Annotated in this window: 45 protein-coding genes and 2 pseudogenes (2 of these 47 only partly in view); 29 read left to right on the top strand and 18 right to left on the bottom strand. The window is 60.8% G+C overall.

Annotated features, from left to right (window positions below; all coding sequences use genetic code 11):
• The 13 genes from tssE to FJ951_RS11320 form a co-directional block, all read left to right on the top strand.
• Positions 1-591: the 3' portion of a type VI secretion system baseplate subunit TssE gene (gene tssE / locus FJ951_RS11380; RefSeq protein WP_140498535.1), read on the top strand. The gene continues 165 nt to the left of window position 1, outside the view; 591 of the gene's 756 nt are visible here — the last part of the coding sequence; its start codon lies beyond the left edge, outside the window; the stop codon is at positions 589-591.
• A 1-nt stretch (position 592) separates the two neighbouring features.
• The gene (gene tssF / locus FJ951_RS11375; RefSeq protein ID WP_140515108.1) at positions 593-2,467 is read left to right on the top strand and encodes a type VI secretion system baseplate subunit TssF; all 1,875 of its coding nucleotides are present in this window, start codon (positions 593-595) and stop codon (positions 2,465-2,467) included.
• Entirely contained in the window at positions 2,431-3,498 is a 1,068-nt protein-coding gene (gene tssG / locus FJ951_RS11370; RefSeq protein ID WP_140515107.1) for a type VI secretion system baseplate subunit TssG, read from the top strand. Before tssF ends, tssG begins: the two co-directional genes overlap by 37 nt.
• Entirely contained in the window at positions 3,495-4,967 is a 1,473-nt protein-coding gene (gene tagH, locus FJ951_RS11365) for a type VI secretion system-associated FHA domain protein TagH (protein ID WP_140515106.1), read from the top strand. The genes tssG and tagH (FJ951_RS11365) overlap by 4 nt, the downstream gene beginning before the upstream one ends.
• A gap of 3 nt (positions 4,968-4,970) precedes the next feature.
• Positions 4,971-5,423 carry a type VI secretion system lipoprotein TssJ gene (gene tssJ, locus FJ951_RS11360; protein ID WP_140498291.1) on the top strand — a complete coding sequence of 151 codons (453 nt, stop codon included), beginning with the start codon at positions 4,971-4,973 and terminating at the stop codon, positions 5,421-5,423.
• A gap of 38 nt (positions 5,424-5,461) precedes the next feature.
• Positions 5,462-6,796: a type VI secretion system baseplate subunit TssK gene (gene tssK, locus FJ951_RS11355; protein ID WP_140515105.1), complete on the top strand. Its 1,335-nt coding sequence runs from the start codon at positions 5,462-5,464 to the stop codon at positions 6,794-6,796.
• 4 nt (positions 6,797-6,800) lie between these two features.
• Positions 6,801-8,123 (top strand): type IVB secretion system protein IcmH/DotU, encoded by a 1,323-nt coding sequence (gene icmH / locus FJ951_RS11350; RefSeq protein ID WP_140515104.1) that lies wholly within the window; start codon positions 6,801-6,803, stop codon positions 8,121-8,123.
• Position 8,124: 1 nt separating this feature from the next.
• Positions 8,125-11,661 (top strand): type VI secretion system membrane subunit TssM, encoded by a 3,537-nt coding sequence (gene tssM, locus FJ951_RS11345; RefSeq protein WP_140515103.1) that lies wholly within the window; start codon positions 8,125-8,127, stop codon positions 11,659-11,661.
• Complete coding sequence (gene tagF / locus FJ951_RS11340) at positions 11,658-12,173, top strand: type VI secretion system-associated protein TagF (protein WP_140515102.1); 516 nt, start codon at positions 11,658-11,660, stop codon at positions 12,171-12,173. The genes tssM (FJ951_RS11345) and tagF overlap by 4 nt, the downstream gene beginning before the upstream one ends.
• Before the next feature lie 78 nt (positions 12,174-12,251).
• Complete coding sequence (locus FJ951_RS11335) at positions 12,252-13,310, top strand: DUF2169 domain-containing protein (protein ID WP_140515101.1); 1,059 nt, start codon at positions 12,252-12,254, stop codon at positions 13,308-13,310.
• 50 nt (positions 13,311-13,360) lie between these two features.
• Positions 13,361-14,362: a beta-ketoacyl synthase N-terminal-like domain-containing protein gene (locus FJ951_RS11330; protein WP_246671714.1), complete on the top strand. Its 1,002-nt coding sequence runs from the start codon at positions 13,361-13,363 to the stop codon at positions 14,360-14,362.
• Positions 14,362-15,207 (top strand): DUF4150 domain-containing protein, encoded by an 846-nt coding sequence (locus FJ951_RS28740; RefSeq protein WP_246671713.1) that lies wholly within the window; start codon positions 14,362-14,364, stop codon positions 15,205-15,207. The genes FJ951_RS11330 and FJ951_RS28740 overlap by 1 nt, the downstream gene beginning before the upstream one ends.
• An 18-nt stretch (positions 15,208-15,225) precedes the next feature.
• Entirely contained in the window at positions 15,226-16,197 is a 972-nt protein-coding gene (locus FJ951_RS11320; RefSeq protein ID WP_140515100.1) for a type VI immunity family protein, read from the top strand.
• 19 nt (positions 16,198-16,216) lie between these two features.
• Here the strand turns inward: FJ951_RS11320 and FJ951_RS11315 are convergent, their stop codons facing one another.
• The 3 genes from FJ951_RS11315 to tssI are packed head-to-tail and all read right to left on the bottom strand — an operon-like array spanning position 16,217 to position 20,056.
• A complete protein-coding gene (locus tag FJ951_RS11315) occupies positions 16,217-17,290 on the bottom strand; it encodes a HEAT repeat domain-containing protein (protein WP_140515099.1) in 1,074 nt (357 codons plus the stop codon).
• Positions 17,290-17,718, bottom strand: a complete 429-nt coding sequence (locus FJ951_RS11310; RefSeq protein WP_140515098.1) for a DUF6484 domain-containing protein — start codon at positions 17,716-17,718, stop codon at positions 17,290-17,292. The genes FJ951_RS11315 and FJ951_RS11310 overlap by 1 nt, the downstream gene beginning before the upstream one ends.
• A 10-nt stretch (positions 17,719-17,728) precedes the next feature.
• The gene (gene tssI, locus FJ951_RS11305) at positions 17,729-20,056 is read right to left on the bottom strand and encodes a type VI secretion system tip protein TssI/VgrG (RefSeq protein WP_140515097.1); all 2,328 of its coding nucleotides are present in this window, start codon (positions 20,054-20,056) and stop codon (positions 17,729-17,731) included.
• A gap of 275 nt (positions 20,057-20,331) precedes the next feature.
• On the opposite strand from tssI, the pseudogene FJ951_RS29080 reads away from it, so the two are divergent.
• The 8 genes and pseudogenes from FJ951_RS29080 to FJ951_RS11270 all read left to right on the top strand — a co-directional run.
• Positions 20,332-20,601, top strand: a pseudogene (locus FJ951_RS29080) (FHA domain-containing protein); the annotation flags it as partial.
• Positions 20,602-21,381 carry a type VI secretion system-associated FHA domain protein TagH gene (gene tagH, locus FJ951_RS11300; RefSeq protein WP_318013584.1) on the top strand — a complete coding sequence of 260 codons (780 nt, stop codon included), beginning with the start codon at positions 20,602-20,604 and terminating at the stop codon, positions 21,379-21,381. It abuts the pseudogene before it with no gap.
• A gap of 333 nt (positions 21,382-21,714) precedes the next feature.
• A complete protein-coding gene (gene tssL / locus FJ951_RS11295) occupies positions 21,715-23,220 on the top strand; it encodes a type VI secretion system protein TssL, long form (RefSeq protein WP_140515095.1) in 1,506 nt (501 codons plus the stop codon).
• Between the two features lie 22 nt (positions 23,221-23,242).
• Positions 23,243-26,797 (top strand): type VI secretion system membrane subunit TssM, encoded by a 3,555-nt coding sequence (gene tssM, locus FJ951_RS11290; protein ID WP_140515094.1) that lies wholly within the window; start codon positions 23,243-23,245, stop codon positions 26,795-26,797.
• Between the two features lie 158 nt (positions 26,798-26,955).
• On the top strand, positions 26,956-27,735 hold the full coding sequence (locus FJ951_RS11285) for a protein phosphatase 2C domain-containing protein (RefSeq protein WP_140515093.1): 780 nt from the start codon (positions 26,956-26,958) through the stop codon (positions 27,733-27,735).
• Positions 27,735-30,161: a serine/threonine-protein kinase gene (locus FJ951_RS11280; protein ID WP_140515092.1), complete on the top strand. Its 2,427-nt coding sequence runs from the start codon at positions 27,735-27,737 to the stop codon at positions 30,159-30,161. The genes FJ951_RS11285 and FJ951_RS11280 overlap by 1 nt, the downstream gene beginning before the upstream one ends.
• A 104-nt stretch (positions 30,162-30,265) precedes the next feature.
• Complete coding sequence (locus FJ951_RS11275; RefSeq protein ID WP_181165311.1) at positions 30,266-30,673, top strand: DUF1036 domain-containing protein; 408 nt, start codon at positions 30,266-30,268, stop codon at positions 30,671-30,673.
• Positions 30,670-33,000 carry a M23 family metallopeptidase gene (locus tag FJ951_RS11270; RefSeq protein ID WP_140515091.1) on the top strand — a complete coding sequence of 777 codons (2,331 nt, stop codon included), beginning with the start codon at positions 30,670-30,672 and terminating at the stop codon, positions 32,998-33,000. Before FJ951_RS11275 ends, FJ951_RS11270 begins: the two co-directional genes overlap by 4 nt.
• 68 nt (positions 33,001-33,068) lie before the next feature.
• On the opposite strand, the gene FJ951_RS11265 is transcribed toward FJ951_RS11270, so the two are convergent.
• Positions 33,069-33,602, bottom strand: a complete 534-nt coding sequence (locus tag FJ951_RS11265) for an OmpA family protein (protein WP_140498307.1) — start codon at positions 33,600-33,602, stop codon at positions 33,069-33,071.
• 259 nt (positions 33,603-33,861) lie between these two features.
• On the opposite strand from FJ951_RS11265, the gene FJ951_RS11260 reads away from it, so the two are divergent.
• Positions 33,862-34,371 carry a hypothetical protein gene (locus FJ951_RS11260; protein ID WP_226880417.1) on the top strand — a complete coding sequence of 170 codons (510 nt, stop codon included), beginning with the start codon at positions 33,862-33,864 and terminating at the stop codon, positions 34,369-34,371.
• A gap of 56 nt (positions 34,372-34,427) precedes the next feature.
• On the opposite strand, the gene FJ951_RS11255 is transcribed toward FJ951_RS11260, so the two are convergent.
• The 4 genes from FJ951_RS11255 to FJ951_RS11240 all read right to left on the bottom strand — a co-directional run bounded on the left by FJ951_RS11255 (position 34,428) and on the right by FJ951_RS11240 (position 40,681).
• Complete coding sequence (locus FJ951_RS11255; RefSeq protein ID WP_140515089.1) at positions 34,428-35,672, bottom strand: caspase domain-containing protein; 1,245 nt, start codon at positions 35,670-35,672, stop codon at positions 34,428-34,430.
• A 19-nt stretch (positions 35,673-35,691) separates the two neighbouring features.
• Positions 35,692-36,798 carry an OmpA family protein gene (locus FJ951_RS11250; protein ID WP_140515088.1) on the bottom strand — a complete coding sequence of 369 codons (1,107 nt, stop codon included), beginning with the start codon at positions 36,796-36,798 and terminating at the stop codon, positions 35,692-35,694.
• Between the two features lie 246 nt (positions 36,799-37,044).
• Entirely contained in the window at positions 37,045-39,720 is a 2,676-nt protein-coding gene (locus FJ951_RS11245; protein WP_140515087.1) for an autotransporter, read from the bottom strand.
• A 235-nt stretch (positions 39,721-39,955) separates the two neighbouring features.
• Positions 39,956-40,681, bottom strand: a complete 726-nt coding sequence (locus FJ951_RS11240; RefSeq protein WP_140498312.1) for a hypothetical protein — start codon at positions 40,679-40,681, stop codon at positions 39,956-39,958.
• Positions 40,682-40,870: 189 nt separating this feature from the next.
• Between FJ951_RS11240 and FJ951_RS11235 the strand changes: the two genes are divergently transcribed.
• Together FJ951_RS11235 and FJ951_RS11225 are read left to right on the top strand one after the other, a co-directional pair.
• Entirely contained in the window at positions 40,871-42,325 is a 1,455-nt protein-coding gene (locus FJ951_RS11235; protein WP_140498313.1) for a caspase family protein, read from the top strand.
• 821 nt (positions 42,326-43,146) lie between these two features.
• On the top strand, positions 43,147-43,446 hold the full coding sequence (locus FJ951_RS11225) for a DUF1236 domain-containing protein (RefSeq protein WP_140515085.1): 300 nt from the start codon (positions 43,147-43,149) through the stop codon (positions 43,444-43,446).
• Between the two features lie 1,166 nt (positions 43,447-44,612).
• Here FJ951_RS11225 and FJ951_RS11215 read toward each other — a convergent pair.
• The 7 genes from FJ951_RS11215 to FJ951_RS11185 all read right to left on the bottom strand — a co-directional run bounded on the left by FJ951_RS11215 (position 44,613) and on the right by FJ951_RS11185 (position 50,089).
• Entirely contained in the window at positions 44,613-44,828 is a 216-nt protein-coding gene (locus FJ951_RS11215; protein ID WP_246671712.1) for a transposase, read from the bottom strand.
• Between the two features lie 88 nt (positions 44,829-44,916).
• A complete protein-coding gene (gene speB / locus FJ951_RS11210) occupies positions 44,917-45,861 on the bottom strand; it encodes an agmatinase (protein WP_140515084.1) in 945 nt (314 codons plus the stop codon).
• Between the two features lie 61 nt (positions 45,862-45,922).
• On the bottom strand, positions 45,923-46,933 hold the full coding sequence (locus FJ951_RS11205; RefSeq protein WP_140498318.1) for an agmatinase family protein: 1,011 nt from the start codon (positions 46,931-46,933) through the stop codon (positions 45,923-45,925).
• A gap of 41 nt (positions 46,934-46,974) precedes the next feature.
• Positions 46,975-47,793: an amino acid ABC transporter ATP-binding protein gene (locus FJ951_RS11200; protein WP_140498319.1), complete on the bottom strand. Its 819-nt coding sequence runs from the start codon at positions 47,791-47,793 to the stop codon at positions 46,975-46,977.
• Positions 47,794-47,822: 29 nt separating this feature from the next.
• Positions 47,823-48,473 carry an amino acid ABC transporter permease gene (locus tag FJ951_RS11195; RefSeq protein ID WP_140498320.1) on the bottom strand — a complete coding sequence of 217 codons (651 nt, stop codon included), beginning with the start codon at positions 48,471-48,473 and terminating at the stop codon, positions 47,823-47,825.
• A 3-nt stretch (positions 48,474-48,476) separates the two neighbouring features.
• A complete protein-coding gene (locus tag FJ951_RS11190; RefSeq protein ID WP_140515083.1) occupies positions 48,477-49,124 on the bottom strand; it encodes an amino acid ABC transporter permease in 648 nt (215 codons plus the stop codon).
• Positions 49,125-49,234: 110 nt separating this feature from the next.
• Complete coding sequence (locus FJ951_RS11185) at positions 49,235-50,089, bottom strand: transporter substrate-binding domain-containing protein (RefSeq protein ID WP_140515082.1); 855 nt, start codon at positions 50,087-50,089, stop codon at positions 49,235-49,237.
• 298 nt (positions 50,090-50,387) lie between these two features.
• On the opposite strand from FJ951_RS11185, the gene FJ951_RS11180 reads away from it, so the two are divergent.
• Positions 50,388-51,347: a LysR family transcriptional regulator gene (locus FJ951_RS11180; protein ID WP_140498323.1), complete on the top strand. Its 960-nt coding sequence runs from the start codon at positions 50,388-50,390 to the stop codon at positions 51,345-51,347.
• A 76-nt stretch (positions 51,348-51,423) separates the two neighbouring features.
• Here the strand turns inward: FJ951_RS11180 and FJ951_RS11175 are convergent, their stop codons facing one another.
• The 3 genes and pseudogenes from FJ951_RS11175 to FJ951_RS28735 form a co-directional block, all read right to left on the bottom strand.
• Complete coding sequence (locus FJ951_RS11175) at positions 51,424-52,056, bottom strand: urea carboxylase-associated family protein (protein WP_140515081.1); 633 nt, start codon at positions 52,054-52,056, stop codon at positions 51,424-51,426.
• Between the two features lie 17 nt (positions 52,057-52,073).
• Entirely contained in the window at positions 52,074-53,042 is a 969-nt protein-coding gene (gene speB / locus FJ951_RS11170; RefSeq protein WP_140515080.1) for an agmatinase, read from the bottom strand.
• A 261-nt stretch (positions 53,043-53,303) separates the two neighbouring features.
• Positions 53,304-53,441: pseudogene (locus tag FJ951_RS28735) on the bottom strand (tyrosine-type recombinase/integrase); the annotation flags it as partial.
• Between the two features lie 97 nt (positions 53,442-53,538).
• Here FJ951_RS28735 and FJ951_RS11160 point away from each other — a divergent pair.
• The 4 genes from FJ951_RS11160 to FJ951_RS11145 form a co-directional block, all read left to right on the top strand.
• The gene (locus FJ951_RS11160) at positions 53,539-54,285 is read left to right on the top strand and encodes an FCD domain-containing protein (RefSeq protein WP_140498326.1); all 747 of its coding nucleotides are present in this window, start codon (positions 53,539-53,541) and stop codon (positions 54,283-54,285) included.
• A gap of 51 nt (positions 54,286-54,336) precedes the next feature.
• Positions 54,337-55,320: a substrate-binding domain-containing protein gene (locus FJ951_RS11155; RefSeq protein ID WP_140498327.1), complete on the top strand. Its 984-nt coding sequence runs from the start codon at positions 54,337-54,339 to the stop codon at positions 55,318-55,320.
• Between the two features lie 80 nt (positions 55,321-55,400).
• Positions 55,401-57,308 (top strand): sugar ABC transporter ATP-binding protein, encoded by a 1,908-nt coding sequence (locus tag FJ951_RS11150; RefSeq protein ID WP_140515078.1) that lies wholly within the window; start codon positions 55,401-55,403, stop codon positions 57,306-57,308.
• A gap of 23 nt (positions 57,309-57,331) precedes the next feature.
• Positions 57,332-57,671, top strand: the 5' portion of a protein-coding gene (locus tag FJ951_RS11145; protein WP_224619126.1) for an ABC transporter permease. It continues 599 nt past the right edge of the window; 340 of the gene's 939 nt are visible here — the first part of the coding sequence; its start codon is at positions 57,332-57,334; the stop codon falls past the right edge of the window.

Raw genomic sequence — 57,671 nt, 5'->3', positions numbered from 1 at the left:
GAGCTTGGCGCCGACCGTGTCGACGCCCTCGTTGGCGCCAGCGCGCGGGCCATCGACGCTGATGCCGAACTCACAGCCGAGCAAAAACGGCGTCTGCATCGATTGGCCTTTCAGACCCAGCATCGGGTCGAGATCGAAAGTCGCGGCGTTGTGGTGTCAGCCCGCGTGCTCAGAGAAGCAGTGCGGCGTGACGTCGAGGCGCTCTTCAACACCGAGCGCTTCGAGGCCACGCCGCTCCTGTCCGATCTGGAAAATGAACAGGTATCGGACAACCCACCGTCGCTCGCAGATTTCCCGGAGGTGCGCCGGAGCGTGGTCAATTACGGCGTCCCCTCCTTCTCGGGCAGGTCTTCGCGCGACTTTGATCGCGATGTGCTGGCGCGTGAGATCCGTGCGGTGCTCGCCACCTTCGAGCCCCGCCTCAAGGAAAGCGCAACAAAGGTCACAGTGACGCTTGGCGACAAGACCGCCGGCCTCAAGATCGAGATTGACGGTGTGCTGATCATAACCCCGACACCGGAACGCATGCGCCTGCGCACTACGATCAATCTCGATAACGGCGCGGCGCGGACCGAAATCAGGGACGCCTGAGATGGATCGGGTCTTCGTCGAATATTACGAGGAGGAGTTGACCCACATCCGCGGCCTTGCGGCCGAATTTGCCGATATGCATCCAGCGGTCGCGCGCAACCTTTCCCTCGACACGGTCCCCTGTCCGGACCCCTATGTTGAGCGGCTGCTGGATGGCGTGGCTTTCCTCGCGGCGCGCACCCGGCTAAAGGTCGACGCCGAGCGTTCGCGATTTTCGCGCAGTGTGCTCGACGTTCTTTATCCCGATCTGGTCACCCCGGCGCCGGCAACGGCGATGGTGGTGCTCAAACCAGGCCAGCAGGTCCAGACCATGCTCGACGGCCACGTCGTCAGGCGCAACACCCGGCTGGTTTCCAGCCTGCGGCCCGGCCTTTCGACGCGCTGCACTTTCTCGACCGCGCAAGAGACGACCCTGTGGCCGATAGCAATCACTTCGGTCAGCTATTTTCAGGACCGCAGCGCGTTGGCGGCGGCCGGGATGGCCACGGTCGGCGGTGTGCGCGGCGAGGCGGCGCTCCGCATCACGCTGGCCCCGACCGGAAAAGGCAAGCTCCACGAATTGACGCTCGACCGGCTCGATATTTATTTTGCCGGGCGAACCAAGGCGCCGCTGCTATTCGACGCGATCTTCGGCACTTGCTCAAGCGTTGGCGCACGCGCTGAGGGCAAGAGCAACCCGTTGTCGCCCTTGCCAGCGCCCGAAATGGTTGGCATCAGCGACGACGAAGCCTTGATGCCGCGTACCCGCCCGACATTCGAAGGATATCGCCTCCTGCGAGAATACTTCATAATGCCCGAGCGCTTCCACTATGTGCGGGTTTCGGGGCTACAGCCTGTCGTGCGTCGATGCGACGGAGGGCTTGAGATCGTCTTCCAATTCAGGCGTCCGGTGCCAGAGTTGGCCGATCTGACATCGGCCGACTTCGAACTTTTCGCAACGCCGATCATCAATCTTTTCGAACGTGAGTGCAACGTCGTCGAGATCGATGCGCGTAAGACACGCCAGGTTTTGCATGCAGACCGCACGCGGGCGCGCGACTTTGAAATCTATCGGATCATTCGTGTTGAGGACGCCGACACCGAAGGCAACGACGCCGAAATTCCGGAACTGTTCAGCCTGGGGCAGAACAGCGGCAGTGGGTGGGTCTACTCAACCGAGCGGCGCCCTCGGCGCGCGACCGAAGACGAACGGCGCGACGGTCTAACGCGCACGTCATACACCGGCGACGACGTTTTCCTGGCCGTATCGCGACCGCTCGCTAGCCCGGCGTACCGACCTCTGAAGCGTCTCGACGTCGTAGCACTGTGCACCAATCGTGACCTGCCGATCCTCGATGACAATCCCACATTGACGCTTGAGGCCGGCGACCCGGTCGAAATCGTCAGGCTCCTTGGAGCCCTGCGTCCACCGCATCCGGCGATCCCCGCAGCACTGCCCACAGGGGCCGAGGGTGAATCGCGCGCCGACGATCTCGCCTGGCGGCTGGTGGCACAGCTCATGCTTAACTTCCTCAGCCTTGCCAAGGAGGGCCGCGGCGTCGACCCGTTGCATGCGCTTCTCGATATCTATGCCGACCGAGGCGATCCCAGCCTGGCTCGCAATGTACATTCGATCGCCCGCATCGACTCGCGGCCGGTCGTGGAGCGGCTTCAGATCGAGGGGCCGATGTGCTTCGGACGCGGCACCGAGGTTACGTTGCATGTCGATGAATCCATCCTGGCTGGCCAAAGCACTTTGCTGCTTTCGGCTTTGCTGGCGCGGCTGTTCGCCCGATATGCCGGAATAAACGGTTTCGTGCGGACCCGCACGCGGCTGCTGCAGAAGCAGGAGGATGTGCCATGGCCGATGACGCCCGGCAATCGCTCCCTGATCTAGACAAGCCCAGCCCAAACCCCGCTGAAGGTCTGTCCGAAGGGTTCGACTTTTTCGAATTGCTGCGCCGTCTCGAACAGCAAAATGCCGTGTTCGGCCATTCCGGCCGTCCCGACCGTGAGCCGGCAAGGCTTGGCCAGCATGTGCGCCTCGCCTTCTCGGCCAGGGACCTGGTCCATTTCCGCGAAGCCGACAACGGCAAGCCGGCCCGGGTCACGATTGCAAATCTGGGTCTCTTGGGCCCCGAGGGTCCAATGCCGCTGCATCTGACGCGCTGGGTGCTCGACCGGCTGTCGCAGCGGTGGTTCGCCGGGGCCAACGCACAGCTGACCAGCGACACTACTTTCGTCGATTTCGTCAACATTCTGCAGCACCGCATGATCGCCCTTTACTATCGGGCGTGGGCGGATGCGAATCCGGCCGTTCAGGTTGAACGCGCGGTCGGTGGCCGGGTTCGCGCCATGCTTGCGGCCGTGGCCGGTATCGGACTTCCCGGCACCCGAAACATCGATCTCGACATGGTGAAGCTTCGCCAGGCGGCTTCGCTCGCCAGCCAGGTCGAGGGCCCGGAACGACTGACACTGTTCCTGGCGGAAGCCTTCAAGGTGCCGATAAAGATCAAGGAATTCGTCGCCGCCTGGACAATGATACCAGCAGGCCTCCAGACCCGCCTCGCAAAATCCTTTGCTGTGCTCGGTCGGGGGGCGACGATCGGCCCACGCGTTTTCACCCGCCAAAGCAGGATCGAACTGCGGGTCGGCCCTTTAAAGTATGATGATTTCAAGACATTCCTGCCGGGCAGCCAACGGCTCAAACTGTTCCAGCACGCGGTTCGCGACATGGTCGGAGAATCTCTCGATGTCGATCTGCGTATCGTGCTTGCGCGTGAAGCAGTGCCGCCGCCCCGTATTGGAGCGGTGCAGCTCGGCCGAACCGCCTGGCTTGCGCGACCCGCTGAAAGGGGGGATGCTGATGATATGCGGCTGCGCACTATCGTCGGATGGCGGCCGGAAATGGCGGGGGGCGCGGCATGAGTCTGCTGCTAACGCTAGAGCAAGGGCCACGCACCCAGGCGGTGCGGCAAACTCGCCTGGACGAAGGTGAGCTGGTGATCGGCCGCAGCGCCGATGCAGGCTGGCAGATCGATGATCCCGACATGTTCGTTTCACGCGCTCACTGCAAAATCTCTGGCGGGCGAGATGGATATTTCGTCACCGACACATCGAGCAGCGGTTTGTTCATAAACGATTCCGATAGCCCGCTTGGTCCAGGCAAGTCCGCACGCCTTCAAAGCGGCATGCGGCTCAGGCTGGGCGATTACGTCGTCTGTGTCGACCTGCAGATCGCGGCCGCTCAAGCGCCCGCAGTCATCCAGCCGGTACCAGAACGTCTGCCAGCGGCATCGCGGGCGCCGGTAAGCATCGGCCGCGATGACTTCTTTTCCGCCAAGGTCGAAGAAGCGCCGCAACGGCCTCGACCTGCTGATCTGCCGAACCCATTCGAGCAGCCGATCCCAGGGGCGTTCGAGCGCGCGTCCTCCGGCCAGCGCAACTCGCCTGCTTTCGACGACCCGTTCAGCCTCGATCCGGTTTCAACGCCGGTGTCGAAAAACGCCGCCGTTTATGTCGAGCAGGGCGGGGTGGGCAGCCGGGCGGATCCATTCAGCCTCGACCGGCCCCCCCCTCCCAGCCACGGAGCTGAATCCGCAGCGGGAAAGCTGTCCGACTTCAACGATGATTTTGGTTTCGGACCGGTCTCCTCGCCCAGTTCGACAAATAACTCGGCCTCGACCGGCCAGCGCGAGCGCATTGCCCAACGGCCACCATCCGCCAATCCCTGGGATATTCCCGCGCAACCGGCCGATGTCCTGCCTCCAGCGCGCATGGGTGCTGCTTCCAAACCTGCCCGCCCGCCGGCAAGCGCGCAGCCCGCCGAGATGGCGCTCCGCGCCGCCTTCTTGCGCGGCATGGGCGTCGAGGAAGCCGATTTCCCCGGGCGCGACAGCATCGTGGAAATGGAGAAGTTCGGCCGCGAATACCGGCTGATGATGGAAGGGCTGATGCAGCTTCTGCGCAAGCGGGCCGAGGAGAAAGGAAATGCTCGCGTCGCCCAGACAATGGTCGGTGCCTCCGAAGTCAATCCGCTCAAATTTCTGCCGTCGGTCGACGACGCCATCGTGACGCTGATCGCTGAGCGCAGCCCCGGATTTCTCGCCGGGGAGGCGGCAATCGCCGATGCAGTTCGCGATCTCGCGCAACATCACGTGCGCGCTTGGCGAGGCATACAGGCCGCTTTGCGACGGATGATCGATCGTTTCGATCCCGCAGCGATCGAGGACGAGCTGAAATCGAATTCGGCGATCGGCACCCTGCTTTCGGGCGGGCGCGGCGCCAAGCTGTGGGAGCTCTATCAAAAACGCCATCGCGAAATCGCCGAAAGCGCGGAAAAAAGCTTCCTTGGCGAAATCGGCACTGATTTTCGAGATGCATATGAGGAGGAGTAAGCCATGATCGACCGACGTGAATTGATGATTGCCCTGGGCGCGACCGGGCTGGTTGCAGCGTGCCAGAGCGGTCCGCCAAAGCCGTCGGTGATCACCGTCAACGTGACCGGCGGGGCCGGCATGAATCCGGGGCCAGGTGGCGGCGACCGGCCGGTGACGGTTCTCGTGATGCGGTTAAAAAGCACCGGTAAATTCAATTCCGCCGACTATTTTGCGCTGCAGGGGGATGCCGGCAGCGCACTCGCAGGAGATCTTATCGGGTCCGACCAGATCGCCGTCGGGCCCGGAAAATCCGCATCCAAGACCATCACTGTCGAGCCGGACGCGACGGCTCTGGGCTTCGTTGCACTGATCCGCGAACCTGGCGGCAGGAACTGGCGGACAACCAAGTCGGTGTCGCCGGGATCAAAGTTCACCATCAATGTCACGTTGGGCAGCGGCGGCATCTCCGCCTAGCAGCCAAGGTAAGGGAGCTCAATGCAGAGAGTAGCGGCATGAGCGATGCAAACAGGGTGCTATGGTCCGAAGGACTTTTCCTGCGAACCCAGCATTTCCAGCAGCAGGATCGTTTCTTCGAGGCGACGGTGCGCGGCGCGTTGCAGGCCGGACAACTGCATACGTTCGGCTTTCGACAGCTGACGCTGGACCAGGCATTGCTGGAATCCGGCCAGGTCGCGATCCTGTCGGCCCGGGGCATCTTCCCGGATGGGACACCTTTTTCCATTCCGGATTGGATGGACGCGCCGCGACCGCTGCCGGTCACCCCGGAGACGGGCGCAGGGCCGGTGCTGGTCGCCTTGCCGCTGGAGCCTCCCGGTGGTGTCGGCTTCGATCCGGCACACGCCGCCGCCTCTGGAGCGCGATATCACGGGCGGATCGTTTCGGTGCGCGACGCTGTCCAGGGCGGTTCGGATCCTGAAGAAATAGAAATCGCCCGTCCGCAGGCGCTGCTGCTTGCACCTGGCAAGTCGGTTGGTGGCTACACCGCCTTGCCGATAGCCGACCTCAACGGAGTTCGAGCCGATGGCGGCGTCTCTCTGGACGAGAGCTTCCTGCCACCGGCACTGGTTACCGGCGCGGTGGCCTGGTATCGGCAATTGCTTCTGGAAGTTGTCACCGGCCTCGACCAGATCGCCGAGGCGCATGGCAAGATGGTCATGGGCGGGCCTGGGCGCAGCGTCGAAGATCTGTTGATGCTCAATCTCGCCAATGCGGCGCGTCCGCGACTGGCTCACATGCTGGCGCAGGATGTCTTCCATCCGGCCGAGCTTTACCTGGAACTCGCCGGGCTCGCCGGTTCGATGGCAACTTACGGATCGAGCGCGCGGCGGCTGGGCGAGTTGCCCGCTTACGATCACATGGCGCCCGGCCCTGCCTATTCGGCGCTGGCGGACGCGCTGCGCTCGCTCATTCTCAGCCTTCGTTACATCGAGCCGAAATCGCGTGCGCTGCCTGTCATGCGGCACTCGACCAATGTCTGGAAAATTCGCATCGACAACCCAAAGCTGCTGGTGGCCAGCCGCATCGTCATCCGGGTCGGCTCGGAGCTGTCGGAGGATGCCCTGCGCAAGATCTTCGTCAATCAGGCGACCGTCGGCTCGGCCGACGAGTTCGAGGGCCTGTGGAAATCGCGCTTGCCCGGCATTCCGCTAAAACCGCTTCATTCCCAGCCACGCGAAATCCCTTACGACGGCGATCGACTGTGCCTCGAATTGGATCAGAAAAGCGAACACTGGGCCTCGCTGCTCGACGCACCAGGCTTCGTCATCGGTGTTTCGGGCGTGTTGCCAAGCGAGCCGCAGGTGGACTGCTATTCGGTGAACAGGTGAGATCATGAGCCGCGATGATCCTTTCGGACTGTCGGAGGATCGCGAACGCACTCGCATACGATTGAGCGGCGCGCCGATGCCAAGGCCCATGGCGCCACTTTCGCCGGGCGCACTGGTAAAACGCTCTCGCACCCACCCGAACGCGCTTGTCAACGCCTTTGCGCCCTTGCTCGAGTTCGCCCCCGAGCTCGAAAGCGCAATGCCGCCAGACAATCCGGAAGTCTTGCGCACCCGTTTGCTCGAAGAACTGGTTCGGGCACGCGACACGGCTATGTCGACGGGGTCCTCGATGGAGCGAGCCGACCAGGCAGCCTGGGTGGTGGCTGCGTTGCTCGACGATCTGGCCCTGAACACGCCTTGGGGCGGGGCCAGCGCCTGGCCGCGGCAGCCGCTCGTCGTCATGCTGCGCGGCGATGTCGATGCCGGCACGCAATTCTTCACGCGACTCGACGAACTGGAACGACATCCTAACCGGGACCGAGAATTGCTTGAACTGCAGTACCATTGCCTGGCGCTCGGCTTCCGTGGCAAATATCGCGTGCCCGGCCGCTCAGGCGACCGCTCGCTCAATGCGGTTCGCGTGGCGGCGGCCCGCTTCCTGCGCAATGCCGACGCCGAAGGCGCGCCTTTAGCGCCAAACTGGAAAGGTGTCATCGCCTCCGACCAGCCGCAGCGCTTCATCGTGCCGATCTGGGTCATGGCGCTCGGTGCTGCGGTTGCAGCCGCGGCGATCCATATCGGGCTGTCAATGGGACTGAGCAGCCAGGCGGTCGAGCTTTCCGCACTTGTTCGTGCCCTGCCACCGCCTGCCCGCGGCGACATCACCCGCGGGTCGCCCAAAGTCGACGCCCCGCCACCGCAAAAAGTGGATTTTGCGCTGTTGCCGGAATTCCAGGCGGGGGCGCCGGCCGAGCTCAAATCTGCTCTCAGCGGCACCGAGAGTGTTTCACTGGCCAAGCTGATCATCCAGGCCTCCAACCCCGAACTATTCCAGTCATCGCGGCCACAACTGACCGATGGTTTCGAACCCTTGATCGGTTCGATCGCCAAGGTGATCCTCGCCAATCAGGAGCTGATCGGAAACATCACGGTGGTCGGCCATACTGACAGCGTTCCTTTGCAAAAGACCAACCCGCTGTCGACCAACCAGCGCCTATCCGAGGCTCGCGCCCGGACGATTGCCGACATGCTGGTTCAAAACGGAGTGCCGCAGGATCGCGTCCATTCGGAGGGCCGGGCAGCCACCGATCCTGTGGCCAGCGACAGCACGCGCGAGGGGCGAGCCTTGAATCGCCGCGTCGAGGTGCTCGTCGAAAAGAGGCTGTGAGATGTTCATCCTGCGCTTCCTCTGGGCGGTCCTGACATCGCGCTGGCTGTGGACGCTGATCGGCCTGACGCTGCTATCCCTGGTTATCTGGATCTTCGGTCCGATCGTCAGGGTCGGTCCCTACGAGCCCTTCGCCTCCGAAAATGTGCGCATCGTCATCATCGCGCTGCTGGTCATCTTCTGGCTGGTCTGGCTGATCGTTGCCCAGCGTCGGGCGATCCGCGCCAACCGGATGTTCGTGGCCGAGATTGCCGCGCCAGCGGTGGAAAAGCCGCTCAGCCCAGGCGAGGAGAACGTCGCCGCCGTGGGCGCCAAGTTTGCCGAGGTGATGACCGAACTGAGGCGCCGCAAGCTGGGCGGGCGCAAGTTCCTGCGCGAGATGCCATGGTACGTCATCGTCGGGCCGCCGGCGACCGGCAAGACCACCGCCTTGCGGCAGTCCGGACTGAATTTTCCGATCGATCTCACCGACGACTTGCAGGGGGTCGGTGGCACGCGCAACTGCGACTGGTTCTTTTCCGAAAACGCGGTTCTGATCGACACTGCCGGCCGCTATGTCCAGCAGGAGAGCCAGCCGGATGTCGACGCGGCCGAATGGCTCGGTTTCCTCGACCTCTTGAAGAAACATCGCGGCCGCCGTGCGCTGAACGGCGTGATCGTCGCGCTTTCGATCGACGTCCTTTCGGAGGGCGACGAGGCCATCAAGGCGCACGGGCGCAAGATCCGCCGCCGGTTGGCCGAGCTCAACGACCGCCTTGAAATCCGCCTGCCGGTCTATCTGATGCTGACCAAGGCCGACCTGATCAAGGGCTTCGAGCCCTTCTTCGGCGGTCTGTCCACCGCCTCGCGCGAACAGGTGTGGGGGACGACCTTCGCGCTGGATGCGCGCGTCGATGGCAAGACCATCGAACGAGAAATCGCGACGCTGGCGACCGAACTCGAGCGGCGCTTGGTGACGCGCCTGGAGGACGAGGACAAACTCGCCGCCCGTGCCGAAATCTTCAGGTTTCCCGCCCAACTGACAAGCTTGTCCGAACCGATTCAGGTGCTGGTCGAAGCCATGTTCGGCGAAAGCCGGTATGAGGAGGCTGCCTGGCTGCGCGGCCTCTACCTGACATCGGCGACGCAGGAAGGGGCGCCTATCGACCGGCTGACCGCCGCGCTGTCTTCCTCCTTCGGTCTTCCACCGCGGCGCGCCCTGCCCGCATCTCGGGTCGAGAAACGCAGCTTCTTCCTGAAGAACCTCCTCACTGAAGTCATCTTCAAGGAAGCAGGCCTCGGTACATTTGACCCACTGGCGCAACGCCGCCGAGCCTGGATCTGGCGCGGCGCCGCTGCCGCATGCGCTGCGGCGGCGTTGCTGGCAGGCGGCCTGTTCACCTGGTCCTATTTTGACAACCGCCATGCGATCTCGGCGCAGGCAGGCCAGTTCGAAGCGCTGCAAACGCCGCTGACCTCCGCTGCCGCAACCCCGGCATCGGTGGAGCGGCCTGCCATGGACGGCGCGCTCGAGGCGATGGACGCGGTCGCAAATGCCCGGACAGCACCGCCGGGCGCTGCCCACGATCTGCTTGGCCCATCGGCCTCGGCGGAACTGGTCAGGGCACAGGCCGACACTTATGACCACGCCCTCCGCAACGTGCTCGAGCCCCGGATGGTGGCCCTGCTCGAGGCGACGATGTGGCGCCAGATCCGCGATCCCGACTTCATGCTCGGTGCGCTCAAGACCTATCGCATGATGACGGGCCTGTCGCAGATGGATCCAGACTACGCCCAGAACTGGTGGGTGAACAGTCTGCCCGAATTCGCGGCCGCGGCGCCATTTCCGACAGCCGACGCCGAAGAGCATCAGCTTGCCGCGATCCGCCGGATGACGGTCGACGAAAGCTATGTCGCGCCGGACCAGGCCCTGGTTGCCGAAGCTCTGAAAACGGTCTGCACGATTTCGTTGCCGGCGCGTGGCTACAAGCAGTTGTTGGCCGATCCGGCAGTGGCCGGGCTGAAGGAGTGGATACCGGCCAATTTCGCCGGCCCAAACGGCGGCAAGGTGTTTGCACGGCGTTCGGGCAAGACACTACGCGTCGGCATTTCGGGCGCTTTCACCTATTCCGGCTTTCACGACGTCATTCTCGACCGCATCGACGATGTCGCCGCCCAGGCGGCGCTCGATCGTGCGGTTTTCGCCGGCGGTTGCTCGGAAAATGCCGAGACATCCGTCTCGGCGCTGTCCGAGGATATTCTGAAGCTCTACTACGACGACTACATCGCGCAATGGGATAGCTTCCTGCGCGACATGAGGCTTGCACCATTGACCGATCTCAATGTCGCCGGCGAAAACCTGAAAGACCTCTCGAGTGCTGATTCAGCGCTGAAGCGGCTGCTTACGGCGGTCGTCCAGGAGACAGAACTGACCCGTTCCGACGAAGCGCCTGCCGACGACAAGGCGGCAGCCAAGGGCGCTTCGAAACTACTCGGCAAGCTGGGCAAGCTTGGCAAGCTGGCGACATCGGGTGCGAAACTACTTCCCCGCGCCGGATCCGCCAGTGAGGTGGACCTGACCGGCAATCTGGTGGCCGAACATTTCAAACCGCTGAAGAGCACCATCGCAGAGGTCGACGGCCAGCCACCGGCGCTGGATGCTGCCGTTGTCGCACTGACCGCGCTTTCGAACGTCCTGCAAACGGTCACCGCGAACCCCAATCCACAGGATGCCATCAAGAAACAGGGAGGCCTTGCCGAACTGACGGGCGCGGTGGCAAGGCAGGCCCAGATCCTGCCCGATCCCATCAACAGCTGGTTGGGCGGGATAGCCGGCGACACCAGCAATTTGACTCAGAAGGCGGTCACTTCGGAACTCAACGCCATCTGGCGGGCCGACATACTGCCTTTCTGCCAGGCGGCGCTGAACAATCGCTATCCCTTCAGCGAAGCCAGTGCGGTCGACGTCAACGTGCGCGATTTCGCCCGCCTGTTCGGGCCCGCCGGGCTGATCGACGGTTTCATCAACGACCACCTGATCAATTATGTCGACACGACCGGCGAGCCTTGGAAGTGGCGCGCCGATTTCGGCCTCGACCCTTCGGCGCTGGCGGCGTTCGAGCAGGCCAGGCACATCCGCGACGATCTTTTCCCCGGGGGTGCCGGACCGGTGATGAGCTTCACGCTCGAACCGAAGGATCTGTCTCCCAACCTCACGCGCGTCACGCTCAATCTCGATGGCCAGAGCCTCGTCTACTACAACAACGCAACGCGGCCGCAACCGATGACCTGGCCCGGCAAGGACGGCACCGGGGTCATTTCGCTCGCCTTCCAGCCGATCGACGGATCGCCCGAAATCATGCTCAACGAGACCGGCAGCTGGGCATGGCTGAGGATGTTGCGCAGCGGCCGATTCACCGGAACCTCGCTTTCGGATGTCTACAGTCTGCGCCTGGGCACGAAAGGCATGTACGCCGATTTCGAGCTCAAGGCCGCCAGCGTCGAAAACCCCTACAACCTCGAAATGTTCAAGAAGTTCACATGTCCCGCGCAGATATGAACGCGCCCGGCTTCTACGGCAAGATCCCGGCGACGGGGGATTTCGTCACCCGGCGGCTGCCGGGCGATTTTGTGCGCGTCTGGGACCGCTGGCTGGCGCAGCATTTCGTGCCGCTGATCGGTTCGGAATTTTGGCCAAGCACAACCGCGCTGCGCTTCCTGGCCGGCCCGGCTTCCTTCGGTGCGTCGGCAGGCATTATCGTGCAGAGTGCCGACAGGGTTGGCAGACAATTCCCTTTGACCATCGTGGCGCGGCTTGCTGAAGCGCCCGTTCAGCTGGCCGATGCGGAGGCGTGGTTTTCCAGCATCGAAGACGCGGCCATCGCCGGCCAACACGGCGAGCTGACACCCGAAGAACTGGATGCCGCGCTGGGCACCCTGCTGGTACCGCCTGTCGAGCCAAGCGAAGAGGTCATAAGCGGCATGGTGGTGTGGACCGCCCGTTCGGATATTTTCGACATCGATCCGCAATCGCCGCAAGCGACGCTGGAAAAGATCTTTGCGGCCAGTTGAGAGACCAGCTGATGCAGATATTGCCAAGACAGTTGAAGGCCCGCTGTTTCACCACCGCGTAAGGATGCGTGAGTTCAAATGTGGATACTGTCCAACGAGACGCCATTTGCCGCCCAGGAAAGCTGGACGCGTGACGAGCGCGGACATGAGATCTGGCTGATCGCGATCAAGGCGTCGTTCGAGATCGATCCCGACGGCAAGCAGCGACTCCTGAAGGATCAGGCGCCGGTGAATCTGGCGCCCGTTCACGGTGCGGATCCGAACGAGCTTCTCGACGAGACGGATCTTAATCTGGAGAAGAAGCACACCGATATTCTGGTCGAAGGACATGTCTATGCGCCCGGCGGGCGCCCAAGCGTGGAGAGCGCGGCGCGCATAAAAGTCGGCGACGTGGACAAAACCGTCAACGTGCTCGGCGACCGTGTGTTCATGCCTGGCGCGGCTTCGGTGCGGATGAGCCGGGCGGAACCATTCACAAAAATGCCGATTAGCTGGCGCCGGACCTACGGCGGCACGGATATGGAAGCTTCGACGCCGAACTGGGACCAGCGCAATCCGGTCGGCACCGGCTTTGCAGTCGACCCGCAGCGGCTTATCAGCAAAACTGGCCCCAATTTCGAATATCCCGACGCGCCCTATCGCGACCACAGGAGTGGTAAGCCGGCCGGCTTCGGGCCGGTGGCGCGGCACTGGCAGCCGCGTATGAAATACGCCGGAACCTATGGTGAGGAATGGGAGAAAACCCGCGATCCACTTTTGCCCCGTGATTTCAACCGACTGTACTACCAGTGCGCGCCGGAGGACCAGCAAACCAAGACCCCACTCATCGGCTATGAAGATGTGCGGCTCGGCAATTTCACCGCAGACGGCTTCCTGCATTTTCTGCTGCCGCGTATCACCTTCGACATGACCACCAAGTTCTACAATCGCCCGGATCGCAAAAACGGCGAAGCCAACTTCCACACGCTGCGCATCAAGCCTGATCTCAGGCAGTTCTCGATTACGTGGATGTCTACTCTGCCGGTGCCGTTCGACGAAGAGCACCTGAAGATGACAAATCTGCGCATCAGAAAGCGTATCGGCATTTCGCCAACAATCGCGGCGACGGGCGTCTGGCAGGGGGAAGAAGACGATTGACTATCAAAGGAGATACTATTGTCGTCGTGGGTGTAGGAGCGCGCACTCCGTTGGGTTTTGACACGGCCTCAAATGCAGCGGCGGTCCGCGCTGGCATCTCTGTCATTCAGGATCATCCCTATATGATCGACCGGTTCGGCGCGCGGATGAAGGTCACCCGCGATACCGGCATCGAGGTCAATCTGCGGGGGCCCGATCGGGCCGTCGAGATTGCGGTGTCGCCGGCCCTTGATGCGCTACGGCCGTTTTTGGAATCGGGCCACACAGCTAAGGTTATGCTCATCCTCTCCACCGGCGAACCCCGGCCTGGTCAGCCGGATGGCTTCGCCGCGCAGGTCGATACGCGGCTCCGCAAGCGGTTGGCGCATATCTTACTGGAAGGCGGTGGCTCGACCGCGGGCGGCCATGCCGGAGGACTTCTGGCGATTTACCATGCCTGCAAATCCCTGCGAGATGGAAAAGCCAAATTCTGCCTGGCGGGTGGGGTCGATACCTATCTTGAGCCAGAAACACTCGAGTGGTTGGACGAAAACGGGCAGCTTCATTCGGACGGCAACATCTATGGCTTCTGTCCAGGCGAGGCGGCAGGCTTCATCCTGCTGACAACGCTAGCCGTGGCGCGTGCCTACGGGCTTCGCCCGTTGCTGGAAATCGTCGGCTCCTCGATTGCGAGTGAGGAAAACAGGATCAAGACCGAAACGGTGGTATTGGGCGAAGGCCTTGGCGCGGCCTTCCGTTTTCTTTTCCAGGATGCGCCGATCGACCCGGTCGACCGCATCATCTGCGACATGAACGGCGAACGCTATCATGGCAACGAATACGGTTTCGCAGTTATCCGCAATCCCGGTCGCTTCAAGGATGCAGCGGATTTTGAGACGCCAGCCGACTGCTGGGGCGATGTCGGCGCAGCGTCCGGTCCGTTGTTCGTGAGCCTGATAACCGAGGCAGAAGCGCGCGGTTACCAACCTGGCCCGCTGTCGCTCATCTGGGCGAGTTCCGAAAATGGCATACGGGCAGCCACCTTGTTGGGTGGCCCGAGAAGGAGCACCTGATGCCGACCCATATCGTCGTCAACGGCCTCGGCCTAACTTACAAGGGTACAATCGGTATCTCAATCGCCACGATTCCCGATGTCTGCAAGACGCCGACCCCCGGCGGCCCAGTGCCGTTGCCATATCCAAACTTCGCAAACCAGGGGACGCTAAAGGACGGAACGACGACCGTGTTTGCCAAAGGCGGCAAGATGATCGCCGTCAAGGGTTCGCAATATGGCATGACCACTGGTGACGAACCGGGCACGGTTGGCGGCGTCAAGTCCAATACGTTCAAGCAGGCAACAGACTGGATCACCTATTCGTTCGACGTAAAAATGGACGGCAAAAACGCCTGCCGTCACACGGATAAGAAATTTCACAACAACAAAAATGCCGCTGATCTGCAAGGCAATCAGGACGCCGCACTTTCTTACGATCAGGCATTGGGACTCCTTTGCATCATATACGAAGAATGCAAAGCAGTAGCCGGAGCGGAAAAATTTGAGACTTCAGTGGACCCGGCCTCCTTCAATGATCCAAAGTTTGCATTTGGTTCTGACTCGCCCGGTCGGGCGATGAAGCAGAAGTGTGTTGAGCGCGCATTGCGAAAAGACTACCGGAATACGAACTTGATCCCCGAGCAATCATATGATGCTCTCGGCAATCCCGTACCCGGTAGACCACCGGGTTCTCGTAGGCCGGATGTCGTGCGTTTGAGGGGCCCGGGCGGCCCAGTTACCGGCAATATTGATGTCTTTGAGATGAAGTTTCCACCAGACGTTATGGGACCAGGGCAGGAACAGGCATACATGGACATTCAAGGTGGGGGTCCCATTACCATCATTCCTGACGATTGTCCCTAGAACTGTCTTGGAGTTAAAATGAGTGAAGCTAGCTGGGAGAGCCTGCGCCATTGGCAAGAAACCTCCATCCAAGATGACGAAGGGCAAACAGGAATTTGCTTTGGTCTTGCTGTTACAATGTATTTCAACTCCGGTCACACCAAAGAACAACGAATAGCCGCGCTAGAATGCTTTAACGAATACGACGACATGATCGGGAAATTGCTCCGATGGCACTCGGTCGGCGCAGAATCTGGACGAATGAGCCCCGTCACCAAACTACAAAGCCGCGATATGTCACCGTATCTGCTTTCCGCACTATGGGAAACCGACGATGCACGAGACCACGCGTGGGCGTTTTGTTGGCACGGTGGAAAACGACCGTACGATGCCTCACCGATCAAGATCTTCGGGTTGGGCAGCCCCCAAGCTAAAGCCGAACTAAAAGGCTTTCAATCCTTCTTGCAAGTGAGTTTTCCGGTGCTTTGGTTCGACAATAGAGTTGAAGAATTTATCCTCATGATAGAACGTTGGTGCCAGAGGTTACAACCAGCGCATGGTTATGGCGGCATTACGCTGTTGGAGTCTCCTGATTCAGGCCTCGCTCACAAGTTTGCGCCAGACATCGCAGGTTTTGCCAGTCGCTACCCTGGACTGGAGGTGGATGTACCGATAGCACATGAGTTTGCCACTCGAAACGGGATAAAAGGAGGAAACTGGCTAACAGTACTCGCAACCGAATTTGTAGAGAAGCTGGGAGGAATAGGTGAAGTGAGAGAGCATCTAGGAGAGCCTTTTGTCGTTTTGCCATATTCCAAAGGCGCTATAGTCATTGCTGGCTCGACACCTGAAGTTGGTGACCGCAACCGGAATCAAGACACTCCACTTTATCGCAGACTAGCAAACATCCTAAGACCCATTCGGATCTCCCACCATGCGAGGCTTTACACACGCGGTCTCTTTGCCGAGGAGGGACCGTTTGAAGCTTGGCTAGCACGTTTTGACGAATGACGTTGCCGGAACAAGAACATCAACCTATGTTCTTTGCCCACTCCTTTACCCGTTCCGCGACCGGCAGATTAGATGGAGCATCCCCGAAGTGATGCTCGAACGCTTGGCCAACTTGGCTCGGCTCTGTGGTAAACAGGTCGGCCTGCCGGGCCTCTGGGAATAGCTCCAGCAGCGCGCCGCCGGCTGCAACCGCGAGCGCGGGTTGACGCATCTGATGGACAAGCCAATGCAGGATGGTCCGGTCGCCCAGCATGCCGGCGCCACGTACGGCCACCGGCGCCGTCTCTGGAGTCTTAAGAAGCCCACCCATCCAGGCGCGCACGTCCTTGTCAGGTGCCGCCTTGACCGCGGCACGCAACGCCGTCAGTGCGTCGGGTCCGCCGCCGACTGCCACCCTTCGCAATTCAGGGCTGGCCAGGTCCCCTGAGCCGAGTTCATTCAGCGCCCAGGCGGCCCAAAACCGGGTCGGTTCGTCGGTATCGTTTAGGGCGGCTCTCAATTCGTGGGCGAGGTCCGCGCGTTTAAGCTTACCGGCAAGGCGCAGGCTGGCTGCGCGCACGCGCGTATCCGGATCGCGCACAAGTCGCGCCAGCATCTGCTTCGGGTCGACGCCATGCCCGAGGCAGGCCGATAACCCGAGAAATCGCTTGAAGGCATCCGGCGCCCCGATCCAGTCCCGCACCAGTGGGGCGATGGTTACAGGCTTGTGCCACGCCAGCGCGCCAACCAACCCGCATGCGTCGTTCTCGCTTTGACGGCCAAGTTCGACCGCCTCGGCCACGCGGCGGTCGTCGTTCTGCTCAATCGCCATCCATCCGTAGAGGAACAGTTCGCCCTTTTCGGGGAAGTCCTCATACGCCGCCACGATAAACGGCCAGGCGGCCGTTCCTGCGATACGGAGGCCATCCAGGTTGGCTTCCAGCCGCCGGTCAACACCGGCGATCACATGAAGGTCCGGCGGATCCTCCGCCATCAGCGTATCGCGCTGCATCCAGAAGAACGCGGCTTGCTCTGCGTGCTGTCTGACGACATCCGGTACTATGCGCCGCTCCGGCGCGCTTTGCGATTTCGGCTTTCCGGTTGCCGCCAACATCAATTGAGATCGATCGATCCGCCACGGATACGATTGGCGGCGCTCGCCTGGCTGGTGACGTAGGTGCCGCGAATGGTGATGCGACCATCTTTTTCCATGAGGATCGTCGCCTTGCCGCAACGCAATTCGATGCGCTCCTCGCCGATGATGCGAATGCGCTCGCCGTCGCGCACGACCTGGGGCGCAGTTGTCTTGCGCGCTGGCTCGACGATGCGGCCGACGATGAGCGGTTTGACGGGGTCGCCCTCCTGAAAGAGCAAAGCCACCTCTGAGCCGACCATATCGGACGTCAGTGCGGTCAAGCTTCGCGCCGGCAAGGCTGTCTCTTCCGGATTGCCGGGAAATACCACCAGCGGCGATGCGGCATCGTCGAAACCGAGAAAGATGCCGATCACCACACCATCAATGCGTTCGCGAACGTCGCTCATCGCTGCACCCTTAATTCTCGCCGATCTTCGAGCCCTTCATCGTAATGTCGCCGGACGCCTTGATGCTGACAGTGCCGGAACCTTTGACCGAAATGTCCTTGCCTTCAATGCCAATCGTGCCATCTTTCTTCATCATGATCTTGGCCGAGCCGCACTTGATCAGAATCTCGTCGCCTGCGTCTATCACCAGCTTCTTGCCGATTTTGATCGTGCCATTGCCGGTGACCGAAATGGCACTGTCTTTGCCGACGGAAAGCGAATGCGCGCCGGCCACGGATGTGGAATCGTCCTTGCCCACCGAAGCGGTGCGTCCGCCGCCGACCGTCGAGCCTTGATCCTTCGCGATACTCTCGGTATGGCCGCCGCCTATGGACACGCTCTGGTCGGAGGCGATCTGCCAGCTGTCGCTCGCTCCTATGCTGTGGTCCTGCGCTGCCCCAACTGTCACAGACCGTGTCGCGCCAATCGTGTTTGTCTGCGGGCCGCCGACGCTTCGCGTCTCGGATGCTCCGACCGAATCGACACGCGCCGCGCCAACGCTCACCGTCTGTACAATCCCCACTGTCTGAGAATGATTGGCGTCGATGTTTTCCGTCGAGTTCGACACGACATGGATGGTTTCGTTGGCCATGACTGTCAGCGAGCGGTTGGCGCCCACTGTCTCGGTGTCGTTCGAGCCGATGTTGGTGGTCTGGTCGACGCCGATCTTGACCGTCTTGTTGTTGCCGACGTCCTCGTCGAGGTTGTGGCCGACGGAGTGTTTGGCGTCGTGGTCAATGCGGTCGGACTGATCGTGCTGGACCAGCTTTGTGCGGTCATGCTTGATCAGAAGGTTGTGATCCTTCTGCGCCTGGAAATTGACCAGTTCGGAGCCGGCCTTATCCTCGAACATCAGTTCGTTGTAGCCGCCACCGCCTTTGGAAGAATCCGACTTCCAGCCCGATTGTGTGGCGTTGCCAGGCAGGCCGTAGGGCGGCATCTGCGAGGCATTGTAGACCCGGCCGGTGATGATCGGCAGGTCCGGGTCGCCTTCGATGAAGTCGACGATGACCTCCTGGCCGATGCGCGGTATCTGGATGAACCCCCAGCCACTGCCGGCCCAACTCTGCGACACCCGTACGAAACAGGAACTGTTCTGGTCCTTCTTGCCGACGCGGTCCCAATGAAACTGGACCTTCACCCGCGCATATTTGTCGGTGAATATCTCCTCGCCGGATGGACCGACCACCGTCGCCGTCTGCGGGCCGCGCATGATCGGTCGTGGCGTGGTCCGCGGCGGGCGATAGGGCAAGGCTGTCGGCGCCACACCGAGGACCACTTTGAAACTCTCGCTTTCGACGTCGGCCTGGGCTCTATAGCCGGGGTCAAACAGCCTGTATTCGGCGCTGACCACCAGATATTCCTGGTTCTGGTCTTCGCGCGGAAAACCGTCCAGCTTGAACGTGCAGCCGGAATACAAGCCGCGCACGGTGCCGGCCGCGGCGATGCGCTGGTGCAAGGCCTGGATCTCCTCGCGCCGGATCGAAGCCAGGCTGTCGCCCCGGCTTACTTCGAGATGCGCGCCCGGCCGGCGGTAGTTCTCACCCGCGGACAATTTGTGACTGAACGGCTGGGCCGACTTGGCCATAAGGTCGGCGCCCGGCTTCTTGAAATCATAATCGGTGTGGGCATAGGCGCCTGGGCGCACCGAGCTGCCCGGTATCCATTCGGTGATGTATTCGACGTCGCGCCGGGAGCCCTGACCTTCAAAGTTATAGAGCACTTTCTCGTAGCCCGGCGCAGGCTTCAGCTTGCTCATCGCGTCAGCCAGGACAAGCGTATGCTTGCCGTCATCGTGCTCGAAGAAATAGAAGATACCTTCGTGCTCCAGCAGCCGCTGCACAAAGTCCAGATCGGTCTCGTCGTATTGCACGCAATATTCACGCGCCGGATAGGACCCTTGCAGGCGTAGATCGAATTCGGAGATGCCGTATTTCTTGAAGACATCCTTGACGATGTCGACGACGCTCTTGTTCTGGAAAATATAGCAATCTGTGGTGTTGCCGAGAAACCAGAGCCACGGCCTCATGACGGCCTCGTAGTAGGCTAGCCGGTCCTCCATGCGGGTGAGCCGAAACTCCGACACGATTCCACTGAGCCAGCGCTTTGGATCGGATTCACCTTCGATCGAGACAGGCCCGCCCAGCATCTTCAACGGGTCGATATCGGAGTCTGTGCTCACGAACCCGACCGTGTAGGCAAAGCAACGGCTGATCTCATCGCGTCCGACAAGATGCGTGAAGGTCAGCAAGTCGGAGCCAACCGGTGTGCGGACAACGGTGGCACGTTCATTCGGCATGGGTCGAGCCCCCTCCTGGACGCGGCCGCCAATGTGATGGATTTGAAGTTCCCGCTATATCAACGGTGTCATTAGCGGTGTTACGTTCAGGAACTTTCCAAATCCGCCACGCCAGGCCATGTTTAGCCTACCACATGTTTTCCCGCTGACCAAAGAGGACAGGCGGGCGACAGAATCTTATCCGTCGACTCGTCGGCTTGAAACGCCGCTGTCCTGTTTTGCCTGCAAGCTGCTAGAATGTTGGAGTATCGATCAACGATCGACGGCGATCTTGGATGTACATCAGTCTGCGGATCAACAATGTCGACGCCCTGCTCGCTGGCACCTCGACCAGCTACGTGGCGCGTGATAACGGCTTCGAAATCGGGCGCGATGCTTGTGACTGGACCTTGCCCGACCCCGACAAGTTCATCTCGGGTCGGCACTGCGAGGTTCGATACGAGGCGGGCGCGTTCTGGCTGCACGACATCTCGCGCAACGGGACCTTCATCAATGGATCGAGCCAGCGCATGAGCGGCCCGCATCGGCTGGTCGATGGCGACCGGATGCTGATCGGCCGCTATGTCGTCTTAGTATCGGTCGAAGAAGAGCGCGCCACGGCAGACCACCCCAGCCGCGATTCGACACAGCGGGAAACGCCGGTCGCGACAGGCCGGCCGCTGGAATTCGGAGATGGGCCTTTCTTCGAGCCCGCGCAGCAACGGTCCGCACAGCGCAGTTCCGCGCCGACATTCTCGTCGCCTGCCCTGCCCTCAACCAGGGACGAGGTGCTGCGGGAGATCGCGATCGCAGCCGGCATTTCGCCGGAATTGCTTCAATCGCGCGACCCCCATGAAGTTGCCGCCGAAATCGGCGCGGTCTTGCGGGACGTGGTCGAGGAGCTGACCCTGCTGCTGAAAGCACGCGCGGCCGCGAAAATGTTGGCCAAAAGCACACAGCGAACGATGATCAGCGCCGCCGACAACAATCCGATGAAGTTCGTTCCAGGAACCGACGACATCCTGGAAATCATGTTCGCCCGGCGCAGGACCGGCTATCTTGATGCCAGGCGCAGCATCGAAGATGCATTCCGCGATCTCAAGACTCACGAGTTTGCCACTTATACCGCGATGCAAACCGCGCTCTCCCGGCTGCTTGACGACCTGTCGCCCGAGGCGATCGGCAGGAAACTCCCGCCTACCTCGTTTACGAAGAAGAAGAGCCAAGCCTGGGACGTCTATGTCGCGACATGGCGGACCATGGAGGAGGCACATGAAAACGGCATGCTTGATATATTCCTGGCCTATTTCAGCGAGGCCTACGCCAAGGCCGGCAAGCAGAAATAGGAGGTCCCAGGAAGGCACGGCCCCGGGAAACGTATGGCCAAAAAGCATATGGCCAAAAATGCATGGCACGGCAGTCGGCGAAGAAAAGTCTCGCTGACGCCCGGCGTCCGGTTCCAATCGACGATTTCTGAGATTACGATCGCATAAGACAGTTCGCCAAGCGGGTAAGACTCATTGAGCTGAGGGTCTGCGGCAAATGTCATGTCACTGCGTGATAGCATCTTCTAGCCATTGCCACGGCCGGCAGCGGCTGTTTTTCCTTTACCTGGCCGGAAACGGTTCTGCGCCCATCTCACCCCATCGCCGGCGCCCCGCCTGCACGGACGATCTGCGATGAGTTCGAAGGACGACCCCTTCGGCCCGGCGGGCAAGACGGTCATTCGCGCAAATCCGCGGAGCAAGCAAAAATCGACGCTAATTCCCGAGCTGCCCGTCGCGGACAGAGGCCAGTCCTCTCCAATCAAGGATTCGACGGTGTTCGATCCAGGCGGCGGGTGGTCGCCAGGCTGGGCATCCGGAACCGTGATTTATCAAGGTGGCCCCGGCGATGTTGGTGCGCCGACAGGCTCTGCTGGGACTGCGCCGAGGACAGGCATCGAGCAGGAAAGCCTATTCAACGCCGGGAGCGGCATCAAATACGCCGCGGCAAACCCCATTCTCGCCGCGGCGGCACCTTTGCTGATGCTGCTCGGACAGTTCAGGCTCTTGCCCGTTGAAAGACAGGCGGCGCCATTGGCGCAACATGTCACGGAGGCGATTGAGAAATTCGACCGGATAGTTGAGAAGTCAGGCGTTGCCGAAGAGGATGCCCGGATTGCGAAATTCGCCCTCTGCGAAACCGCCGACGATCTCATCGGTAACCTGCCGTGGCCCAGGACTGACGCCTGGGCGCCACACGGGATGCTGCGGCAATTCTTTCACCTCGAGCCCACCGGCACCGGCTTCTACGAAGCGCTGAACAAGATCCTGGCCAGTCCCGAAAAACACTACGATCTGCTCGAACTGATGCATGCCTGCCTGTCGCTGGGTTTCGAAGGCCAGTATCGAGGCGTGACGCGACAAGACAACAATCTCGAACGCGTTCGTCGCGACGTCTACGAGACGCTTCGCTATTTCAGGCCGCGTTCCGGTGGAGACATCTCGCCGCATTGGCAGGGCCTAGCGGCGACGATGGCGCAGTCCTCCGCCCGCCTGCCGCTTTGGGTCGTCGCGGCAGCGGCGACCGCGTTGCTGACAGCGGCGTTCTTCGCATTGCGGGTCTTCATCACCAATGAAGGCGAGGCGGTCGCGGGTGAATTGCTGGCGCTCGACCCATCAACACCAGTCGTCATAGAACGCGCCAGCGTGGCGCCGTTGGCTGAGCCGGCGAAAGTCACCCCACCAGCGGCCACCGCGCAGATTGATCGTATTCGTGCGGCATTGGCCAAGGATCTCGAAGGCGGCGGGCTGACCATCGGCACCAAGGGCGACTTCATCGTCGTGGAGATCAACAATCTCCTGCTGTTCCAGTCCGGCAGGGCCGAGGCGAGGCCGGAATTCCAGCCCATTGCCACCGACATCGCCGCGGCTCTGGAACACGAGCCTGGACCAATCCGGATCGTCGGCCACACGGACAATGTGAAACCACGAAAGTCGAGCGCGTTCAAATCCAATTTCGACCTTTCCGTCGCCCGGGCGAAGGCAGTCGAAGTGTTGATGGCAGTGAAATTCAGCGATCCCTCGCGACTGACGGTCGAGGGTAAAGGCGAGGACGAGCCAATCGCCGACAATGCGACACTGGATGGCCGCGCCAAGAACCGCCGTGTCGATGTGATGATCCCCCGGGAGGAAACACTGTGAGCACGGCCCGCTGGAACCACCCATGACGCGTTGGCTGTTGCGGATATTCAGCGTGATCGCGCTGGCCGGCTTCGTCGCGGCAGTGTGGTTTGCCGGGCCATTGATCCGCTTCGCCGACATCCGGCCGCTCGGACCTGGGTGGCTGCGCGCGACGATCATTGGTGTGATCCTCGCGCTGCTGGCGCTTTTTTACGCGCTGCGTTTCTGGAAAGCGAGGAAGGCGCAAAAAGCGCTCGAAGCCGTCGTTGCGCACAATGCCGACCGCGATGACGATTCTCGGGTGCTCGAAGCGCGGATGAATGAGGCCGTGGCGGCGCTCAAACGGTCGAGCGGCAAGCGCAACTTTCTCTATGAGATCCCCTGGTACGTTGTCATCGGCCCGCCGGGTGCCGGCAAGACGACGGCTCTGGTCAATTCAGGCCTGAATTTTCCGCTTGCCGGTTCGGGGGACGCCCAACCGGTGGCCGGTGTTGGCGGAACACGTGCCTGCGACTGGTGGTTTACCGATCAGGCCGTGCTGATCGACACCGCAGGTCGTTATACGACGCAGGACTCCAATCCCGAGATTGACAAGAAGAGCTGGCTCGCATTCCTGTCACTGCTCAAGAGGTACCGCACCAGACAACCGATAAACGGCGTCATCCTGGCCATCAGCCTTGCCGATGTGATGAGCTTCGATGATCAGCAGCTTGATGCCCACATCGTCGAGATACGCAGCCGCCTGAGAGAAATTCACGAGACGCTGAAGATCCAGTTTCCCGTCTATCTGCTTTTCACCAAGGCCGATCTGGTTTCAGGGTTCACGGATTATTTCGGCGGTTTCGACGAGGCGCGCAGACGCAAGGTATGGGGCACGACATTCCAGACGGCGGAGCGCGATAGGAACATGGCCGCCGCGGCTCCTGCCGAACTCGATGGGCTGGCGGAACGACTCGCGGACGAGATGGCCGACCGCCTCCAGGAAGAGGCTGATCCGGTCACGCGCATCTCCATCTTCGGCTTTCCGGCTCAGTTCGGCGCGCTGAGGGGGCGCATAACCAGTTTTGTCGCCGGTCTATTCGACCCGTCCCGCAGCCAGGTGAACGCCAGCCTGCGTGGACTCTATTTTTCGTCAGGCACGCAAGAGGGAACGCCCATCGATCAGGTGCTGGGCGCAATCGGCCGCAATTTCGGGGGCAATTCCCGCCCGCATCTTTCCGGAACCGGCAAAAGCTTCTTTTTGCATGATCTGCTGACGGACGTCATTTTTGCCGAATCGGGATGGGTTTCGTATGACAAATCAGGTGCGAGGCGGGCGGCGGTGGCCAGATTTGGCGGCCTCGGTACGATAGCGCTGATCGCTGCTGCCGCACTCGGTACGCTCGCTCTGAGCTTCGCGGCCAACCGCTCGCTGATCGCGTCCGCAACGGTTGCTATGGGCCAGTATCGCGCGACGGCGGAAACGCTGCTCAAGGCGGCCACGGTTACCGATGTGGACCTTGAAAACGTCATCGGCCCGCTCGACCAGTTGCGCGACCTGCCGGCCGGGTTCGAAGCCGCTGAGCTAGCGACACCGATCGGGGAGACGTTCGGCCTCAGTCAGCGGGAAAGACTTCTTTCCGCGTCCCGGACCGCTTATCGGAAAGGCCTGGAACGCATGTTGCGCTCGCGCCTGCTGATCCAGGCCGAGCGAACGATCCAAGCCAAGATGGGCGATCCCGCCGCACTCTACGAGCCGTTGAAAATCTACCTCATGCTTGGTGGCAAGGCGCCGAAGGTCGATGACGCGCTGATCGTTTCCTGGATGAAGCAAGATTGGGAACAGAACCGATACCCGGGCGAAAACAACCGCGAGGGACGAGCGCACCTCGAAAAGCACCTGCGCGCCATGCTCGCCTTGGACGACGCCTACGACCCCGTTTTCGAACTGAACCAGCCACTTGTTGAAGCCGCACAACGCTCTCTCGAACGCATGAGCCTTGCCGATCGAGCGACCGCTTTGATCAAGTCGGCGATCTACGCGGCGGCGCTGGATGACTTCTCCGTTTCCCAGCAAGGTGGTCCCGAAGCCCAACTGCTGTTCGAACGTATCGATGGCAGCGAGCTGGCGGACCTTCGTGTTCCCGGTCTCTACACCAGTTCCGGCTTCAACAGGTTCTACCTTGCCCAACTCTCGCGCATTGCGCAGATGCTCGTCGACGAGCAGTGGGTTCTCGGTGGTGGCGGAGAGCAAGGCGACATCGATCAGCAATTGCTCAGGCTCGGCCCCGAACTTCTCGATCGCTACGGCAAGGCGTTCGCCGTCGCGTGGAACAGCGTTCTCGACCAGTTGAAATTCAAGGCGATGCTGACAGACAAGCCGCACTACACCGCGCTTTCAGCCGCTGCCTCCCCCAATTCGCCGATAGAGCGGCTGTTTTCGGCGATCGCCAACGAGACGGCGCTGACACGGGACCCAGGTGACGGTCCTGGCGCCGAGACAGAATCCGCGGCTCAAAACCAGCAACGCAGCGCCGCAGAATTAGCCAAGGGCTTAGCCCGTATCGGCATACACATAGCCAACGGCAAATCGCAAATCCGCGCCGGCGCACAGCCCGCTGACGTACAGAACTTGAATCTGGGCGCGAACATTGAAGCGCGATTCAAATCATTCCAGGTCCTGGTGAACGGGCCCACCGGACATCGCCCGATCGACGCACTAACCCAGAACTTCAGCGACATCTATCAAAGCCTGCGACTGGCCACCGAAGTTCCTTCGCAGGTGGAGCGGCTCAACGGTAATCTGCAGCTACAGATTGCCACCCTTCGCGCCAATGTCTCGCGTCTGCCCAAGCAACTCGGCCGGATGGTCAACACGACGGCAGATGAGTTCGAAGGTAACGTCGCCGAAACCTCGGTGACAAACTTGAACCAGATACTCGACCAGACGGTCACAGCCCCCTGCGAGGCAGCGATCAACGGCCGTTACCCCTTCGACGGGAGCAGCACCGAGGATGTCGCCATGGCCGATTTCGCGAAGCTGTTCGCCCCAGGCGGACTGATGGACCGGTTCTTTGCACAAAATCTGGCCTCGCTGATCGACATGACCGGCCAGGACTGGCGTTGGAAACAGGATACGCGCTTTGGACGCAACTTGTCGAAATCGACCTTGAAGGACTTCCAGTTGGCTGCGGAAATCCGCATTGCCTTTTTTCCATCGGGCGCTTCAGTACCCTCCGTCAGCGTCACCTTTACACCCTTCTCGCTGCATGGCGATGCCGACATGGCCGTACTTGATGTCGATGGCCAGACCGTTCAGAGCAACCAGACCGGAAATGGGCCGAGCACGGTGACTTGGCCGACCGGTACGGCTAGCCCATCCGCGAGCCTCAGCCTGACACCAGAAATGCCAGGGCGCCAGTCCGCCATCACGTTCGAAGGGCCGTGGGCCTTGACGCGGCTTCTGAGCAAGGCGGCTATCACGGGCAACGAGGGCAGCATGCAGGCCCGCTTCGTGATCGGCGGGCGCGACGTCACCTACACGATCCAGACAGGGTCCGGCACCAACCCCTTCCTGCTCCCTGCCCTTTCCGGGTTCAGCTGTCCCAAGGCGTTCTGAGATTGAGATGATCCTGGGCAGTAAGCCGCAGAAGCGCAAAACCAGGCACACACATATTTTAGTTTTCGATACTCTAATGTTTGAGCCTGTGGCAAAGTGGCACGAACGCGCCCGAAGGTGCGCCGCGGAGGACGCTGGGTGAAGCGTTTGGTGGCAAATTGAACAATGTCGCCCTTCCCATTGAAAGCTTCGGCGTGAGCCACAGAGGCTGTGTGCGGGAGCTCAATGAAGACAACTACCTGGTCGAGCCCCAGGCTGGCCTGTGGTTGGTCGCCGACGGGATGGGTGGTCACGACGCCGGAGAAGTCGCTTCAGCCAGTATCGTCAATCATCTGGCAACGATCGGGATTGCCAGCTCCGCACCGGATCTTCGGGCGCGCTTCGAAGACAGGCTGAGCAGGGCTAATGCCGAGATCCGCCGCATCTCCCAGTCTCGCGGGATAACAATCGGCTCAACTTTTGCCGCCCTGCTTGCCATAGACGGGCGGTTCGCCTGCCTCTGGGCTGGTGACAGCCGCGTGTATCTGATCCGCGAGGCCTCGATCTCGCAAATATCGAAGGACCATACCGAGGTTCAGGAACTCATCGATAAAGGCATGCTCACCGAAGCCGAAGCGCTCACCTGGCCGCGCCGCAATGTCATTACGCAGGCAGTCGGCGTCAGCGACGAGATTGTCATCGATTTCCAGCAAGGTGAAATCCTGCCGGGGGACATCTTTGTGCTGAGCACCGATGGCCTGACGGCGCATGTCACCGATGCTGAGATCAAGGCTGCGACAGTGTCCGCGACACCTCAGTCGGCGTGTGAAAACCTGCTGGAAACGGTTCTGGCGCGTGGCGGAACAGACAATGTGACCATCGTGCTTGTCAGGGTCGCGGGCGGATACGACAGCCAGTCGCCCCATCCAGCTGCGTACAAAGCGCGGGGGCGGGGCTGATGAGCGCCGACGACAAGACGCGGATATCGCCAGGCGCGGCCAACACTGCCGTGGGCACGCAACTGAGCGGTATCTACGAACTTGACGAGCGGATCGCATTCGGGGGCATGGGCGAAGTCTACCGGGGCCACAACATCCAGACCGGCGACCACGTCGCGATCAAGATCGTTTTGCCGGAATTCGCGCGCGACCAAACGATCTTGTCCCTGTTTCGCAAAGAGGCAACTATCCTGAACCACCTGTCGCATGACGCGGTCGTGCGTTATCACGTCTTCACGATCGATCCGGGGATCGGTCGTCCCTACCTCGCCATGGAATTCGTCGATGGAGCGTCGTTGTTCGACATCATGCGACGTGGGGCGATGCCGACGGGAGAGGTACGAAAGCTGTGCCATCGCCTCGCCTCCGGTCTAAGCGCCGTGCACCAGGCCGGAGCAATACACCGCGACCTCTCGCCGGATAACATTATTCTGCCGGGGGACCGGGTTGACCGTGCGAAGATCATCGATTTCGGCATCGCACGCTCGGCGACGGTGGGCGGAGAGACCCTGATAGGCGGAAGGTTCGCGGGAAAGTACAACTATGTTTCGCCCGAACAACTCGGGCTCTACAGCGGCGACGTCAGAGAGCAGTCCGACATCTACAGCCTTGGGCTGGTATTGGTCGCCGCCTTGCGCGGCAAGCCGATCGATATGAGCGGCTCGCAGTTCGAAGTCATCGAAAAGCGCCGAACCGTGCCTAATCTCTCCGATATCGATGACGATTTTCGCGGCATTGTCGAAGCCATGCTTCAACCGGATCCGCGAGACCGGCCCGTCAGCATGGCCGAAATCGCCAGGATGACGCGTGATGAAAACGAGGAGACAATCCCGCCGACTTCCCTCACACCCCGCGTTAGGCCGGGTTTGCCGCCGATAGGGCAAGCCGCGGCTCCAGCCAGCAAGAATGAGGTCGAGCGGCACGACGAGGCAGCCGCGACGGGTTCAGGTGGGCCGCGCTTCGTCCAGCATGTGCGGCCCGCGCATTTGTCTGGACCGCCGCGTCCGGGCCCCGTCGGCGCTGCACGTACCGCCACAGCCGAGGCGCCTGGCAAATCCACAAGGACCCGAACGATCGCGCTCTGTGCCTTGGCGGCGCTAGCCGTGGCCTCTGGAGGCGGCCTTTATCTGGGCGGCGTCATGACGCCTGCGACGCCGCCTGTCGGCAAGACGTCGCTTTCCGCGGCAGAGCCAGCAAAGCCCGCGCCCCAAACGTCACAGCCCGCCGCTACGCAGAATGCGGCGAACGCGCCCGAGCCGCCACATGTTGTTCCGCCGGCGCAGCCGAAAACGCAGGCCGGCACACCGCCGGCCGAGGGCAAGCCAGATGCTGTGGCAGCTCAAAGACTGCCGTCGGCCAAGCCTGTCGACATACCTCTACGAACCGAGGCGCCGCCGAAGCCAATCCCGACGAACGCGCCGCCGCCAGGAAGAGCATCGCCGGCAATCCAGCCTGACATGACGGCCAGCGATAGGCAAAAGCCGACTTCCCCCGATACGACCGCTCCAACCCCGCCAGAAGCCGAAACGATCCCAACTCCGCTGCCGGCTGAGACAGAGGTTGTCGAGATCAAAAAGCCCGAACCACAGGCCAGCCCGCCGGCCGCCCCAATCCCGGAACTGAAATCGAATGCAGGTCCAGCGGTGGATGCCAACGGCAACAGCCAGATTTCTGCATTGCCGACAGGCAAGCAGCCGAACCAACGCGTTGTAGCGTTGAACGTGCCCAAACCAGCGATCCCCCCGGCGGTCGACGATATCGCTCAACGCGTCGCCTGGGTTCGCGCCTTCGGCGGCGGCGACTGTTTCTATGCCGCCGTCACATCTGCTACCGACAAGGCCGCCGCAATCGAAGGATTTGGCACGGCCGTCCAGCCATTCGAACGCATGCTCGGCGATTTCCAGGCAAAATTCCATGTCGAGCCAGACATCAGCGTCCGCCTCATTGAGCCAAGCCAATGCGAGGTAACCAATTTTCTGCGCTTTCTGGGACAGACCGCGGCCGACCAGCCGCAGCTTGTTCTCGACCGAACATCTGTGCCGAACGGTACGCCGATTAGCGGTACATTGGTAACGCGCAGAGGGCTCATCTCCAGCGTTCTGCTGATCGACCACAAAGGCATGGTGTTCAATCTCGACGACCGCATCGTCACGGGGTCGGACAAGGCGACCTTCAGGATCCCGATTGGTCTCGGCACGGCCGATAAGGCTGCTGGAAAGTCCGTGCCGCAGATAATACTGGTGATCACGGGCCCTCGCGACATTCAGTCGGCTGCCTTCTCCGATCCCACGCCAGCTTCGGCGCTGTTGCCCAAAATCATCGAGGAAGTCGAGACCGACGGATCTCGGTTCTCAGCCACTGCCAAGTATTTCCGGCTCGGCGGATAGCGTGGGCCTAGCATGGAACGCCGCCGCTGGTGTTTGACCGCTTGGTCTGCCCTGCCCGAAAAGCAGCAGGTCCGGTTCCAGCCCTATCTGCCCCGAGGGCGCGCATGAAACTCGCGATCATTTTGGGCGCTCCCCTCGCCCTGCTGTTGTCCAGCCAAGCGCGAGCCGAGTTCACGGTCTGCAATCAGACACTCGATGTCGTCAATCTCGCCGTCGGCCAGAAGGTCGACAATGCGGACCAGACCGATGGATGGTGGACCATCGGCGCAAACCAATGCGTGAACGTTATCCGGGAGGAACTGACCAACCGCTACGTCTACATCTATGCAACTGACGTGTTTGGTCATGCCATCCTCGCCGGATTGACCGAAATGTGCATCGAACGGCGACGTTTCTCGATCCGCGGCAGTGACGAATGCTGGCAGCGCGGCCACATCACCGCCCGGTTTCTGGAAGTCGACACCCTCGAACAGGTGCGGTGGACCTTCTTCCTGACCGCAAGCAATCCGTGACACACCATATCGACACGAGCTTCAGACAGAAGAAGCAGGCGCGCGCCGCCCTTCGCAGGCGCACGCTATGGCGTAGGTTGATGGTGGGTTTGACCTCGGCTGTGCTGCTTTGCGTGGCCGCCGGTTTTTACCTGACCGCGGACTATTGGTCATTCGGCGACGAAGACGAGGAGTTGCATGCGGTCGAGGGGGCGGACGATGTGCCGGCCGACGCATCCGTCTACGTGCCAGCGCTGATCGATCTGGCGGGGGACCCGATGTGGATCACCCTTGCGCCAGATGCCGGCGCCGCAACCAAAGGCCGAGTGGTCCCGCGTCCGGCAGAACTCGATCAGGCCGACGTTTCTCCCCAGCTCGAAGTCCTGTCAGACGTCATGCTGAGCGCCAGCGAAAAATTCATGACGACGATACCGTCGACGCAGGAGGATTTCGCATTCTTCCAAGCGCAACGAAAAACCGCTGCCGCGCCATCGGGCGATCTGGAGAACGATCTTCAGCCCTCGCCTCCCGCCAGGGAACTTGAAGCGGCTTCCGGTCAGAAAGCCGACAGCGACGATCCCGAAGCCGGATGGGGTGAGACGATCGATGCAGGCGATGCAGCCCTGCCGGCATTCCAGAAGACCGAGATCGAGAACAACACGAGCGTCGTAGCCGTCACCAATGAGTACCAGCGATTCGCGGCGACCGAAGACACGTTCGTAAAGGTTCTCAATGATCGCAGTCTGGACAGCGTAGCGTTGGATGCGCACTTCTCCGCGCAGGATGCCAAGCTGGCAGGCGAGGCCCTGAGCGCGCTTTTCCACCGGGACGGCCTGGCAGCGGGTTACGTCGTTGCGATGCGAGGGTTCAGGCCGACGCGCGACACGAGCGCAATGTCCCTGATGCAGGTTTCGATCTACGCCAAGAACCTGTTCGTCGGCACGCTGACGCGCAACGGCGCGGGCGCCTTCGTGTCGGGTGTTGATCCCTGGGTTCGCGAAGATCTGTTCAACTATTCGGGCGCACAGGAAGAAGGTACGCATAAACGACAGTATCGTCTGCTCGACGCCATCTATTCGACGGCAGCCCGCAACAATGTTCCAACCGGCGTGATCGGCGAGGCGATCATGTATCTTTCGAGAGGACAGGATCTGGACGCCTTTGCAAGCGAGGACCAGCGTCTGGTGATGATCTATTCACAGACGCCCAGGGGCAAGGACGAGGGCGCGGGACGGGTTCTGTATGTGGGCGTGCAGGGGAGCGAGAAAAGCCTCGACTGTTTTGTCTTCCAGCAAAGCGACGGCCAGTTTGCGTGTGTTACAGGTGACGATCAGGTACGCTCGCTGACAGTCACCAACGGCATGGTCACGCCGGTGAATGGCGTCATGACCTCTACCTTCGGACCACGAAAGCACCCCATTCTGGGGACCGTGCGCATCCACAAGGGCGTCGATTGGGCGGCACCCGTCGGCACGCCGATCGCAGCCGCCTTCGATGGCGAGATCACCTTCCAGGGCGATGGGGGAAGCTACGGCAATCTGGTCAAGATTTTGCACAAAAACGGCCGCGAGACGCGTTATGCGCACATGCAGAAATTTGCAATCGAAGCCGGCGTCGGCACCAAGGTCAAGGCAGGCGACGTCATCGGCTATATCGGCACCACCGGATTATCGACCGGCCCTCACCTGCATTTCGAGCTTTACCAAAACGGCGAGGCGATCGACCCCTTGGGCACGGTTACCGCGGTCGCATCGAACGATTCCGCGGTCGAAACGCTCACCGAGCGCATCGTTCACGTCGAAAGTGGCGGTAGTGCTCGCGCCAAGAATCCTAATTCTTCCGCGACGGGCGCCGGCCAGTTCATAACCAAGACCTGGATCAGGATGATGAATACCTACCGCCCGGAGCTTGCACGCACGCTGTCGACCGAGGACCTACTCGCCCTGCGCTACGACGCCACGATCTCGCGAGAGATGGTGCGCAACCTGGCGCGCGAAGGCGAGGCCTACCTGCGCCAGCGCGGCCACCAAATCACGGCCGGCCGGCTCTATCTCTGTCATTTCCTTGGAATGGAAGGCGCGCATCAGGTTCTGTCGGCATCAGGTTCGGCGCAGCTGAGCGCTGTCCTGGGGTCGGCCGTCATCCAGGCCAACCCGTTCCTCACCGGCAAGACAGCCAGCTACGTGGTGGACTGGGCCGAAAGAAAAATGGGCCAGAAGCTGACTCATCTGGCAACCGACGCCGGGTCACAGACAACGACCACCGAAATCCGTCAGACGTCGCCGGAGTTCGAAAAATACAAACAGGCCATCACTGCTCTCATGGGCTCGATCCCAAATACGCTCTGAGCGTCAGGTCTGGCATGAGTTTCTTGCGCAGAAGGGTTCCCCCTCGGTTTGCCGCGCAGTTTCGACGGTTATTGCGTTTTTATCCGCATTTCCACGCGGCGGTTGGCAGGATCGTACGGGTTGGCGTTGCGAGGGTTCTTCTCGCCCATGCCGACGGCGTTGATGCGCGCGGCCTCGACACCGCTGGCCGTCAGGAAAGCTGCCACCGATTTCGCTCTTCGTTGTGACAGACCTTCGTTGTAGCGCAGCGTGCCCGTCGCATCGGTGTAGCCTTCGACGACGAAGTTGAACGTGCTCAGCCGGTTGTCTTTCAAAGCCTTGGCAAACTCTTCGAGCTCAGCGCGCGCGGTTGCGTCGAGTTGGGCCGAATCCAGCCCGAAATTGATCAGCATGTCGAGGTTGGATCTGCCTTCCTGCTGCCCATTGGTGTTGCTCTTGTTGCACTCCTCTTCGGAACCGACACAAATTCCTCGAGATTTGCCAAGATCGGCTGCGCCGGCAAAAAACTTCACGATGTCTTCTGATTTCCGAGCCGGATCGGCGGAAGCATGGTTCGAGAAAAACACGACCGCCAAGACAAAGGCTGAACGACTCCACTGCATAGCGCTCCTCCTGTTTGAGTATCCGATTTTGATCGATCGCGAACATATCAAATTCCAGCGCAATTGTCTGTGGCCAAACGTTGGAGGTGCGATCATCGCGACTGTTTTGGCCGTGGCACGGCTTGAGACTTGACCCGCGCCGTGCCTGAGGCTTGAGTGGCCAAAGTTCCTCGATGAAAGCGCGGCGTTCATGGCCCATGGGCTCCGATTCAAAACGGCACGGGATCTTTTCGCAGCTTGTCCCGCTATCACCAGGGACATGCGCACTCCTCCGACCGAACAGCACTCGATCGCGTTTTGCCGCGACCTCCTCGCCGGGCGCATTCCTGAGGAAGCGATTACATTTTGCGCCTACCTGCTTCCCGAGCGGGCCGCGGTCTGGTGGGCCCACGAATGCCTAAGCCATCTGAGCGACCTCTTCGATGAGACCGATCACCGGTTGCTCGGTCTTGTCCGCGACTGGGTGAGCGAACCCGACAGCCCCCGCCATCGAACAGACGTCAGAGCCGCCGCGGCAAAATCGCCAACAACCCCGGTCGGCTGGATTATCCTAGCTGCGGGATCGCGTGAAGATCGGTCAGCCGTGGCCGCGATGCCGGCACTGGATTTGCAGCCTTCTCCTGCTGCCTATGCAATCAATGCCGGAATTCTGGCCGGTCTGGCACGCGTGGCGCTCGTGGACCGCTTCTCGGTGCTGTCGGCGTTCGTCGAAATCGGTATCCAGATGGCCGAGATCGAGGCCCTCCACCAGTCAACGGATGCATCTTAGGGGCACTCGCCCACAGGACCGGCTCCCACAGAACTGGAGGACGCCCTCCGTCCCGCCTACTTGCAACCGCCTTGAGCCCATTTGGCGAGCGCCACCTTGAAGCGTGTCCCAAGCGGATGCTGCAAGCGCAGAACGGAGACATCGTTGGCGGCGAAATTCTTCGCCTGATCACACAGTCGGGTCTCGTTCCACTCATGGCAGCCGTCGCAGTGCTTGCCCTGCCATACCGAATTGTCGAGGCCCTCCACCGGACTGAAGCGTGGCTCGCCTTTTATGAGCTCCGCAATACTCTTCCCATCGATTTCGGGGTCACCGAAATCGATGGGAACGTCGAAAAAGATCGGGTCGTCAGAGGCGAGTTTTGGGATTTTCTGACGGAGCACATTGAGTGCGAGTTGGGCGTCATTGGCGGAGCTCGACGGATTAGCAGTGGCATTGCGCGTATCCGAGTCGCCTTGCGGTCCGGGAACGCCCGCCTCACCGACGATCAGCGGTGCGTTGAGATCAACCTTGTGCAGGACGACCTCGGTGGTCAGCGAGACGTTGCTCCAGGGGCGCTGCTTGCTAGCGGTTGCCTTGAACACATCGGCGGTAACACGGTTCATAGCCTCAGTGATGGACACATTTGTCTCGCCAATGTGCGCAAGCAACGCCGAGGTGAACGGCGAATGTTTGCCGGATCCGTCGTAGGCGACCTGATTTGGACTGGTGGCGAACGCGACAAGCGTACCGGCACCGCCATTCTCGATCGAGATTTCCGCAAGGCCGCTTTTTGCTCCCCTGACGCCGGCGGTCTTTGCCAGCACCTCGGCTAGAGGATTGTCGCGACAGGCGTCGAGGAAAATAAGCCTTATGCTGGTCTCGCGAGACATCTGTCGCAGAACGAAATCGACAGGCACCGCCTCGAAGTCGAGCGAAGTCTCGTCCTCCAGGGCGGCATCGATCGGAAGAAGATAGTTGCTGCCTGAAACCTGCAAGCCATGGCCCGCATAGAAGAAAAGCGCGATGTCCGCCCCGCGCACCTGCTTTGCGAACTGCGCTATTGTCGTCTGGGTCTGCAACTTGGTCAGATCGAAGCCGGAAACGACTTCAAAACCAAGATCTTTCAGGCTTTCGGCGATGGCTTTGGCGTCGCGCACCGGATTGGCGAGTGCCGGGGCGTGCAGATATTGGGAGTTGCCAAGTACCAGCGCTGTACGGCGCTCGGCATCGGCTGCCGTCAAAGTGAAAAGCAGCGCAACTGCCGCGAGCCCGATTGCGCGCAGAAGGCTACTGCGACGGGCGATCAGATCGAAACCCACCGGGACAACAGATCCTTCCTCAGTTGACGAGCTTGGTGGCGGAAAACTCGATCCGCCGATTGAGCGCCTTGTTCTTCGGCGTGTCGTTGCCGGCGACTGGGCGTTCCTCGCCGTAGCCGGTCGCCGTAATCTGCGTGCGCGGAATGCCCGCTCCAACAATGGCGTCGGCCACTGCCTGGGCCCTGCGCTCCGATAAGCGCTTGTTCTCTGCAACCGGTCCATCGGCATCGGTGTGTCCGGAAACTTCGACCTTTAGGCCTGGGCATTTGCTGACGACACCGACGACCTCAGCGAGGAGCGGGCGGCTTTGGGCATCGAGCCGCGCGCTCGCGGGGCGAAAATAGATCGCCCCGGTACGGGACAGCACCGCAAACCTGTTGAGGCATTCCTCATCGTTGAAGTTGGTCTTCGTCGCATCGGTGGCGACGGGCCCGACCTCGGTGCTTGCCGCAACGGTCTGGGCGGGGGGCGGCTTGCTTCCGTCGGCCGTGAACACGAAATCGAACGACACCGATGCGGTAGGAACAATGTTGGTCACACTGGCCGCCTGTTGGAGTTTGTCGACATTGGGCAATAGACCGAAGTCTTCCACATGCACCGCGACAGGGGCCTCCGAGGCGACCGACACCATGGTGTCGCTGACCATGGTCACCACGACATTGGCCTCAAGATCCTTGTCGACCCCATGCAGGTTGAGACGGAATGGAAGAACCGCCTTCATACGTCGCTTGGTGGCGAGGTCGGCAAATGCCGCCGGATCCACTTTCGCTGTCAGTTCGGCGGTTGGAAACTTGTAGGTCTCAAAGAAGAGGAACCGCATCCGGACATTGCGCAGGTCGACCCCGGTATCGACTGAGTTGAGGTCAAAGGAGACCTTGGCGTCGCCGGTCGAAGTGAGGCTGCCGGAAATATTCCTGATCTTGTTGGTTTCGACGATCGTGTTCTTCTTGACCGACTGATAGGTGAGGACCGAAGCGGTCGGATCGAGCGTCCAGTTTGTCTGCGCGTTCGCCGTTCCCAGTCCGGGCAAAAACAACACGAACAACGAAACGATCAAGCCAAGCGTCTTCGCGGCGACTCTGCTTCTTGACCGTGCTTTGCGCCAGACTCCGAGAACTTCGAACATGGCTCCCCCTGCCTACGACAACAGAACCCCGTATCGACATCACGACCATGCGGTGTCTCCAGAGAGCATAGAGCACTTGCTGCCAATTGGCGAGCATCCCGGTTGGTGTGTTTGGCCAGCCCGCGATCCCGGCATCACGATACCGCACCTTGCCTGAGTGCGGGGGATTCGAAGGTCCTGCTATTCCCATCCCAAAGACGTCAGGAACTCAGCGCGGGCGCGGATGATCCGCGGATCGAGGAACCGCTAGAAAGCTATCTTAAGTCCGAGCTTGGCGCCAACGGTGGAGCTATCCGAGGAGGCCTTACCACGGACTTCGCCGTTGACGGTCGTCAACTCCGAAACTTTCAGGTTGAACCCCGTCGATAGCGCCACGGAAAAATCCGCATCGTCGAAGGCGATCGTCCTGGTACCGATCTCGGTCGTGTTCTTGTAACCGAAACGCTGCTGCAATTCGCCACGCGCATAGGGGCTGAACACCATACCGTTGCTCAGCGTGTAATCGCCATAAATGCCAGGCTCGAACTTGATGGCGCCAAATGAAAGCCGGCTCTTGCCGAACTGATTGCCACCGCTGTCAGTGTAGGGATCGCCGCGGAATGAAACACCAAGCAGGCCGCCACGCAGATCGAAACGGGTGCGTTCGCCCAGCGCGAAGATGTGGCCGACAGATCCCGTGACCGCGTAGCCCTCGGTGTCATAGCTGCCGGTGGTGTCAAGCACCCCGTTCATCACGTCGCTTCGGCCGAAGAAACCGGAGGCCGAGACCAGCGCGTAATTGTAGTCCTTGCGCAACAGCGCGTAGCCGCCGAACAGTCCGGCCTTGTTGTTACCTTCCCCTATGGCATCAAATCCCTGGAAGGCTCCGAGATTGACGTCAGTCGAGGCGTAGCCGGCGAATACACCGATGTTCAGGCCATACTCATTGTCGAACTGGAAATGCTTGGCGGCATTGAAGTCCAGGCTGATGGCGGCCGAAAAATCATTGGCATCGAAGCTCGGGCCCGGGCCATTCAGGCCGCCGCCACTGATGTTATAGCCGTCATGCTCGGTATGAGCGAACTGGCCGGAAGCAAAGACCCCGAAGCTCGAAGAAACCGGTACCATTCCAGATCCGGATGCAGGCGAAAGGTGGAGGTCAGCATCGATCGCGTCGCGGTTTATGCCGTAGAGAGCGTCGAGTGCCACCTCGACCGCGCCCGCGTTGGTCGCGCTGGTCGGCGCCGCCGCAATGCCGAAACTGGCCGGCGTGGCACGCAGGAACAAGCCGCCATTCGGGCCGTTCACGATCTCATAGCTGAAAAGCGAACCCGGCGTGCCGGAAATACTTCCGAGACGGAAGGTGCCGGCAACCGGTCCGCTGGCCGAGACGATGATCGGGATATTGGTCACTTGGGCGAATTGGGGGGTGCCCAGCAGATTGACAATAATGGTGCTGGTGCCGGCAGCCGAAAACGCATTGGCAACGAGTTGATCCGACCGTAGCGTCTGTTGGTTGATGTCGAGGCTGATGGTGGCGCTGTTGAGGGCGAGGCCGCCGAGCATCAACACGTCGTCGGCGACACCGTCCATCATGTTGATCAGGGAATTTGTCGCGATGATCGAACCCGGCATAGTGACGTTGCCGTTGATGAACAGCGTTGAACCGTTACCGAGGTTGAGTTGGTTTATGCCCTGCGTGCCACCGCTGAAGCGAAGGGTCGAATGGTCGGCCGAAAAATTGTCGAAGCCGGCAAAGTTCTGGCTCTTGCCGCCGGCGGCAAGGTCGGTGTCGACGACTGTGCCGTTGGCGCCTGTACCGCTGAATAGCACCCCGTCGCTAAGGATGAGCGGCTCGACGGCGCCGATATGATCGATGGTTAGCGTGTTGGGTCCAAGGCCGGTAATGTCACCCTCGATCGTGCCACCCGACAAATGGACATGTTCGGCGTCGATGCCGCCCTTTATGTCGCCGCCGACGACCGAGACGCTGTCGAAGCCTAGGCCGCCGGTGATGTTGCCACCTGTCGTGGCGCCTATGGTTCCGCCGTTTATGTTGACGGTGTCGTCGCCGTCATTGCCGAATATGCTGCCGCCAATGGTGGCGTTGCCAGCGACCATTATCGTGTCGTTTCCGGCCGCTCCGTCGAGGTCGAGGTCGACCGCGGCACTGCCGCTGACGCTGACCCGGTCATTGCCAGCCCCGGCATCCAGGGCATCAACTGTGCCCCCCGCAATGATGATGGTGTCATTGCCATCGCCCCCGGAGAGAACGCCGACGGTCGGCGCGCTGAAAAAAATTCCCTCCTCGGTAGTGAGGATGCCGATCGATAACAGGTCGTCACCTCTGCCGCCGGTCACATTGCCAACCTGTGTACCGTCGCCGAATATCACGGCGCTGTCGGCACCATCTCCAAGGTCAATGTCCTGAATACTGCCGGCCTGAATGACGACCAGGTCATCCCCGGCCCCGGTATTGAGATTGGCCGCGACGGTTGGGGCGTACGGAACCCCCAAGAAATCCCCATAGAACATCTCAAACCGGTCGTTGCCGCCGAGGAGTTCGATTGTACCGTCCGCCGGCTGTAAGGAGGTCGACCCTCCCGCAGGCAGGCCGCCTACACCGGGTGTTGTCGCCGCTTTATCGGTCAGGAGGCCGCCAAAAATTCTCACGACGTCGTCGCCATTGCCGTCGTAGTCGTTGACGATGACTTCCGACGAGTTCTCGAACCCGCTAAATCGGGTGGTGAATACGCCATCGACGTCCTGAAAATCCCCGGTCGTCGTGCAGTTCACGGTAACCGATGTCGCCTGGAAGGGAGTGCCGCCGCCGTTTGCAGTAGCGGAGCAGGCCGCCGCGCCAGAGACTTGGAACGTGGACGCCGCCGCTAAGGCGAGCAACGAGACTCCCGTCAATTGATAGGCCTCGCGCGACACTCTCATTCGACCCCACCTTACGAGAAATCGATACCGTCACAAATCAAGGCAATTAAATAGATCAACGATCCATCTCATGGGATCGTTGACTGCTTAACCGGCACTGTACGCGTCGCGTTGCTGGGCGGCAATGGTTTGGCGTTCGTTCTCAGGAGACTTTAAGGCTATCTGTGGCGACAAGGACACTATCGTAAACTTAAATGAGCCTGTCAAAAGCAGTGGCCAAACTTCGAAGGCATCTTTAAAGATCAGAATAGGCCGCCGAAACAGTCAGATCTCCCGCATGTGCAATCTTGCGATGGTAGCTTGCCCATATTTCGCCACCACACTGCTCAACCCAGCGGTGACAGAACGAGAAGTCGGTAGGGAGGTCCAGTTCCGGCGTCACAATCTTCGCAAACGGCGTCAGGAAATTCTCGAACTGAGCGGTGTACTTGCTCTTTCTGTAACGAGACCGGTCCACCGTCTCGGGTAACTTCTCGATTATGGCCGTCACGCAGTCGCGGGAGACCAGAAAGATGCCCGTGCCGCATGACGTTACCCGGACAAAGCCTTCTTGCTCTTGCCGAGGTTCGACGACGGTTCCGATGAACTCCAGGCTTTGCGCAAAGGCTTTGTCGAAGGGCAGTGTCGAGAGGGAATGGAGTTTGCGCAGATCGATCCGGCGCCGCGGATACAGGGTGCCGACGACTTGCTTGTCCAGCGCCAGCATCGCCGCGATAAGATCAGGTGAAAAGCCCATGTCACTGTCGATCATCAGAATGTGGCTGCAATCCGGTTTATTGTAGTAGAAATTCGTGAGCAGATAGTTCCGCGAAAATGGAATATCCGTGTACTCGATTTCCGACAGCGTGAAGGCGTAGTTGGACAGGCTCTTATGAGTTAAGGCCGCGAACAAGCTGCGAACGAACACGCTTTTGTAGGCTGCTCCATAAACCGGCAGCGCAAGATTGATCTTGGTCGGCATCTTGTCCTCCACAGTCCAATGACTGATCGCATACAAATCCCTTTTCCCTATCTTTGACAGGATTCTTGGTATAAATTTTGGTGACCTTCGCCGGTATGGGGCAGGCGCTCAGGCTGATTGCGGTTGCGTCGTGGTGCGTTGGGAAGTTGCTGGACCAAGATTGAGGCAGGCCGGAGCGAGCGTGCTGACATGACCCACTGCAACGGACTTCTGTTTCGTGTCCCACTGTTTCTCATTTTCCTGCTTCTTGGCTCAGCTGGTGCTCGCGCCGCGGTCGAGCCGACCGCGGCGCCGCAGCCACGCAACCGGCTAGCGATCGTCATCGGGAATTCGAACTATCAAAGCAGCCGACTTGAGCATCTCCCCAATGCCGCAAATGATGCCGCAAAGCTCTCAGAGAGCTTGAAGCGGCTAAATTTTGAGGTCCTGACGGGCACCGATCTTTCGACCCAAGATTTTTCCAGAATCTTTCGAGAAGCTGATGCAAGGCTGCCTACCGTCAGCGCAGTTTTGATTATCTACGCCGGTCATGGCGTGCAGTTGAACGGCGAAAACTACCTGCTCCCGGTCGATACGCCCGATCCTGAAAGCCTGGAAAAACTCACCGCCACGGCCATCAAGCTGAATGATGTGATCGCGCGGTTCGCGCGCCGCGACCGCCAGACGTTCATATTCCTGGACGCGTGCCGCAACAATCCGCTCGGTGCCGGTGCCGGCAATGGTCTGGCGCAAGTTGAAGTCGGTGAAAACACGTTCGTTGCCTTTGCCACCCAGCCAGGCAATGTCACGGCCGATGGCGGCGGCGAAAACAGCCCGTTCACCATTGCGCTGCTGAAGAATCTCGAGATTCCCGGGCTCAGCATTTCGGATATGATGATCCGCGTCCGCAACGAAACCGAAGCGTTGACGGTTGGCCGTCAAGTGCCGTGGGATCAATCGAACCTGCGTGAGCAGTTCTATTTCACGGAGCAACAGGTACTCGATCCGGGACAGTTGAGCGCAAGCCTTTCACGCATCCTTGCGGACCCCGCGGCAAAGAAGAGATTGCAAGTCGAGCTTGCCTCCAATGACCTGCAGACCGCCGTGCTAATCGTCGGACAGACGTTGCGGTCGGTCGAGATTCCGGCACCGTCCGCCAGTTCACCCGAGCCGGTTGGCACACAGGTCGCCAATCTGTCTCCGACCGAAAGGGTTGAGGACGCTCGCCAAAGCGTCGTCTCCGGTCTCGAAACGCTCATTGTCGGCGCATCCATGGGCGAGGCGGACAAAGACAAGACAGCCGATCTTGCGCGCAACGTTCAGACCGAACTTCGTCGCTTGGGTTGCTACCGGATGCAGATTGATGGAGATTGGGGCACGGGTTCAATCCGTGCTCTCACCGACTACTACAAGAATACCAAGCAAGTCGCGGCGACGACGGAGCCGAGCGTCGGACTGCTGGGCGATCTCTTTTTGCGCTCAGGCAGAATCTGCAAGCAGCCGGTCATCGTGAAGGCCAAGCCGGCTAAGATAGCGTCGGACGCCGCCCCTTCACGAAACGGCTCCGTACGGACGACTGCGAAACGCTCGCAGGCCGCCCCGAGACGTCCCGCGCCTCCCCCACCGGACATCAGTGGCGGCATAGGCATTGGTGGTGTGTTTTAGCGAGCCGGTCAGCAATGGGCCGCGCTCGAGTTCCAGATCAGGTGCTGCAGCCCAACAAGATGATCAAGCGTCACGGTAACGAGCGCCACGCTGGAATTCGAGGCGAAAAGCTGCGCGGATGATGAAACTGTCCCGACCCCGGCCCCTGAGACGGGCGATCATATGCTGGCGTAATTATTCATTCATATTCGGTGGCTCAGTACAAGGTAGATAGCGGGGACTAACATCAACCAGCCCCCCATTCCCAACACTACCAAAATCGCCACGCGCTCGGTTCGCCTGACAAGGTCGGCAATGTTTTCCTCGTTCGTCAAAGAAACAGCGTCCAGTAGCGCAGGCGCATGATCATCGTTGTCATTTGGTTGGTTTGCGTTGCCACTCTCATTGGTTCTCTGGATCGATGTCATTGTCTTTTGCTCACCAAACATACTGGAAATAGAGGGCCCGCCAGCCACCGAAGCGGCTTGCGGGCCCTATCAGCACAGGAAGGGACGTAGCTGTGCCGATCCACAACATGTCAGCCAAGGAATATGCCGATCACCAAAAATGTGACGGCTGCGGCGAAAGTTGGCGCGAGCAACCAACGCGCTTGGCCAATGCTTTTATCCATCTGCTTTCTCCTGATTTGGAGAAGCAACTAGCCTAGCCCTAAGCCGTTCCGCCTAGTCTCAAGAGATAAGACCATTGCGTTTTGTGATCGGCCTTTGGTCTGGTCAGGATTCCGACTGAAGCCTGATCGAGGAACGTTCGGCCTGCCGACGTGTTCAGTTGCCTGGCGCACAGAAGACTTGTGCTGTCGCCGGAACAACAGGAGAAAAACCATGAGGATCCCCCTTACCAGCACCGCTGCCGCGCTATTGCTTTTGGCCGGCGTCGGCGCAGTTGCGGCACAGGATGTTGTCATCACACCGGAACAGGACACCGTCGTGCGCAAATACGTGAAGAAGCAACCGCTGGCTTCCGTGAACCTTCTCGGACTTGAGCTGAATGTCGGCACGGCTCTGCCGGACACGGTCGAGCTCCATGAGGTCCCCAATGTCAAATACCGGTATGTGGTGATCGACAACCGCACGGTTTTGGTGGACCCGGGCACCCGCAAGATCGTCAAAGTCTACGACTGAGACCTAGAACGAACCCGACCTCCGCCATAGCTGGCGGCGGGTTGGGTATGTCAAATCGCCATTCGGACAGTTGAGATAAACTCCTGAAGTCGAGACGTCGCAACCCCCTCGTGGCGCGCCTGGTGGATCTCTAGAACACGCGCTCAACTCGACTTGGCACAAGGTACTTACTTCCTGGTGATCCAATCCAGCAAGCCAACTTCGACCTGATCGCACCCGGCGTATTCGAGTACCAGGGTCTTAGCCAGATCGCGCCATCGACATTTGGGCGCGTATGTTCCCAACACCAAATCTTTGAACACTGCCCGGAGAACATCGGCATCGAACGCTGAGATAGCGAAGGGAACCGGGTCTGCATCCCCCAAGCTCGGGAGGTGTCATCGCCGTGGCTTTGGCGCAGGCGTTTCAGAAGCTCGCGTGATGCCGCGAGCACGCGTCGGGAGTGATCAATATCGCGCGGAAATGTGGCGCGACGTGGCAGGAAGGTGGCTTCAATAGCCGCCCGCGCAATGTCTGTATGGGTATCGAGCATCGCTGCCTCCCTTAAGCAGCTATCGGGGCTGCACCTTCTTAGGTGCTGAGCTGCGAATCTCAGTCATCAGCCCTTGCTCTCGGAGCCGAGCTGTCTTCGCATCCCGTGCCGCCCGCTCGACCTCGATCGACTCGCGCGCAACATCCGAGGTGCGCTCTTTTCTCTCGTGCCTTTTTTGTCGGTGAACCGTTGCCTTCTCCGCATCGTCGCCCCGATCTGACGGTCCCGCGGTGTTGTCGCACAGAACGATTGTGGCCAGATGCGGGCGACCTGGGAGGTGTTTCACCTGCCGAGCCAGCAGCCGCTGCCGCTCGGGCTGCGACTGTTTTGCGAACCGTCTAAAAGGTTGGACATCATGGCCAAGCCAATCATCCACTTTGAAATAATAGGGCGTGATCCTGCGAACCTGCGCCGCTTTACGCGGAACTCTTCGGATGGGAATTCGAGATCGGCGGATCGGTCTCGCCGCTTGTTCCCGACGCAACTATGGCTTCCTTGCCCCGCCTCCGGGGCTCAATCGGTAGCAGGGGCGTTGGAGGCGGGAGAAATTTTGATCCGGATGTAGTCCCGCTTCTCGGACGTGGTGCGCTTTTCAGAGCCCCCTTTAGAAACTCAATTTCCAAGGCTTGCCGGCCTACCAGCCGCTCCAGCGCTGCGATCCGCGCCTCATCGTGTCGGCCGCCGCCACGTCTTCGTCGAAGGAGCCGGCCTCGTATTTCTGAACCCAGATGCGGATCAGGTTACGCGGCAGTTCGTGCCGCTTGGCGAGACCATGCAGCGTCTCGCCGGACAGGAACTCCTGCACTACCTGACGTTTGAACTCCATGCTGTGCGTGCGATAAGTCACCATGGGCTTCCATCCTTCGAAAGCCCGGCTTCCAAGTCAATTCTGCTTGTTCATCCTGTCCGGTCCGAGGGGCGCACTCCACACATGGGTCTCATTTAGCCGGTATTTGCATCGTCATGACGCAGAGAAGCTCGAACAGGAGGGTGGCACCGGTTAGCGCGGTGACGCCCGAAGGATCGAGCGGCGGCGAGACTTCGACCAGATCGGCGCCGATGATGTCGACGCCGGCCAGCGCTCGGATCATCTTCTGGGCCTCGCGCGTCGTTATGCCGCCGATCTCAGGGGTGCCGGTGCCGGGGGCAAAAGACGGATCGAGCGCGTCGATGTCGAACGAGACGTAGGTCGGCGCGTCGCCGACGATCGAGCGCGCCTCGGCCATCACCGTGTCCACGCCGCGCTCCATGAATTCCTCGATGAAGATGATCCGGATGCCGGCCTCGCGGGCGAAATCGTAGTTTTCCACATCGGAGATCGCTCCTCGGATGCCGATCTGGACCATGCGCTTGGGATCGAGCAGGCCTTCCTCGACGGCGCGGCGGAACGGGGTGCCGTGATTATAGCGGTTGCCGAAGAACTCGTCATAGGTGTCGGAATGGGCATCGAAGTGAATGAGGCCGGCCGGTTCCTTGGCGATGCCGCGCAGGATGGGCAGCGTGATCAGATGATCGCCGCCGACGACCAGAGACCGGGCGCCGGAGTGGTGGACGTTTTCGAAGAAGGCGCTGATCGTGTCCAGCGAGCCGGGCAGGTCGAGCGGGTTTACAATCACGTCGCCGCAGTCGCCGGCACGAACCTGTTCGAAAGGCGAGACGCCCGTGACATGGTGGACGCGCCGCACCAGGCTGGATTGGTTGCGGATTTCGCGCGGTCCATGGCGCGCGCCCGGCCGGTTGGTGGTGCCGCCGTCGAAGGGGACGCCGATCAGCGCGATGTCGACCTGCTCGGGGGTAGCCATGGGCAGGCGCATGAAGGTTGAAGGGCCGGCAAAACGCGGAACGCTGCCGGAATCGAGTGGCTGGAAATTTGTAATGCTCATGGTCTTGTGTCCTGTTGGCGCATCGGGTCGCTTGACCGCGAGGCGCACTCCGAAGGTGGTGCTATTTCTGTTGGAAGTCGGACCTGTGGGCGTCGCGCCAGGCGTTCTGCTTGCCGGCGCGCTTGGCCGCGAGGCAGAACAGGGCTTCGGCCAGCAGCCGGCCGGCCAGGATGCTGGTGGTGCCGCTGGAAGCATCGAAATCCGGCGATACCTCCACGAGGTCGAACCCAGCAAAGCCGTCGCGGGCCACTATCCTTACGCCGCGAATGATCTCGCGCGAGGTAAGGCCGCCTGGTTCGGGGCTGTTGGTTGCCGGGGCAAAGGCTGGATCGACGCCGTCGATGTCGAGGCTGATATAGAGGCGCGCGCCGTCGGCACTGGCGATGGCGCGTGCGCGTTCGGCAACCGTTTCGATGCCGAGGCGCTCGACTTCCTCCATGGAAAACACGGTGATGCCGAGCTTGCGGTAGAGCGGGGTCCATTCGAGCAGGTTGCGGGGGCCGCGCGCGCCGATGACAACGATGCGGCGGGGGGCCACCTTGTCGAGTTCGGCAATGCGCAGCAGGGGCGAGGCGCGGGTGAGGCGGTCGCCGCCGAAGGATTCGCTGAGATCGAGATGGGTGTCGAAGACGATGAGCCCGACCGGGGTGTCGCCGGCATCGGAGACCGCGCGTACCGCCGGATAGCTGATGCCGTGATCGCCACCGATGGTCAGCGGCACCGCCCCGTTGACCAGCACCGCGGCAAGCCGCGCTTCGAGGCGGGCGTAGCTGGCGGCATTGTCCCCCGGCACTACATCGATGTCGCCGGCATCGGCGACGGTGATATGGGCCAGCATGTCGAGGTCCCAGTCGAAGCTGTAGCTGCCGTAAAGAAGCGAGTATTTGCGGATTTCCTGCGGGGCGCGGCGGGTCGCGCCGCCGCGAAAGGTGGCGATGCCGTCATAGGGCATGCCCACCACCACAGCGTCGGCGGAAAGACCCGCCAGATCGCGCACATAGGGAAATGCCATGAAGGGTGGCACGTCGCCATACATGCGGGGAACACCTGCCGGGCTCAAACCTTCGCTCATGGTACGGTCCTCCGTCTTGTCGTGTCGATTGTGCCGCTGCCCTACTGGCCGGCGGTGGGCTCGCTCTGGAACAGCATGTTGCGCTGTCTCCAAGTGTCGAGGAATTCGCGCAAGCGCGGGCTTTGCGGATCGTTGAACAGTTTGGCGGGCGGGCCCTGCTCGATCACCTTGCCGCGGTCCATGAAGACGACACGGTCGGCGACCTGGGCGGCAAAGCCCATCTCGTGCGTCACCACCACCATGGTAATGCCCTCGACGGCCAGTTGCTTCATGGTGTCGAGAACCTCGCCAACGAGCTGGGGATCGAGCGCCGAGGTCGGTTCGTCGAACAGGATCACATGCGGCTCCATCGCGACCGCCCGGGCGATGCCGACGCGCTGCTGCTGGCCGCCGGAAAGCTGCGAAGGGTAGCGCTCGGCGAAATCCGCGAGGCCGACCTTGGCCAGCGCACGGCGCCCGCTTTCCTTCGCCTTGGCGGCGGGAGCGCGCTTGGAAAGACGCAATCCCAGCGTCACGTTATCCAGCACTGTCATATGCGGCCATAGGTTGAAGTGCTGGAACACCATGCCGACGTTGCGGCGCACGGAATCGATGTTCTGGTCGCTTTCTCGTACCAGTCCTTCGGCACCGCGCTTGTAGCCGAGCAACCGGCCCTCGATCTCGATCTCGCCGCTCGTATATTCCTCGAGGAAGCTCGCGCAACGCAGCAACGTGCTCTTGCCCGACCCCGAGGGTCCGATGATGCAGACGACCTCGGAGAGGTTGATGTCGAGCGAGATCCCGGACAGGGCCGCGAATGTGCCGAAATCCTTGGTCAGATTCCGGATCTTGATGACGGGCTCGGTGGTTTCAGTGGCCATCGTTTATTCCCAAATTGGTGGTTGAGCGCCTAGAACCGCACCCGGCGCTCAACATATTTGCCGAGCTGCGCGACTGCCTCGACCAGCAGCCAGTACAGTAGGGCGGCGGCGAGATAAGGTTCGATGACCGCGTAGGTCTCGTTGACGAATTGCGTCGTGTTCTTGGTCAGCTCGGCAACGGTGATGATGGACAGCACCGCGGATTCCTTGATGAGGATGATGATCTGGTTGACCATCGGTGGCGTGATCATGACCAGCATCTGCGGCAGCTTGATATGGCGGATGATCTGCGTGCCTGAGAGCCCGGCCATGCGCGCCGCCTCGATCTGGCCCTTGGAGATCGACTGGAAACCGGAGCGGAAGATTTCGGCGAAATAGGCGGCACCATAGAAGCCGAGGCCGAAAACACCCACCGCTTCGGCACTCAGCCGGAGGCCTATGCTCGGGCCGCCATAATAGAGCACGAACAGCAGGATCAGGATCGGCAGGCCGCGCATGATCTCGATATAGGCACGAACAGCCCAGCGCAGCGGCGTGAACGGCGTGCTCTCGAGGCAGGCGAGCAACAGGCCGATCGCCAGCCCGAGGGCTGTGGCAAGTGCGCAGATCCAGGCCGTCGTCGCCAGGCCGGCCAGCATCAGCGGCCCGTATTGCACCCATAGGTCGAAGAATTGCGCCATGGCTCAGGCCCTCCGCGCCAGCCGTTGCTCGGCCATGCGGCCGATCAGCGACAGAAGGAAATTGATGACGATATAGATGACGGCGGCGGTGATGTAGATTTCGAACGGGCGATAGGTGGTCGCGACGATCTGCTGGCTTACCCGCATCAGTTCCGTCACCGCGATGACGGAGACCAGCGATGAGTTTTTCAGGATGCTGATAGTCTCATTGACCAGCGACGGGATGACGAGGCGCAATATCTGGGGCACGAGTATATGCTGGCGCCCCGCCCATTTGCGTATGCCTACCATGCGCGCCGCCTCCAGTTGCCCTGGTGGAATGGCCAAAAGTCCGCCGCGAAATATCTCGGCCTGGAAGGCGATCGTGTTCAGGGTCAGCGCGAGGATGGCCGCGAGAATGGGCGCTACATTGATGCCGATGAGCGGCAGCAGATAATAGATAATCAGCAACTGCACGAGGATGGGCGTGCCGCGCCACACGCTTTGATAGATGCGCGAAAAGCAGCGCAGCCACGCCTTCTTCGAGGTGACGCCGAAGCACAGGACGAGGCCGAGCGGCATGCCGAGGATGATGGCGACGCCCGACACCAGGATGGTCATGCCCGCGCCCCAGAGCATGATGGGCAGGTTGTTCTGGATGAGGGCGAACATTGCCAAGTCGTCAGACCTTATGGACTTGAGGTCAGGCTTGCAGCCTGTGCGTTTTTAGGCAGGCGAGGCTGGAAAGCCTCGCCCTTATCCGGGCGTTGGGCGCCGACTCGTCAGCTCTTGGGTTTGGGCAGAGCGTCCGTCGGCAGTTTCATGGTGAAGCCGAACCACTTTTCCTGAAGTTTGGCCATGGTTCCATCGGCGGCAAGCTTGCGGAACTGGTCATCGATGAAGTCGGCAAGCGCCTTGCTGTCGTCGTCCTTGCGGAAGGCCCAGCTGAAATAGGTCGGGTCCCCGAACGTTGTGCGGATGGTTTCGAAGACGTCGCCGCGCTGCGTCTGCAGGTAGAGCAGATTGGGCAGGGAATTCACGACGGCATCCGTGCGCCCGGCAGCGAGATCGGCATAGGCTTCATTGAAGTCGACATAGGTCTGGATGTTGGCGATCGGCGCTAGGCCTTTTGCCTTTAAATTCTCGGAAAAAGCCTCGGTGCCCTTGAGCTGTGCCGAGCCGGCCTGCGTGCCGACATTTTTGCCGCTCAGGTCTTCGGGCGTGTTCAAGGCGGCGTCGCCTTTGCGCTTGACGTAGGAGAACGACGCGTCGGCGATTGGCAGAGACAGCCTGTAGGTATCGTAGCGCTGTTTGTTAACGGTGACGGAGGTTATGATGGCATCGAACTTCTCCGTCTGCAAACCGGGCAGCAAGCCCTGGAACGGCAGGTCGAGCCGGTTCACCTTCACGTCCGGCAGCGCCTTCATGACTTCTTCGAAGAGGTCAACTCCGTAGCCTACGATCTTGCCGTTTTCGACATATTCGAACGGCGGGTAGCGGGCCTCGGACGCGATGGTGATTTCCCCCTTTGCCTTGATCCGATCCAGAAGATCGGAGGCGGTGGCAATGCTCGCCACGGCGAGCGAGAGCGACGCGGCCAACAGCGTCGAAGTGCACAGTTTCAAAGCGGATCGCATAACTTCCTCCAGTTTGGTATGTTCCCGTTTATTATGGATTATTTGGAGTCCGAGGCTTCTGTACGCGCTCAGGAATCTCGCATGCGTGACGAGCCTTAAACCTCCAGGTCGTCAGCCGGCTGCAATGCCGGCCCGATTGTTTGCTTCCCCAGTGGCATGACGGCACGGCACCATCTGGTAGGGCAGCATGGCAGGATTGAATCTTTGATAAACATGGAAGGAATAGACTATACATCGAAGTTGACGATGTAAGGCTGATACCCAACACCGTCTGAGAGGCTCAAGGAGGAGTGTCAGAATGCGTCTGTCGGTTGCCGACATTCGTGCGCTCAGGGTTTTCCGCTCGGTGGTCGAGCATGGCGGATTTACCGGAGCACAGCTTGCTTTGGCGATGAGCCAATCGACGATCAGTTTCCAAATCAACGCGTTGGAGGAACGGCTGGGGTTTTCGCTGTGCCAACGCGGCAGGCGCGGCTTCGAACTGACCGATAGGGGCACCGCGGTCTATGAATATTCCCATTCGCTGACTTCAGCGCTGTCGGCGTTCGAGATGCAACTGGGCGAACTGCGCTCCAAGGCGACGGGTGTGCTGCGCGTCGGGATCGTCGATGCCACCGTTACCGATTCAGCCCTGGGCCTCGATGACGTCATTCATCAGTTTATCAAGAAAGCCAGCGAAGTCGATCTGCGCATCACCATCGGCTCGCCTGAACAGCTTATCGCGGAAACCGCCAAGGGCGGGATCGACTTCGCGATCTCCCCCCGCATCAAATTGCTGCCCGGCTATTCGCAGACCGAGTTCCATTATGAAATCAACTCGCTCTACTGCAGCGAGCGCCACCCGCTGTTTTCCCGCAAGCTGGTGACAAAGGCTGATGTGGAAGCATCGCAGATGGTGGTGCGCCCTTATGCCAACAAGTCGGAATTGCAGCATTTCCCCAACGCGCATGTCGGCGCCTATGCTTCGAATATCGAGGCGCAGGCAATGTATATCCTGAGCGGCCACTTCGTCGGCTATCTGCCGGATCACATGACCGTCACGTTTAGACAGAACAACCGGCTTAAGGCGCTGCTTATTCCCGAGGCGCAGATCCGCTCGCCCTTCGTCATCATCGCGCCAAAGCACAAGAAAGCGTCGCTGTCGCAGAGGATTTTTTTTCAGGAACTGCGCAAAAGGGTGGGGAGTGCCGAAAAATCGGCCGGAAAAGGGCAAGCCGCCGACGCAAAAAACAAGATGCCCAAGGTACGCGGCATGTAAAAACTCCTTTATGCATTGATCCCGAAAAGCGGGAGCCGCTTTTTCGGGATCAATGGTCTGGATGCAGGGCTGCGCTTTAAAGGCGCGGCGCCTTGGCGTCGATCCGATAATGCGCTTCGGTGGGAACGCAGCCTTGACCGTTTACCGGAATGAGGTCCTGCGGGCAGGCTGAGAACGCGACGATCAAATCCATTTCCGCGCACATCGACACATAGGAGCCCGGTCCCGCCACCGGTGCCTCGAAGGTGACCGAACCGTCTTCGCCGACGGGAATGTTCATGAACAGGTTGAGCGGCGAAGGGGTTTCGGGTGGCGTCAGCCCGACCGCGCCGAGGGCCGTCGCCAGATTGTCGGTGCAGTTGTCATGGTGCCCGACATGGCCCAACTGCTGGTAGCGATAGCGGTCGCAGGCGGCGATCAGCGTATCGTGCACGCCACCCGACGTGTCCTGTATCAGGGTCAGCATCGGACGCCGCCTGTTGCTGCACAGCGTGTCGCCGTTCTTCGGGTTCACCTTGAGCATGGCTCCACGACTGTGCTCCATCGACATGAATTCCGCGATATCGTCGGCGCAGAAGGCCCAGGTGTCCACCACCTGGGTGCCGTGGGTGTTGATGACGGTGATCACCTGGCCTTGGGCAACGCGCGTCGCCACGCCCTGGCGGGCAGGAATGACGTGAACCTGACCGTTACTTGCGTTCGTTGGCATCGTTGAATTCCTTTCGTTCAGCGTCCGCGCGCTTCGTGTTCGACGAAGATATAGCCGAGAAAGTTCAGGAGTACCTGTGCTGCGAGAAAGCCGGTGATGCCCGAAGGGTCGTAGGCCGGGGCCACCTCGACGAGGTCGATGCCGACGACGTCGCCGCGCTTCACAAGGCCCCGGAGCATTTCCATTACTTCATAATACAGGAAGCCGCCATGGCTAGGCGTGCCAGTGCCCGGCGCAATCGACGGATCGAAACCGTCGATGTCGATCGTCACATAGTAGCGTACGCCTTCCGGAATGGTCGCCAGAACACCTTCGACCCCGAGCTTGCGCGCCTGGCGGACGGAAAGGATCGTCGAGCCGCGTTGGCGCGCATCCTCGTAACCGTCGCGGGCGGTCGAGGAGACGTTGCGGATGCCGATCTGGCTGAGGCCGCTAACATGCGACTGTTCGGCCGCGCGGCGCATCGGATTGCCGTGTCCTTCGCGCACGCCATGACGCACGTCGACAAAGTCGAGATGCGCATCGATCTGCACGATGTGAATGGGGCCATGTTCGCTGAACGCCCTGACGCAGGGAATGTTGATGGCATGGTCGCCGCCCAGAACGACGGGCAGCGCTCCGCGTTCAAGAATCTTGCGGACCGCCATTTCCGTATTCGCGTGGCTGGCCACGGTATCGGTATGCACGATATCTGCGTCGCCTATATCGACGATCCGCACCTTGTCGAGCGGCAGATAGATCTGGTCGTCCTCATGGTCGTAAGCGCCGGCATGACCGAAGGAAAACAGCGTCGAGGCCTCGCGGATGGCGCGGGGGCCGAAACGTGCACCGGAGCGGTACTGGGTCCCCATGTCGAAGGGCACACCCAGCACGGCGACATCCGCGTCGATCTTGTCCCAATCAAGGCAGATCGGCCGTTTACCGAAGGTGCTAAGCCCAACGAAGGGGAGATCGAGCCGCCCACCCTCATACCCGTGTCCAGACATCGAGACTCTCCCTTTCGGATAACCCTCACGCCATCCGGCAGCGACCTTCGATATGAGCCGAAGCGCTTAAGCTGGAGTGAAGCACGACAGGCCTGCGGTCTGTCTGCCTCGTGGCTAGCATGGTCCCGCCACTCCTATCCATCACGAGTATCGGGCGTTCATATCGATTTATCCGGAAATTGGCCGTATTAGGGTTAGAACAAGAGCAGCCCGAAATCGATGGAAGGAAGACTCCCGCTCCGCCGGTGAGCGCTGTCGTTCGAGCTTGCTGTGCCCGAGCAGCACCTGGATGACGCTGATGTCGACATCCTGCTCAAGCAGGTGAGTGGCGAAGCTGTGCCGGAGAGTATGCGGGCTGAGAACGTTCTCACCGCTCCCAAAGCAATATCTCTTGTCAGCCGAGATTTGACGGCCGCGTCTCGCTATTGACGCACAGCTGAAGCAGGCCTACTGGTACATATACCGGACCACTAGACCTCTTCGGATGTAAGGACGGATGGACCTACGAGCGATTCTGACCGACGACGGGAGTGCGCTTGGCGGCGTGCCGAAGCATTCGATGAAGGACTTCGTCGTCCAGAAGATCGCGACATTCATTGCGACCGGCATTCTTGACGTGGGGGACCCGTTGCCAAGCGAGCGTGAACTTGCGGGCGCTTTGTCGGTAAGCCGCGAGACGGTGCGCGGTGCGATCCTAATCCTTTCCACAAAGGGCATCCTTTCCGTCGCCCAAGGCACGCGGACAGTGGTGGCCTCGACGGAAGTCGGGGAACTCGCGGTCCAATCGGCCCGCTATCGCGACATTTCCAGATACAGTCTTGACGACGTGCATGAGGCGCGGTTGCTGATCGAAGATCAGGTGGCGCGGGCCGCGGCTGTCCGGGTTGAAGCCGCGACGCTCGAGACCCTGCAAAAATCGATCGAGGCGCAGGAAGCGGCGATCGACGATCCCGTTCGCTTCCTCATTTGCGATCGCGAATTTCACACGGCCATCTATCGGGCGGGCGGCAATGCCGCGCTGGCGGATATCGCCGCCGATCTCTATTCCTACCTTCTCGACCATCGGCGGCGAGCAGTCGCCCAGCCTTCAAGCATCGCAACGAGCATCGCCGATCACCGTGCCATTCTTGCGGGACTTGAGGCGCGCGATTCCGAGGCGGCCGCAAGGGCCTTCGCGGTCCACGAAACACGCATCTACACCACGACCAAGCAGCTTTTAACGCAATCCGCTCGAAAGGGATAAGAATAGGGGCGGATTGCCGGGCAACCATGCAGCACAACAGGAGGAGTTCCCATGCTGACAAGACGCCTTTTTGCCACCGCAGCCCTCGCGGGCGTTGTCGCGCTGACCGGCATTGCCGGGACGGCGACCGCCGCTCTCGCCGAATCCAAGGAGTTGGTCTATCTGACTCCAGGCCTTGATCTTGCCTTCTGGCGATACCTCTCCAAGGGCATCGAGAATGTCGCAACCAAGGGAGGCTACACCTATCAGGCGCTGGATTCGGGCAACAATGCCCAGACCCAGCTTAAAAATGCCAAGGACGCGATCGCCCGCGGCGTCGCCGGGATCATCATCTCTCCGACAGACAGTTCAACCGCGCCGGCCGTGCTCGATCTCGCCAAGCAGGCAAACATTCCCGTGGTCATCGCCGACATCGGCACGGACAGCGGCGACTATGTGTCCTTCATCATCTCTGACAATTATCAGGGCGCGAACGGCGTCGGCAAAGCGCTGGCCGAGGCAATGAAGGCCGCCGGCAAGCAGGACGGCAGCGTGGGCATTGTCGGCATCAGCCAGGCCCGCCTCAACGGCCAGGCCCGCACCAAGGGCTTCAAGGACGCGATGACAGAGGCTGGCATCACCAAGGAAGCCGGGCTGCAGCAGATGCAGACCTACACCGCGGACGAAACCTTCAAGTTCACGCAGGATATGACGACCGCGAATCCGGACATGAAGGGCCTCTTCGTCCAGACCGACGGCCCGACGCTGGGCGCCTTGCAGGCAATCAAGGCGGCCCGCCTCACCGGCGACGTGCTGGTCGCCGGTTTCGACGGCGTGCCGGAATTCGTGCCGTTGCTGCAGTCGGGCGAACTGGTCGTTTCGGGCATGCAGCAGCCGTATCTGATGGGCCAGGAATCGGGACGCGCGATGGTCGACCATCTCGGCGGCAAGACTCCCGAAAAGAAAATCCTCGTGCCGATCAAGATCGTGACCAGCAAGAACATCGAGCAGGAGCTTCCAACCATCAAGGAAACGGTCTTCGCCAACGAGATGTAATCGGGGCCTGGCCGGCATAGGCCGTCCGGGGGCAACCTCCCCCGGACGCTTTATTCGTACCACTTGGAGTGTGTCCTCGGATGGTAGACAGCAGCAAGATTCCCGAGCCGCTTCTCGTGGCTCGTGGCGTCACCCGCCTGTTTGGGAACGCCTACGCGCTCAGCAACGCGTCGATAGCGCTCTGCCGGTACGAGATCTGCGGATTGCTGGGCGCGAACGGCGCGGGAAAATCGACGCTGTCACGGATCGTTTGCGGACACCTGCCGCCTTCATCGGGCGAGATACTCTTCAAGGGTGCTCCCTTGACCGTCGGATCCGCGCGCGACGCGCTGCGTTCCGGCATTGCCCTCGTGGCACAGGAAACCAGTCTGGCGCCCGACATGAGCGTGCTGGAGAATATCTTCCTACCCAGCTACGCGATGCCGGGCCGTCTGTCTTTCAGCCAGTTGCGACACAGGGCGCAGACCATCCTGTCGGAACTTGGCCACGACCACGTACTGCCACTCGACATCGAGGTGCGCCGGCTCTCGGCAGCGCAACGCCAACTCGTCGAAATAGCCAAGGCGTTGGCTCTCAACGCCGATCTTGTCATCTTCGACGAGCCGACGGCCTCCCTCTCGCCGATCGAGGTTGACCGGCTGTTCGAGATTATGGGACGGCTGAAAAACAGCGGGAAGGCACTCGCCTTCGTGTCGCATCGGCTTGAGGAGGTCTTCGCAGTCACCGATCGCGTCACAATCCTGCGCGAGGGCAAGACCGTGGCCGAAAGCGTGCCCACGGCGGGGCTCACGCAGGCCGACGTCATCCGCCACATGGTGGGACGCGACATCGGAAATGTGTATCGAAAGGCCGTCTCGCGAGTGACCACTAACGAGCAGCCGGTGGCTCTGGAGGTAATTGGGCTCAAAGCCCCGCCTTTCGTGCGTGACGTCTCGTTCACGGTGCGCAGGGGTGAAATTCTCGGCCTCGGCGGGCTTGTCGGAGCTGGACGCTCGGAGAGCGCCGAAGCGATATTCGGACTGCGCCACCGCAGCCGCGGGCGCGTCCTTGTCGGCGGCAAGGAGATTGCCCCCAACAGCCCTATCGCGGCAATCCGCGCCGGTCTCGGAATGGTCGCCGAGGACCGGCGGGCCCAGAACATCGTGCCCGACATGACGGTCGGCGAAAATCTCTTCCTCGCCCAGATGGGCAAGCACAGGGGTTTCGGGCGAGGCCATTCGGCGCGCCGCAAGCAGGCCAGCGAGCTGATTTCGCGTCTCGACCTTCCGACCGACCGCATGGATGCAAACCTTCTGCACTTCTCCGGCGGCATGCAGCAGAAGATCATTATCGCGCGCTGGCTGCTGATCGAGCCCGAAGTGCTCATCCTCGACGAGCCTACGAAAGGCGTCGACATAGGGACACGCCAGGCAATCTACGAACTGCTGCGCGAGGTGGCCGAAAGGGGGATAGCCGTAGTCGTGATCTCCTCGGATTTCCAGGAATTACTGGGGATCTGCGAGCGGGTCGTCGTGGTGAGTGACGGCTATACCATCGCCGACCTGCCCGCCTCGCGACTGAGCGAAGAGAGCCTGACGCTGCTCGCCGCGCCCCGAAGCTCAGCCGAGCGCAACACGGCATTCCTGCGCGATCTTGTCGCCGGCCATGGCGGCACGGCATTTTGGGGATTGATCGACGACGACCGGTTCGTCTGCCTCGCCCTCGCCGAGGGTACGCCGGGTGCAACGATGGGACTCGCGGCCGGGCATGTCTATCTTGCGCAGGAGACGGCAATCCCCCTCGCGCTTGGAAGGCGTCAACCCGGCATCGTGACCGAGAATGACGGCCGCTCTACATTGCTTGCACCACTGTCCAATCGCCGAGGGCACGATCTGGGATGGATCGGGCTCAGCCTGCCGGCCGGCTCCAGGCTGCCGGACGCCGGGGCTCTGTCGGCCCGGATCGCCGGCCTGTTCGATACACCTCAAGACGAAAAGATCGACGCATGAACGCGCCCACACGATCCTTTGCGATGCCCAGATTCGCCAGCACGCTTGAGTTCCGGATGCTCTGCCTCGCCATGGTGCTTGCGGTGATCCTGTCGTTCATCTCGCCGCACTTCTTCACCGAGCGGAACATGTTCAACATACTCGACCAATCGGTGGTGCTTGGCATAGTTGCCGTCGGCATGACCCTGGTGATCCTGACTGGCGGCATCGACCTTTCCGTCGGGTCGGTCGCGGGCGTGACCGGCATCATCCTCGCCCTACTCCTGAAGGAATTCCCCATTCCGGTGGCGATCGCGCTCGCCATAGGTTGCGGCGCCCTGATCGGGCTTTTCTCCGGCGTTCTCATCGCAGTGTTCGGCCTGG

Origin of the sequence: Mesorhizobium sp. B2-2-3 (assembly GCF_006442405.1) — a bacterium.
Taxonomy (GTDB): domain Bacteria; phylum Pseudomonadota; class Alphaproteobacteria; order Rhizobiales; family Rhizobiaceae; genus Mesorhizobium.
The sequence above is the reverse complement of the archived record's forward strand: the minus strand, read 5'-3'. Positions and strand labels throughout refer to the sequence as shown.

Bases quoted from the DNA above. Each gene is read 5' to 3' on its own strand.
- tssF (WP_140515108.1), top strand. From the start codon at position 593: ATGGATCGGGTCTTCGTCGAATATTACGAGGAGGAGTTGACCCACATC.
- tssG (WP_140515107.1), top strand. From the start codon at position 2,431: ATGGCCGATGACGCCCGGCAATCGCTCCCTGATCTAGACAAGCCCAGC.
- tagH (WP_140515106.1), top strand. From the start codon at position 3,495: ATGAGTCTGCTGCTAACGCTAGAGCAAGGGCCACGCACCCAGGCGGTG.
- tssJ (WP_140498291.1), top strand. From the start codon at position 4,971: ATGATCGACCGACGTGAATTGATGATTGCCCTGGGCGCGACCGGGCTG.
- tssK (WP_140515105.1), top strand. From the start codon at position 5,462: ATGAGCGATGCAAACAGGGTGCTATGGTCCGAAGGACTTTTCCTGCGA.
- icmH (WP_140515104.1), top strand. From the start codon at position 6,801: ATGAGCCGCGATGATCCTTTCGGACTGTCGGAGGATCGCGAACGCACT.
- tssM (WP_140515103.1), top strand. From the start codon at position 8,125: ATGTTCATCCTGCGCTTCCTCTGGGCGGTCCTGACATCGCGCTGGCTG.
- tagF (WP_140515102.1), top strand. From the start codon at position 11,658: ATGAACGCGCCCGGCTTCTACGGCAAGATCCCGGCGACGGGGGATTTC.
- FJ951_RS11335 (WP_140515101.1), top strand. From the start codon at position 12,252: ATGTGGATACTGTCCAACGAGACGCCATTTGCCGCCCAGGAAAGCTGG.
- FJ951_RS28740 (WP_246671713.1), top strand. From the start codon at position 14,362: ATGCCGACCCATATCGTCGTCAACGGCCTCGGCCTAACTTACAAGGGT.
- FJ951_RS11320 (WP_140515100.1), top strand. From the start codon at position 15,226: ATGAGTGAAGCTAGCTGGGAGAGCCTGCGCCATTGGCAAGAAACCTCC.
- FJ951_RS11315 (WP_140515099.1), bottom strand. From the start codon at position 17,290: ATGTTGGCGGCAACCGGAAAGCCGAAATCGCAAAGCGCGCCGGAGCGG.
- FJ951_RS11310 (WP_140515098.1), bottom strand. From the start codon at position 17,718: ATGAGCGACGTTCGCGAACGCATTGATGGTGTGGTGATCGGCATCTTT.
- tssI (WP_140515097.1), bottom strand. From the start codon at position 20,056: ATGCCGAATGAACGTGCCACCGTTGTCCGCACACCGGTTGGCTCCGAC.
- tagH (WP_318013584.1), top strand. From the start codon at position 20,602: ATGCTGATCGGCCGCTATGTCGTCTTAGTATCGGTCGAAGAAGAGCGC.
- tssL (WP_140515095.1), top strand. From the start codon at position 21,715: ATGAGTTCGAAGGACGACCCCTTCGGCCCGGCGGGCAAGACGGTCATT.
- tssM (WP_140515094.1), top strand. From the start codon at position 23,243: ATGACGCGTTGGCTGTTGCGGATATTCAGCGTGATCGCGCTGGCCGGC.
- FJ951_RS11280 (WP_140515092.1), top strand. From the start codon at position 27,735: ATGAGCGCCGACGACAAGACGCGGATATCGCCAGGCGCGGCCAACACT.
- FJ951_RS11275 (WP_181165311.1), top strand. From the start codon at position 30,266: ATGAAACTCGCGATCATTTTGGGCGCTCCCCTCGCCCTGCTGTTGTCC.
- FJ951_RS11265 (WP_140498307.1), bottom strand. From the start codon at position 33,602: ATGCAGTGGAGTCGTTCAGCCTTTGTCTTGGCGGTCGTGTTTTTCTCG.
- FJ951_RS11260 (WP_226880417.1), top strand. From the start codon at position 33,862: ATGCGCACTCCTCCGACCGAACAGCACTCGATCGCGTTTTGCCGCGAC.
- FJ951_RS11250 (WP_140515088.1), bottom strand. From the start codon at position 36,798: ATGTTCGAAGTTCTCGGAGTCTGGCGCAAAGCACGGTCAAGAAGCAGA.
- FJ951_RS11245 (WP_140515087.1), bottom strand. From the start codon at position 39,720: ATGAGAGTGTCGCGCGAGGCCTATCAATTGACGGGAGTCTCGTTGCTC.
- FJ951_RS11240 (WP_140498312.1), bottom strand. From the start codon at position 40,681: ATGCCGACCAAGATCAATCTTGCGCTGCCGGTTTATGGAGCAGCCTAC.
- FJ951_RS11235 (WP_140498313.1), top strand. From the start codon at position 40,871: ATGACCCACTGCAACGGACTTCTGTTTCGTGTCCCACTGTTTCTCATT.
- FJ951_RS11225 (WP_140515085.1), top strand. From the start codon at position 43,147: ATGAGGATCCCCCTTACCAGCACCGCTGCCGCGCTATTGCTTTTGGCC.
- FJ951_RS11215 (WP_246671712.1), bottom strand. From the start codon at position 44,828: ATGGTGACTTATCGCACGCACAGCATGGAGTTCAAACGTCAGGTAGTG.
- speB (WP_140515084.1), bottom strand. From the start codon at position 45,861: ATGAGCATTACAAATTTCCAGCCACTCGATTCCGGCAGCGTTCCGCGT.
- FJ951_RS11205 (WP_140498318.1), bottom strand. From the start codon at position 46,933: ATGAGCGAAGGTTTGAGCCCGGCAGGTGTTCCCCGCATGTATGGCGAC.
- FJ951_RS11200 (WP_140498319.1), bottom strand. From the start codon at position 47,793: ATGGCCACTGAAACCACCGAGCCCGTCATCAAGATCCGGAATCTGACC.
- FJ951_RS11195 (WP_140498320.1), bottom strand. From the start codon at position 48,473: ATGGCGCAATTCTTCGACCTATGGGTGCAATACGGGCCGCTGATGCTG.
- FJ951_RS11190 (WP_140515083.1), bottom strand. From the start codon at position 49,124: ATGTTCGCCCTCATCCAGAACAACCTGCCCATCATGCTCTGGGGCGCG.
- FJ951_RS11185 (WP_140515082.1), bottom strand. From the start codon at position 50,089: ATGCGATCCGCTTTGAAACTGTGCACTTCGACGCTGTTGGCCGCGTCG.
- FJ951_RS11180 (WP_140498323.1), top strand. From the start codon at position 50,388: ATGCGTCTGTCGGTTGCCGACATTCGTGCGCTCAGGGTTTTCCGCTCG.
- FJ951_RS11175 (WP_140515081.1), bottom strand. From the start codon at position 52,056: ATGCCAACGAACGCAAGTAACGGTCAGGTTCACGTCATTCCTGCCCGC.
- speB (WP_140515080.1), bottom strand. From the start codon at position 53,042: ATGTCTGGACACGGGTATGAGGGTGGGCGGCTCGATCTCCCCTTCGTT.
- FJ951_RS11160 (WP_140498326.1), top strand. From the start codon at position 53,539: ATGGACCTACGAGCGATTCTGACCGACGACGGGAGTGCGCTTGGCGGC.
- FJ951_RS11155 (WP_140498327.1), top strand. From the start codon at position 54,337: ATGCTGACAAGACGCCTTTTTGCCACCGCAGCCCTCGCGGGCGTTGTC.
- FJ951_RS11150 (WP_140515078.1), top strand. From the start codon at position 55,401: ATGGTAGACAGCAGCAAGATTCCCGAGCCGCTTCTCGTGGCTCGTGGC.